At 56.6% G+C, this 57671-nt stretch carries 51 protein-coding genes (2 of these 51 cut by a window edge); 38 read left to right on the top strand and 13 right to left on the bottom strand.

Annotation, left to right across the window (positions count from 1 at the left end):
* Nucleotides 1-1580, bottom strand: partial view of a class I adenylate-forming enzyme family protein gene (locus QPL95_RS15875; protein WP_058091218.1) — the 5' portion only. The gene continues 13 nt to the left of window position 1, outside the view; only the first 1580 of its 1593 coding nucleotides appear in the window; it begins with the start codon at nucleotides 1578-1580; the stop codon falls past the left edge of the window.
* Between the two features lie 140 nt (nucleotides 1581-1720).
* Between QPL95_RS15875 and QPL95_RS15870 the strand changes: the two genes are divergently transcribed.
* The 7 genes from QPL95_RS15870 (at nucleotide 1721) to QPL95_RS15840 (ending at nucleotide 8650) form a co-directional block, all read left to right on the top strand.
* The gene (locus QPL95_RS15870) at nucleotides 1721-2515 is read left to right on the top strand and encodes an SDR family NAD(P)-dependent oxidoreductase (RefSeq protein ID WP_058091217.1); all 795 of its coding nucleotides are present in this window, start codon (nucleotides 1721-1723) and stop codon (nucleotides 2513-2515) included.
* Nucleotides 2515-2955 (top strand): PaaI family thioesterase, encoded by a 441-nt coding sequence (locus tag QPL95_RS15865; RefSeq protein WP_058091216.1) that lies wholly within the window; start codon nucleotides 2515-2517, stop codon nucleotides 2953-2955. Before QPL95_RS15870 ends, QPL95_RS15865 begins: the two co-directional genes overlap by 1 nt.
* Before the next feature lie 66 nt (nucleotides 2956-3021).
* Nucleotides 3022-4224: an acyl-CoA dehydrogenase family protein gene (locus QPL95_RS15860; RefSeq protein ID WP_058091215.1), complete on the top strand. Its 1203-nt coding sequence runs from the start codon at nucleotides 3022-3024 to the stop codon at nucleotides 4222-4224.
* Between the two features lie 34 nt (nucleotides 4225-4258).
* A complete protein-coding gene (locus QPL95_RS15855) occupies nucleotides 4259-5026 on the top strand; it encodes an SDR family NAD(P)-dependent oxidoreductase (protein ID WP_031210154.1) in 768 nt (255 codons plus the stop codon).
* 81 nt (nucleotides 5027-5107) lie between these two features.
* Complete coding sequence (locus tag QPL95_RS15850) at nucleotides 5108-6172, top strand: phosphotransferase (protein WP_058091214.1); 1065 nt, start codon at nucleotides 5108-5110, stop codon at nucleotides 6170-6172.
* The gene (surE, locus tag QPL95_RS15845) at nucleotides 6169-6966 is read left to right on the top strand and encodes a 5'/3'-nucleotidase SurE (RefSeq protein WP_303291919.1); all 798 of its coding nucleotides are present in this window, start codon (nucleotides 6169-6171) and stop codon (nucleotides 6964-6966) included. Before QPL95_RS15850 ends, surE begins: the two co-directional genes overlap by 4 nt.
* 25 nt (nucleotides 6967-6991) lie before the next feature.
* Nucleotides 6992-8650, top strand: coding sequence for a long-chain fatty acid--CoA ligase (locus QPL95_RS15840; RefSeq protein ID WP_058091213.1), 1659 nt, complete (start codon nucleotides 6992-6994; stop codon nucleotides 8648-8650).
* A gap of 80 nt (nucleotides 8651-8730) precedes the next feature.
* Here the strand turns inward: QPL95_RS15840 and QPL95_RS15835 are convergent, their stop codons facing one another.
* From QPL95_RS15835 to QPL95_RS15820, 4 genes are all read right to left on the bottom strand, one after another.
* The gene (locus QPL95_RS15835; protein WP_232901759.1) at nucleotides 8731-9186 is read right to left on the bottom strand and encodes a MaoC family dehydratase; all 456 of its coding nucleotides are present in this window, start codon (nucleotides 9184-9186) and stop codon (nucleotides 8731-8733) included.
* A gap of 32 nt (nucleotides 9187-9218) precedes the next feature.
* Nucleotides 9219-9980 carry a class II aldolase/adducin family protein gene (locus tag QPL95_RS15830; protein WP_058091211.1) on the bottom strand — a complete coding sequence of 254 codons (762 nt, stop codon included), beginning with the start codon at nucleotides 9978-9980 and terminating at the stop codon, nucleotides 9219-9221.
* 125 nt (nucleotides 9981-10105) lie between these two features.
* Nucleotides 10106-11248 carry an acyl-CoA dehydrogenase family protein gene (locus tag QPL95_RS15825; protein ID WP_303291918.1) on the bottom strand — a complete coding sequence of 381 codons (1143 nt, stop codon included), beginning with the start codon at nucleotides 11246-11248 and terminating at the stop codon, nucleotides 10106-10108.
* Nucleotides 11249-11258: 10 nt separating this feature from the next.
* Nucleotides 11259-12455, bottom strand: a complete 1197-nt coding sequence (locus QPL95_RS15820; protein WP_303291917.1) for an acyl-CoA dehydrogenase family protein — start codon at nucleotides 12453-12455, stop codon at nucleotides 11259-11261.
* Nucleotides 12456-12774: 319 nt separating this feature from the next.
* Here QPL95_RS15820 and QPL95_RS15815 point away from each other — a divergent pair, with 319 nt between their 5' ends.
* Nucleotides 12775-14079, top strand: a complete 1305-nt coding sequence (locus tag QPL95_RS15815) for a DcaP family trimeric outer membrane transporter (protein WP_303291916.1) — start codon at nucleotides 12775-12777, stop codon at nucleotides 14077-14079.
* A gap of 167 nt (nucleotides 14080-14246) precedes the next feature.
* On the opposite strand, the gene QPL95_RS15810 is transcribed toward QPL95_RS15815, so the two are convergent.
* On the bottom strand, nucleotides 14247-15416 hold the full coding sequence (locus QPL95_RS15810) for an acyl-CoA dehydrogenase (RefSeq protein ID WP_303291915.1): 1170 nt from the start codon (nucleotides 15414-15416) through the stop codon (nucleotides 14247-14249).
* 18 nt (nucleotides 15417-15434) lie between these two features.
* Complete coding sequence (locus QPL95_RS15805) at nucleotides 15435-16640, bottom strand: 3-oxoadipyl-CoA thiolase (protein ID WP_303291914.1); 1206 nt, start codon at nucleotides 16638-16640, stop codon at nucleotides 15435-15437.
* Nucleotides 16641-16772: 132 nt separating this feature from the next.
* Between QPL95_RS15805 and QPL95_RS15800 the strand changes: the two genes are divergently transcribed.
* Nucleotides 16773-18134, top strand: coding sequence for a hypothetical protein (locus QPL95_RS15800; protein WP_303291913.1), 1362 nt, complete (start codon nucleotides 16773-16775; stop codon nucleotides 18132-18134).
* Nucleotides 18135-18155: 21 nt separating this feature from the next.
* Here the strand turns inward: QPL95_RS15800 and QPL95_RS15795 are convergent, their stop codons facing one another.
* Complete coding sequence (locus QPL95_RS15795) at nucleotides 18156-19085, bottom strand: glyoxylate/hydroxypyruvate reductase A (protein WP_303291912.1); 930 nt, start codon at nucleotides 19083-19085, stop codon at nucleotides 18156-18158.
* 270 nt (nucleotides 19086-19355) lie between these two features.
* Between QPL95_RS15795 and QPL95_RS15790 the strand changes: the two genes are divergently transcribed.
* From QPL95_RS15790 to QPL95_RS15760, 7 genes are all read left to right on the top strand, one after another.
* On the top strand, nucleotides 19356-20183 hold the full coding sequence (locus QPL95_RS15790; RefSeq protein ID WP_303291911.1) for an IclR family transcriptional regulator: 828 nt from the start codon (nucleotides 19356-19358) through the stop codon (nucleotides 20181-20183).
* A 179-nt stretch (nucleotides 20184-20362) separates the two neighbouring features.
* Complete coding sequence (locus tag QPL95_RS15785; protein WP_303291910.1) at nucleotides 20363-22456, top strand: 3-hydroxyacyl-CoA dehydrogenase NAD-binding domain-containing protein; 2094 nt, start codon at nucleotides 20363-20365, stop codon at nucleotides 22454-22456.
* Between the two features lie 18 nt (nucleotides 22457-22474).
* Entirely contained in the window at nucleotides 22475-23659 is a 1185-nt protein-coding gene (locus QPL95_RS15780; protein WP_058091205.1) for an acetyl-CoA C-acyltransferase, read from the top strand.
* Nucleotides 23660-23674: 15 nt separating this feature from the next.
* Complete coding sequence (locus QPL95_RS15775) at nucleotides 23675-25477, top strand: acyl-CoA dehydrogenase (RefSeq protein WP_058091204.1); 1803 nt, start codon at nucleotides 23675-23677, stop codon at nucleotides 25475-25477.
* 49 nt (nucleotides 25478-25526) lie between these two features.
* Nucleotides 25527-26633, top strand: coding sequence for a zinc-binding dehydrogenase (locus QPL95_RS15770; protein ID WP_094624531.1), 1107 nt, complete (start codon nucleotides 25527-25529; stop codon nucleotides 26631-26633).
* 9 nt (nucleotides 26634-26642) lie between these two features.
* Nucleotides 26643-28058, top strand: a complete 1416-nt coding sequence (locus QPL95_RS15765) for an aldehyde dehydrogenase family protein (RefSeq protein WP_058091202.1) — start codon at nucleotides 26643-26645, stop codon at nucleotides 28056-28058.
* An 84-nt stretch (nucleotides 28059-28142) separates the two neighbouring features.
* Nucleotides 28143-29117 (top strand): nitronate monooxygenase family protein, encoded by a 975-nt coding sequence (locus tag QPL95_RS15760; RefSeq protein ID WP_058091201.1) that lies wholly within the window; start codon nucleotides 28143-28145, stop codon nucleotides 29115-29117.
* 42 nt (nucleotides 29118-29159) lie between these two features.
* On the opposite strand, the gene QPL95_RS15755 is transcribed toward QPL95_RS15760, so the two are convergent.
* Together QPL95_RS15755 and QPL95_RS15750 are read right to left on the bottom strand one after the other, a co-directional pair.
* A complete protein-coding gene (locus QPL95_RS15755) occupies nucleotides 29160-31157 on the bottom strand; it encodes a TRAP transporter permease (RefSeq protein WP_058091200.1) in 1998 nt (665 codons plus the stop codon).
* Between the two features lie 83 nt (nucleotides 31158-31240).
* Nucleotides 31241-32395, bottom strand: a complete 1155-nt coding sequence (locus QPL95_RS15750) for a TAXI family TRAP transporter solute-binding subunit (protein ID WP_058091199.1) — start codon at nucleotides 32393-32395, stop codon at nucleotides 31241-31243.
* A 506-nt stretch (nucleotides 32396-32901) separates the two neighbouring features.
* Between QPL95_RS15750 and istA the strand changes: the two genes are divergently transcribed.
* The 3 genes from istA (at nucleotide 32902) to QPL95_RS15735 (ending at nucleotide 36485) form a co-directional block, all read left to right on the top strand.
* On the top strand, nucleotides 32902-34443 hold the full coding sequence (gene istA / locus QPL95_RS15745) for an IS21 family transposase (protein ID WP_303291908.1): 1542 nt from the start codon (nucleotides 32902-32904) through the stop codon (nucleotides 34441-34443).
* Between the two features lie 10 nt (nucleotides 34444-34453).
* Nucleotides 34454-35194: an IS21-like element helper ATPase IstB gene (gene istB / locus QPL95_RS15740; RefSeq protein WP_199453430.1), complete on the top strand. Its 741-nt coding sequence runs from the start codon at nucleotides 34454-34456 to the stop codon at nucleotides 35192-35194.
* Between the two features lie 991 nt (nucleotides 35195-36185).
* A complete protein-coding gene (locus QPL95_RS15735; protein ID WP_099615981.1) occupies nucleotides 36186-36485 on the top strand; it encodes a hypothetical protein in 300 nt (99 codons plus the stop codon).
* 2 nt (nucleotides 36486-36487) lie between these two features.
* On the opposite strand, the gene QPL95_RS15730 is transcribed toward QPL95_RS15735, so the two are convergent.
* The 3 genes from QPL95_RS15730 to QPL95_RS15720 all read right to left on the bottom strand — a co-directional run bounded on the left by QPL95_RS15730 (nucleotide 36488) and on the right by QPL95_RS15720 (nucleotide 40043).
* The gene (locus QPL95_RS15730; RefSeq protein WP_099615980.1) at nucleotides 36488-37177 is read right to left on the bottom strand and encodes a hypothetical protein; all 690 of its coding nucleotides are present in this window, start codon (nucleotides 37175-37177) and stop codon (nucleotides 36488-36490) included.
* Between the two features lie 885 nt (nucleotides 37178-38062).
* Nucleotides 38063-39391 carry a sensor histidine kinase gene (locus tag QPL95_RS15725; protein ID WP_303291906.1) on the bottom strand — a complete coding sequence of 443 codons (1329 nt, stop codon included), beginning with the start codon at nucleotides 39389-39391 and terminating at the stop codon, nucleotides 38063-38065.
* Nucleotides 39378-40043, bottom strand: coding sequence for a response regulator transcription factor (locus QPL95_RS15720; protein ID WP_053113967.1), 666 nt, complete (start codon nucleotides 40041-40043; stop codon nucleotides 39378-39380). Before QPL95_RS15720 ends, QPL95_RS15725 begins: the two co-directional genes overlap by 14 nt.
* Nucleotides 40044-40244: 201 nt before the next feature.
* On the opposite strand from QPL95_RS15720, the gene QPL95_RS15715 reads away from it, so the two are divergent.
* The 19 genes from QPL95_RS15715 to QPL95_RS15625 all read left to right on the top strand — a co-directional run.
* Complete coding sequence (locus tag QPL95_RS15715) at nucleotides 40245-40772, top strand: cupredoxin domain-containing protein (RefSeq protein WP_092031103.1); 528 nt, start codon at nucleotides 40245-40247, stop codon at nucleotides 40770-40772.
* Nucleotides 40773-40859: 87 nt separating this feature from the next.
* The gene (locus tag QPL95_RS15710; RefSeq protein WP_303291905.1) at nucleotides 40860-42641 is read left to right on the top strand and encodes a copper resistance system multicopper oxidase; all 1782 of its coding nucleotides are present in this window, start codon (nucleotides 40860-40862) and stop codon (nucleotides 42639-42641) included.
* Complete coding sequence (locus QPL95_RS15705) at nucleotides 42638-43387, top strand: copper resistance protein B (protein WP_303291903.1); 750 nt, start codon at nucleotides 42638-42640, stop codon at nucleotides 43385-43387. The genes QPL95_RS15710 and QPL95_RS15705 overlap by 4 nt, the downstream gene beginning before the upstream one ends.
* Before the next feature lie 141 nt (nucleotides 43388-43528).
* Nucleotides 43529-43885 (top strand): hypothetical protein, encoded by a 357-nt coding sequence (locus tag QPL95_RS15700; RefSeq protein WP_092031100.1) that lies wholly within the window; start codon nucleotides 43529-43531, stop codon nucleotides 43883-43885.
* Between the two features lie 11 nt (nucleotides 43886-43896).
* Nucleotides 43897-45252, top strand: a complete 1356-nt coding sequence (locus QPL95_RS15695; RefSeq protein WP_303291902.1) for an APC family permease — start codon at nucleotides 43897-43899, stop codon at nucleotides 45250-45252.
* 27 nt (nucleotides 45253-45279) lie between these two features.
* A complete protein-coding gene (locus QPL95_RS15690; RefSeq protein WP_099615972.1) occupies nucleotides 45280-45498 on the top strand; it encodes a hypothetical protein in 219 nt (72 codons plus the stop codon).
* Nucleotides 45499-45611: 113 nt separating this feature from the next.
* A complete protein-coding gene (locus QPL95_RS15685; protein WP_153741171.1) occupies nucleotides 45612-46028 on the top strand; it encodes a hypothetical protein in 417 nt (138 codons plus the stop codon).
* A gap of 151 nt (nucleotides 46029-46179) precedes the next feature.
* Nucleotides 46180-46542, top strand: coding sequence for an NADH-quinone oxidoreductase subunit A (locus QPL95_RS15680; RefSeq protein ID WP_008169436.1), 363 nt, complete (start codon nucleotides 46180-46182; stop codon nucleotides 46540-46542).
* A 14-nt stretch (nucleotides 46543-46556) separates the two neighbouring features.
* Nucleotides 46557-48443 carry a heavy metal-binding domain-containing protein gene (locus QPL95_RS15675; protein WP_303291901.1) on the top strand — a complete coding sequence of 629 codons (1887 nt, stop codon included), beginning with the start codon at nucleotides 46557-46559 and terminating at the stop codon, nucleotides 48441-48443.
* Nucleotides 48440-49336, top strand: a complete 897-nt coding sequence (locus tag QPL95_RS15670; protein ID WP_008169443.1) for a complex I subunit 1 family protein — start codon at nucleotides 48440-48442, stop codon at nucleotides 49334-49336. The genes QPL95_RS15675 and QPL95_RS15670 overlap by 4 nt, the downstream gene beginning before the upstream one ends.
* Nucleotides 49336-49872, top strand: a complete 537-nt coding sequence (locus tag QPL95_RS15665; protein WP_199452670.1) for an NADH-quinone oxidoreductase subunit J — start codon at nucleotides 49336-49338, stop codon at nucleotides 49870-49872. Before QPL95_RS15670 ends, QPL95_RS15665 begins: the two co-directional genes overlap by 1 nt.
* A complete protein-coding gene (gene nuoK / locus QPL95_RS15660) occupies nucleotides 49869-50180 on the top strand; it encodes an NADH-quinone oxidoreductase subunit NuoK (RefSeq protein ID WP_053113951.1) in 312 nt (103 codons plus the stop codon). Before QPL95_RS15665 ends, nuoK begins: the two co-directional genes overlap by 4 nt.
* A complete protein-coding gene (locus QPL95_RS15655) occupies nucleotides 50177-52075 on the top strand; it encodes an NADH-quinone oxidoreductase subunit L (RefSeq protein ID WP_153741175.1) in 1899 nt (632 codons plus the stop codon). The genes nuoK and QPL95_RS15655 overlap by 4 nt, the downstream gene beginning before the upstream one ends.
* A 15-nt stretch (nucleotides 52076-52090) precedes the next feature.
* Entirely contained in the window at nucleotides 52091-53560 is a 1470-nt protein-coding gene (locus tag QPL95_RS15650; RefSeq protein ID WP_303291900.1) for a NuoM family protein, read from the top strand.
* The gene (locus QPL95_RS15645) at nucleotides 53560-54933 is read left to right on the top strand and encodes an NADH-quinone oxidoreductase subunit N (RefSeq protein ID WP_008169451.1); all 1374 of its coding nucleotides are present in this window, start codon (nucleotides 53560-53562) and stop codon (nucleotides 54931-54933) included. The genes QPL95_RS15650 and QPL95_RS15645 overlap by 1 nt, the downstream gene beginning before the upstream one ends.
* Entirely contained in the window at nucleotides 54933-56072 is a 1140-nt protein-coding gene (locus QPL95_RS15640) for a hypothetical protein (protein ID WP_008169452.1), read from the top strand. The genes QPL95_RS15645 and QPL95_RS15640 overlap by 1 nt, the downstream gene beginning before the upstream one ends.
* Before the next feature lie 26 nt (nucleotides 56073-56098).
* Nucleotides 56099-56656 (top strand): proton-conducting transporter membrane subunit, encoded by a 558-nt coding sequence (locus QPL95_RS15635; protein WP_008169453.1) that lies wholly within the window; start codon nucleotides 56099-56101, stop codon nucleotides 56654-56656.
* Between the two features lie 350 nt (nucleotides 56657-57006).
* Nucleotides 57007-57414, top strand: a complete 408-nt coding sequence (gene ndhC, locus QPL95_RS15630) for an NADH-quinone oxidoreductase subunit A (protein WP_153741178.1) — start codon at nucleotides 57007-57009, stop codon at nucleotides 57412-57414.
* Between the two features lie 71 nt (nucleotides 57415-57485).
* On the top strand, nucleotides 57486-57671 hold the beginning of the coding sequence (locus QPL95_RS15625) for an NADH-quinone oxidoreductase subunit B (RefSeq protein WP_286803849.1). Its footprint extends 492 nt past the window's final position; the window shows 186 of its 678 coding nt (coding positions 1-186); it begins with the start codon at nucleotides 57486-57488; the stop codon falls past the right edge of the window.

Here is a 57671-nt window from a genome sequence, read left to right as displayed (position 1 = left end):
TTATCCCAGTAAGGCGTTCTTAGCTCCCGCTTCAAGACCTTGCCAATGGTAGAGCGAGGCAGTTCCTGCCGGAACTCTACGGCACTGAGGCGCTGGGTCTTGCCCAGATGCTGGTTGGCCCAGTCCCGGATTTCCTCTTCTGTTTCCTGGCATCCGGATTTCTTTACCACCAGAGCGAGGGGAGTTTCGCCCCATTGGCTGCTGGGTATGCCGATAACCGCAGCATCGGATACCGCAGGATGGCTGAGGACGACTTTTTCCAGGTCTACGGCGTAGATGTTGAAACCGCCGGAAATAATCATGTCTTTCCTGCGGTCGAGAATATGAACAAAGCCGTCTTCGTCAATGCGGCCCATATCGCCGCTGCGATAAAAGGCAAGTCCATCGGGGCTTTGCCACAGCATCTCCCTGGTCTGCTCCGGGCGGTTTACGTAACCCCGCATCATGGAAATCGCGCGCCCGACAATCTCGCCGATCTCACCCTGAGGCAGCTCCTTGCCATCTTCGCTGACCACCCTTACTTCAGCCCCTTCGGTGGGCACTCCGACGGTATCCCATTTGTCCGGGTAGGCAGCGCAGTCGAGGCTGGTGGAAATCCCGCCTTCTGTGAGGCCATAGACCTCCCGGATATTGCCTGGCCAGCGTTTCATGGTTTCGGCGATCACATGGGCCCGGAGCGGCGCACTGGTACAGAGCTTGAGCTTGAAGCTTGAAAGGTCAAACTGGTCGAAGTCCGGAACCGCCAATATGCGCTCAAACTGCACGGGCACCAGCATGGCGTGGGTGACTTTGTGCTGTTCTGCCAGTTCAAGGAAGCGACGGGCATCAAACTTGGCCATCAGCACGAGGGTGCCGCCATAGAAAATGGTCGGTAGCACCGATACCAGGGTGGTGTTGGAGTACATTGGTGTCGATACAAGGTTAACGGCTTCACCGTTGAGCCCGAACCGGCTCATCCTGACCATTTGCCGCTGGCGGAACCGGTAGTCGTGGAGTATGCCCTTGGGAGTTCCGGTCGTGCCTGAACTGTAAATGATGTTGAACGGATCGTTCAGTGTTACCGGCGCCGGGTCTGGCTCGGCGGGAATCGAGCCCAGCCAGTCCTTTAAATGCTGTCCGGCAGCATCGTTGTCCAGCCCGATCACCTCATCGTGATTCAGGCCGGCCCTGGGGCTGGCTTCGGCCCAGATATCGAGGTTTTTACGGGAAACGAACAGGAACCTGGAGCCGCAGTCACGAATCATCAGAGCCAGGGATTCGCCGCTGGCCATACCGGAAAGCGGCACCATGCAGCCACCCGCCACCAGGGTTCCCAGATAGAGGGCCACCATTTCCCTGCTGTTTTCCGACAAGGCCGCAACGCAGTCGCCTTTTTTAAGGCCGGTTTGTCGCAGCCTGTTGGCAATGCGGTTGACCTCATGCAGCAGACCGGCCCAGCTGAGCGCTCCCTTTTCGTCGATGATCGCGGTCTTGTCGCCTTGTCCGCTGGCAAAGGCCTGAATACGAAAACCGATGGCCTCCATGGCTTCGCCGGAGTCAGTGGGAGCGTATACGGGCATTTCGTCAAATTGCGTTTTCATTTTGTCATCCTTTGATGTTGTAGTTTTGCTAGATGAAATTAACTTCCAATTATATTGACTCATAACCGTTGCGCGTGACAAATTATCTGGAAAGCAAAATAGAACACACAAAAATAAATCATGTTAGCGGGGAGAATTTCATGGGGCGATTTGATCAGCGAGTGGTAATCGTCACCGGGGCCGGAAGTGGTATCGGGCGGGCAACCGCACTCAGGCTGGGTCGCGAAGGGGCATCCGTTGTGCTTGTTGATGTCGCCGAGGGCGGCTTGCTCGAAACCGAGAATCAGATGGCTGATGGTGTATCTGTGCTGCGTCGGGTGGCAGATGTTGCTGATGAGGCTGCGGTAACTGCCCTGGTAGCCGAAACCATGAAGACCTTTGGCCAGATTGATGTGCTGTGCAATATCGCCGGTATCGCCAGTATTTCCGGAGCCCATCCGCCGGTCACCGAGAACAGTCGTGACGAGTGGGAGAAAGTGCTCGCTGTAAACCTGCTGGGAACCATGCTGACGATAAAGCACGTTGCACCTCACATGCAGGCCCGCAAGAAGGGCAGCATTGTCAATACTGCATCGGTTGCTGGTATTCGTTCGGGGGCTGGAGGCAATGCCTACAGCGCATCAAAGGCCGGCGTGATCAATCTGACCATGACCGCAGCCTGTGACCTGGGGATGGACAACGTGCGGGTAAACGCTGTTTGTCCGGGGCTGGTTGAAACCGGTATGACCCAGAAAGTCTTTGACTATGCCCGGGCACACGAAAAAGCCCACAAACTTGGCTCCCGTTGTGAACTCCGCCGTTATGGCGACCCTGCAGAAATTGCTGCCGCCATCCTTTTTCTCGCCAGTGACGACGCAAGTTACATTACCGGCCAGGCCCTGGCCGTTGATGGCGGGAACACCGCGTCCCTCAACCTGCCTGGAATGAAAGTCTGATGAGCAACAGTAGTCTGCACATTACCGGTGGCAAAGACTTGCCGGGTTTTCACAACATGTTGGGCTACCGGCAGGTGTCGTGGGAAGAGGGCGAGGCCGTGATCGAGCTGGAAATCCAGGCCGATCACCTGAATCTGGGTGGTGTGATCCATGGCGGAGTACTTACCTCCTTGCTGGATATTGCCATGGCCGAGGCCGGCACTTACTGCCCCTATCCCGGGCGCATGCGCAAGGCTATTACGCTTTCGCTGACCACCACGTTTACCGGGCAGTGCACCGGGGGCGTAATCCGGGTGACCGGTCGTAAGCGCGCGGGTGGAAGCCGGATCTTTAACAGTACCGGTGAAGTTCACGACGAGCAGGGCAATTTGCTTGCAATCGGTGAGGGTACTTTCCGGATACGTTCTGGTAGTGAGAAACCTGAAGGCGTTCCCGTCTGAATGCCTGCTAACGCGATTGCCGGCGTTAGTGGCGGTCGCAAATAACTGAACAAAGAGGAAGCGGATATGTTCGAGCTGTCTGACAAGGCCAAGAAACTGCAGGCCGAATTAACCGAGTTCATGAATGCCTACATCTACCCGAATGAAGAGAAGCATCACCATCAGGTGGCAACCGCAGAAAACCGCTGGGCACCGGTTCCGATCATTGAAGAGCTGAAAGATAAGGCCAAGGCTGCCGGGCTGTGGAACCTGTTCCTGCCAGAGAGTGACCTGGGTGCCGGGCTGACAAACTTCGAGTACGCGCATCTGTGCGAGATTATGGGCCGATCCGAGATGGCTCCTGAAGTATTCAACTGCTCCGCGCCGGACACCGGCAACATGGAAACCATTGCACGTTACGGAAACGAGGAGCAGCAGGAACAGTGGCTGAAGCCGCTTCTGGATGGAAAAATCCGTTCCTGCTTTTCCATGACCGAGCCGGACGTCGCTTCCTCTGACGCAACCAACATTGCTTGCGAGATCCGTCGTGAAGGTGACGAGTACGTTATCAGCGGTCGTAAGTGGTGGTCTTCAGGTGCCATGACCACCACCAGCAAGATTGCCATCGTTATGGGCAAAACCGATCCCAGCGCTCCCAAGCACCAGCAGCAGTCGATGATTCTGGTGCCACTGGATGCACCCGGGGTGAAAATGATTCGCCCGCTGACGGTATTCGGTTATGACCATGCGCCGCACGGCCACGCCGAGATTCACTACGACAACGTGCGGGTGCCGGTCAGCAATATCCTGCTGGGTGAAGGTCGCGGCTTTGAAATTGCTCAGGGTCGCCTCGGGCCGGGCCGTATCCACCATTGCATGCGCACCATCGGTGTCGCCGAGCGTGCCCTTGAACTTATGTGCAAGCGCGCGAATGCCCGTGAGGCCTTTGGTCGCCCGCTGTCCGAATTTGATTCCATCCGGAAAGACATTGCCCGCAGTCGCATCGACATCGAGCAGGCTCGCCTGATGACCCTCAAGGCGGCCCATATGATGGACACCGTTGGCAACAAAGTGGCCCGCCAGGAAATCGCCATGATCAAGGTGATTGCCCCGAGCATGGCCCTGAAAGTTATCGATCGTGCAATTCAGGTGCACGGTGGTGCCGGTGTTAGCCAGGACACCTTCCTGGCATCTGCCTGGGCCAAGGTCCGTACCCTGCGCCTGGCCGATGGCCCGGATGAGGTTCACCTGGATTCCGTAGCCAAGCTTGAACTGCGTCAATACCGCTGAAACAGCTGTTACCCAGAGTAATAAGGATTCGGAAATGACTAATCCATTATTTGATATGACCGGGAAAGTGGCTGTTATCACAGGCTCCACCAAGGGCATTGGCCGGGCCATTGCCGAAGAAATGGCCCGTTGTGGTGCCCGGGTTGTGATCTCCAGCCGTAAGGCGGAAGCCTGTGAACAGGTAGCCAGTGAAATGCGGGCCCAGGGCTTTGATGCCATGGCCATCGCTTGCCACGTCGGCAAGAAGGAGGACCTGCAAAACCTGGTCGACAAAACTAACGAAGCCTGGGGCACCATCGACGTTCTGGTTTGCAACGCCGCGACCAACCCGGTGTATGGTCCGACCGCGGAAATGACCGACGATGCCTGGGACAAGATCATGGACACCAACGTCAAGGGAACCTTCTGGCTCACCAATATGGTGCTGCCACAGATGGCCGAAAAAGGCTCAGGTTCTGTGGTGCTGCTGTCCAGTATTGCCGGTATTCGCGGCAACACCACTATCGGCACTTACGGTGTGTCCAAGGCGGCAGAAGCTGCCCTGGCGCGCAACCTGGCCGTTGAGTGGGGGCCGAAGGGTATCCGTGTAAACAGCATTGCGCCGGGCCTGATCAAGACCGATTTTGCCAAAGCGCTTTGGGAAGACCCGGTTCGCGTAAAGCGGGCAGAAGACAAAACCCCGCTTCGGCGCATCGGTGATCCGATCGATATTGCCGGCCTGGCTGTTTTCCTGGCGACCCCGGCCAGTGCCTACATTACCGGGCAGGTGATTGTTGCCGACGGTGGTGAAACCATCTGCTGATACCGGGAAACCGGAACACCCCTGCCGCCGGGCACCTGTCTGGCGCCAGGGGTAGTCAGAACATAACGACAAGAGATAATCATGAGCATGACTCCAGAGCTGGTAGCGGTTCTGCCAGCCCACAAATTCGATGAAGCCCGCCTGCTCAACTGGCTTCAGCAGGCATTGCCGGACTTCGGTAACCAGATGGACGTGAAGCAGTTTCAGGGCGGGCAATCCAACCCTACCTTTCTGCTGGATACCGGCAACAGGCGTTATGTACTGCGGAAGAAGCCCCCGGGAAAGACGCTGCCTTCGGCTCACATGGTGGAGCGGGAATACCGCGTTATGCGCGCGCTCGCTGAACACACGTCCGTTCCGGTACCCAATGCTCGCGTACTGTGTGAAGACAGTGAGGTCATTGGCACTCCCTTCTACGTGATGGATTTTCTGGAAGGCAGGATTCACTCCCATTCAGCACTCAAAGAGCTGGAGCGTGAAGAGCGAATGAGGGCTCATCACTCAGCTATCGACACGCTGGCAGCTTTGCACTCTGTGGATGTCAACGCTATTGGACTGGCAGATTACGGCCGTCCGGAGGGCTATGTGTCCCGCCAGGTGGCTCGCTGGAGCAAGCAATATCTCGCATCCCGGACGGATGACCTGCCGGCTATGGACAAGCTGATGGCCTGGTTGCCGGAGAACCTCCCGGCCAGGGATGAGACTTCGATTGCCCACGGTGACTACCGGTTTGGCAACCTGATGCTGGCACCGGACCGCCCGGACGTAATCGCGATTCTGGATTGGGAACTGTCGACTCTCGGGCATCCTTTGGCAGACCTCGCCTATTACTGCCTGCCATACCACCTGCCTGCTGACATGCCCGGTATGCGAGGCCTGAATGGTGAAGATCTGCAGGAGCTTGGTATACCAAGCGAGCAGGAAACCATTGCCCGGTACTGCGTGAAAACCGGCCGGGACGGCATCGATGACTGGCACGTGTTCCTGTCGTTCTCGTTATTCCGGCTGGCGGCCATTCTTCAGGGCGTTTACAAGCGGGCCCTGGATGGCAATGCTGCCAACGCCAATGCGCTGGAAGTTGGCAAGCGTGCCAGCCTGCTGGCGGATATCGGCTGGCAGATTGCTTGTGAAGGCCGGAAGCCATGAGCGGAGAAGCGATGATGCAGGGAAAGATTGCCAATCGAATTCTGATTACCAACGATGACGGCATCAATGCGCCGGGTATCGCTATCCTTGAAGCCATTGCCCGGCGGTTGGCCGATGAGGTTTGGGTTGTGGCTCCGGAACATGATCGCAGCGGAGCTGGCCAGAGCATATCCATTCACAGTCCGTTACGGGTTTATCAGGTTGGGGCTAATCGTTATTCGGTGTCAGGCACACCGGCCGATTGTGTGTTGTATTCCCTGGCCGAGTGGTTCGGGGAAACACCGCCAGACCTGGTGCTCTCCGGTGTGAATTGCGGAGCGAACATCAGTGATTCGGTCCAGTACTCGGGTACCGTTGGAGCGGTACTGAGTGCCCACCACATGAACATTCCGGCCATTGCGCTGAGCCAGGCTTACCTGAACCGGGACGACGTCCGCTGGTCGCCGGTGGAAACCTTTGCTGAAGCGGTCATTCGCAGGCTTTACCACCCCGGCCAGGTTCTGGCGTGGAATGTGAACTTTCCAGCCTGTGAAGCGGCCGATATTACCGCAGCCCGATGGTGTCGGCAGTCCAACGGCTCTATCCAGAAGCCAACACTGGTCGCTGGCCGTGATGCGCGCAGCCTGCCTTACTGGTGGCTTGGTTTTGACCGGAGCTCACGCCACATTGTGGCGCCGGATGCGGATGTGACCGTACTTCGTGAAAAAGCCGTTGCCATTTCACCGTTACGCCACGACGAGCCCTTGCCCGGGGCTGTTGATTATTTTGATTTGTCCGCTCAAGCGGTTGACTGAATTAACCCAGGGGGAGAACAAGAATATGTTTACACGCCACTACAAGGTTTGGCCGAAAGATCTGCCCAAAACCATGACCCTGCCGAAAACCAGTCTGTACACCAACCTGGATGTCTCGGCACTGCGTTATCCGGACCACAATGCCATCGTTTTCTACGATGCGCCCATGACCTATGCCCGGCTTAAGCGAGAAGTCGATACTATGGCGGGTTACCTGCAGGCCCAGGGGGTCAAGAAGGGTGATCGGGTCCTGCTTTATATGCAGAACTCCCCGCAGTATGTGATCTCCTACTATGCCATCCTGCGGGCCGACGCCGTGGTTATTCCTGTGAATCCCATGAACCGCGCGGCGGAGCTTGAGCACTATATTTCGGATACTGGCTCCACGGTGTGCATGGCGGGCCAGGAACTGGCGGGCTTCATCGCGCCGTTGATTGGTGAGACCAACCTGGAACAAGTGATTGTTGCGTCTTACAACACCTACATTAATCCGGAAACCGACCTGACGTTGCCGGCTGAAGTTGCTGCGCCCGCGTGGTCCAGGGATATACCGGGAGTGGTTACCTGGGAGGCGGCCCTGGAAGCCGGACACAAGCCCGGTGAACATACTGCCGGCCCGGATGACCTTGCCGTTATTCCGTACAGCTCCGGTACCACCGGGGCACCCAAGGGCTGCATGCACACTCACCGGTCGGTGATGGCGACAGCCGTGCACCGGGTATTCTGGAATCTGTCCACTCCGGATAGTGTTCAGCTATCCACGCTGCCGTTCTTCCACGTAACCGGCATGACTGGCTCCATGAACGGTCCCATATTCTGCGGTGCCACTTCTGTCATCATGACCCGTTGGGACAGAACCACAGCGGCACGTTTGATTGAGCGTTACAAGGTCACCGGCTGGACCAATATCGTCACTATGGCGGTGGATTTTCTGTCAAACCCGGAGCTGGGTAGCTACGACATCAGCAGCCTGAACATGATCGGGGGTGGTGGTGCCGCGATGCCTGTTGCGGTGGCGGAAAAGCTCAAAAAGCTGACAGGCCTTGATTACATCGAAGGATACGGTTTGTCTGAAACCATGGCAGCTACCCACATCAACCCCGGTAACAACCCTAAACCGCAATGCCTGGGGATTCCGGTATTTGATGTTGACAGCCGGATTATCGATGTCGACACACTTGAAGAAAAAGGCGTGGGAGAAACCGGCGAGATCGTTTCCTGCGGGCCTCAGGTCACTCTGGGCTACTGGAATCGACCCGTGGATACCGAGGCCTCGTTCGTCGAAATCGATGGTAAGCGTTTCTTCCGCACCGGCGATCTGGGTTACTACGATGAAGATGGTTACTTCTTCATGGTGGATCGGGTCAAACGCATGATCAACGCGTCTGGCTTCAAGGTCTGGCCGTCTGAGGTAGAAGGGTTGATGTACCGTCACCCATCCATCCACGAAGTCTGCATTATCTCTGCCCCGGACCCCAAGCGTGGTGAAACGGTCAAGGCTTGTATTGTACTAACGCCTGAGGCTGAAAGCACAACAACCAAGGATGACATCATCAGTTGGTGTAAGGAGCAAATGGCGGCCTACAAGGTGCCAACCATCATTGAATTTGTTGATGAGTTGCCAAAATCACCGACCGGAAAGCTGATGTGGCGGGCACTTCAGGAGCAGGAGTGGCAGAAGTAGCTTGCACAACACTGGAAGTTAGGAAGGCGGCTCCCCCCCCACCCTCAGGGCTTGCCGCCTTTTTGCACTGACCGGAAAACTCAGACCACGTACATGGCCAGATTTTCCAGGACACAGGCCGGCTTATCTTCATGTCTGATTTCCACCACTGTCTGGTAAGTAGCCAGCAGGCGGTGATCATCCACCCGCTTCACTGATACCAGCTCAACCCGGGACCGGATATCTGACCCAGCCTTGACGGCTGCGGGAAAGCGGAGTTTGTTCAAGCCGTAGTTGATGGTGGCTGAAGTTCCCGTCACCTTGATGACTTCGCTGTTGAGCTTGGGGATCAGTGACGCCGTCAGGTAGCCATGGGCTACCGGGCTCTTCCAGGGTGACTCCCGGCTGGCCCGGTCGACATCCACATGGATCCACTGATGGTCGCCGGTGGTTTCGGCAAAGGCGTTTATCATGGCCTGGCTCACGGTTACCCAGGGGCTGTGGCCAATGAGCATGCCCTGATAGGCTTCAAGATCATTAATATCAACAGTAATCATAGAACCTTCCTGAAAGTGGATTGATGACGGGCTCAAACGTTGTAGCCAGGAGACCTGGCATCAAGCAGTCTCAGAAGGGCGGGCCAGGTAAGCTTTGCTGCCTTGCCGAGTGAGCCTGATTGATCCGCCGTGGTGTCGATAGCCTGTTGGGCGGGCATATATACCGGGCCACAGCTCTGCGCTTTTACCTGTATCTCGCAGGCCTTCATCAGGAAGTAGAGGTAAGTGAAGGTTTCCGGCACATCGCGGCCCACGGTCAGAATGCCGTGGTTGCGCAAGATCATCATGGATTTGTTACCCAGATCCCGGATCAGGCGCTCCCTCTCATCAAGGTTGAGCGCTACGCCTTCATATTCGTGGTAACTCAGGTGCTCAAGGCACAGCATGGCGGTCTGGCTCAGGGGCTGGAGGCCATCACGGTGGGCTGATACTGCAACACCATCTGCTGCATGCAGGTGCATGACGGCTCCGGCATCTTCGCGCCCCATATGTACGGCGCTGTGGATGGTAAACCCCGCCGGGTTAACCCTGCGCAGCCCGCCGGCTTCCACGACTTCGCCATCCTGGTCGACTTTCACCAGGGATGAGGCGGTCATTTCATGGAACAGCAATCCATAGGGATTGATCAGAAAGTGGTGCTCCGGGCCGGGCACCCGGGCCGACAGGTGGGTAAACACCAGGTCGTCCCAGCCAAAAAGGGCCACCAGCCGATAGGCGGCAGCCAGTTCGGTCCTTACTTTCCACTCGGCCTTTCTCAGATCAGCCTGCATTTCGTCCGGATGGTTTTTTATCATGATTGTTCCTCCGCAGAGAATGGTTGCTCAGGGTTATTCGGGGCATAAAAAAAGGGTGGCATAGGCCACCCCGAAAGAGGGTCCTGACTGATGTGGAGACAGACCCAAGGTTCACTGATTTGGTATCAGTTGGCTTCCAGCAGAGCGGCATAGCGCTCAAGATGGAAGTCATCATCGCCCAGCTGGTGGTTGATCATCACCAGGCGCTTGGCGTAGTGGGCAAAGTTGTATTCCCAGGTCATGCCGATACCTCCGTGGGACTGAACGCCCTTTTCGGAAATAAACTGGGCGCTGCGACTAATTACGTTTTTAGCGGCCGCAATTACCCGACGGCGCTCGTCGCTCTGAGGCTCATCAGCCACACTGGCGGCAAGGATGGCCATTGAACGAGCCTGCTCCAGTTCGGACATCATGTCAGCCATCCGGTGCTGAAGTACCTGGAACTTACCGATGGGCACGCCAAACTGCTTGCGCTGCTTGAGGTAGTCCAGGGTCAGGTCACAGGCGACTTCCATAACGCCGACCGCTTCACCACACAGAGCGGAAATGGCACGGCCAACCTGGTATTCAATAACATCGGCAGCCTCACCTTCGTTGCCCAGCAGAGCGTCTGCGCCGACTTTGACGTTGTTCAGGAATAGATCGCAGCCCTTCGCGCCGTCGATGGTCGGGTAGCTGCGACGCTCCAGGCCTTCAGCATTGGCGTCGATGACAAACAAGCTGATGCCAGCGGCATCACGGCTGTTGCCGGCTGTGCGGGCAGAAACCACCAGCAGGTCGGCACTATGGCCACCGATTACGACCGCTTTGCGGCCGTTAAGAACATAGTCGCTGCCGGCTTTCTCGGCGGTAGTTTCTACGTCGTTGGTGTTGTAGAAGCTCTGAGGCTCCTGCAAGGCAACGGCTACCTGGGTTTCGCCCGTTGCTATGCCTGCCAGCCACTGTTCTTTCTGCTGTTCATTGCCGGCCTGACTGATCAGCCCGCCGCCGAGAACCACAGACTGGAGGTACGGCTCGATGCACAGACCGCGGCCCAGCTCGGTCATCACGCTTTGAACTTCAACACCGGTGCCGCCAAAGCCGCCGAGTTCCTCGGGGAATGGCACCGCCATCAGGCCCAGTTCGCCCAGTTGCTTCCAGAAACTTTCACTGAAGCCAAGCTCTGATTCGCTGTATTCCAGCCGTTTTTCGAAGCTGTACTCACCGCGAACCAGACGAGCCACGGTGTCCTGCAGCATTTGCTGCTCTTCGTTGAGTCGGAAATCCATGGTCGCCTCCTTAAAGTCCCAGAATCATTTTCGAAACGATGTTCTTCTGGATCTCGTTTGATCCACCGAAAATAGACAGCTTGCGGTTGTTGAAGTAATGGGCAGCCAGAGGCGCAGCATCCGGGTCAGACAGGAATTCGCCGTCATAGGCCTGGTCCATCTCTTCTTCAGCAAACGGAATGGCGTAAGGTCCGATCGCCCGGCGTGCCAGGTCGTTGATAGCCTGGCGAATCTCGGTGCCGCGCACTTTCAGCATGGAACTTTCCGCTCCCGGAACGCCGCCGCCTTCTACCGAGGCAACAATTCTCAGGTTGCTGATCGCTGCTGCCATCAGGTCGATTTCGACCTGCGCGATACGTTGGCTGAAGGTCGGATCCTGAATCAGGGGGTTGCCGTTCTTCACCCGACGGCTGGCCAGCTGCTTGAGGTGTGTCAGCGCTGCCTTGGACAGGCCGATGCCGGCCAGGCCGGTGCGCTCGTAGGTGAGCAGGTACTTGGCGTAGGTCCAGCCTTTATCTTCTTCACCCACCAGGTTCTCGACGGGAACCTTCACGTCTTCGAAGAAGACTTCGTTAACTTCATGCTCACCGTCCAGCGTGATGATCGGACGAACGGTAATACCCGGGGTGTTCATGTCGATCAGCAGGAATGAGATGCCTTCCTGCGCCTTCACTTCAGTGTTGGTACGTACCAGGCAGAAGATCATGTTGGCGTGCTGACCCAGCGTGGTCCAGGTCTTCTGGCCATTAACGATGTAATGGTCGCCTTCGCGCACAGCCCGTGTTTTCAGGGAAGCCAGGTCAGAACCCGCGCCTGGCTCGGAATAACCCTGACACCACCAGTCTTCGCCGCTCAGAATCCGGGGCAGGTATTGCTGCTTCTGTTCTTCGGAGCCGAACTTGATGATGACCGGAGCCACCATATTTACGCCGAAGGGAATGGAGCGGGGCACACCGTAACGGCAGGACTCTTCATCCCAGATGTGCTTCTGGACCGGTGTCCAGCTGACACCCCCGTACTGTTCCGGCCAGTGCGTGGCGTACCAGCCTTGCTCGCTGAGAATTTTTTGCCACCGCTGGTGGTCTTCCTTGCTCAGCTTGCGAAAGCCTTTCACCTTGGCTGCGATGTCTTCAGGCAGCTTGGCATCCAGAAATGCGCGAACTTCATCGCGGAAAGCCAATTCCTCGGCTGTGTAATTCATGTTCATAGGTAACCCTCACCGTGCTCTTAGCGAAAATGTATACCGCATAGCAGAATTGTTCCATGATCCATCAACCAAACGGTGGATGTCAATGCTAACGGAATCAACTGTCAAAAAATGCATCGTTGTAGACATGCAAAAAGATAAATGGACTTGTTGATCTAAAATTCTTCATCTATATTCGTCGTCGCGGAAGATGGTGCTGCATAATGAAATGCAAATAACCAGAAGGTCCGCTGTGCGGAATTATTGCGCGAAGGTATGTGCCAGTCCCGTAGATTTAACAATAAAGACGCTAACCAACTCCGATGCGAGGTTTTTCAAGATGACAACAACAACAACCCGTTTTGCCACCCATCCGCTGGTCCGCGCCGTAGCCCTGGCGGGTGCACCTCTGCTGATGCTTGGCTCGGTAACTGCCCAGGCGCAGAGCAACACAGAGCTGGAAGAGCTGCGTGAGCGCATCCAGGTTCTGGAAAGTCATGTGTCGACTGCCCCTGAGGCGCGGGACGACAACCCATATCTGTTACGTGAAGGCAAGGGGATGAAGATTGGTGATACCACGATTACATTTGGCGGGTTCATCAAGGCCGATGTGATTTTCGGATCCAACGGTAATGGAATCAGCAACGGTTACTCCATTGCTTTGCCCCGGACGCTTGCCAAGGCGGCCAATGAAGGTGAAAGCGACTGGAAAACAGGCTTCTCTATCCGTGAATCTCGTATCAGCATTGGTACCAAGACCGAGGATGTTGGCGGCCATGATTGGACCACGTACATCGAAATGGATTTCAACACCGCGGAGGATGCTCCCGGCAATGAAGTTGTCACAAACGGCTATAATGCGCGCGTTCGGCAGGCGTTTGGCTCCTGGAATGGTTGGGATTTTGGCCAGACCTACACAACCTTTACCGATCTGTCTGCATTGCCAGAGATTCTGAACCAAGGTAAACAGGCTGCCTTTATCTATGCCCGACAGCCGATGCTCCGCTATAACATGTCCGCTCCGGGTGGCAAGTTGATGGTCGCCCTCGAAAACCCGGAAGATGGTTTTGGCTCTGAATCCTATGGCGATCAGTCCTATCCGGATCTCGTAGCGCGCTATCAGACTCGCGGCAACTACGGTTTCTACTCTGTTGCGGCCCTGCTGCGCTATCTGGAAGATGATGCTGCGGAGGACACCAAGGCAGCCGGTGCTGTATCTCTGAGTGCCCGTATTCCTACGTTTGGGCGTGATGACTTGCGTCTGCAATACAGCTATGGAGCGCTTGGCCGTTACATGGGGCTGTTCACCTACCCGGATGTGGATCGGGCTGAGCAGGCGGCCGGAAAGGTTGAGCCGCTGAATACCTACGGGGTCACTGCGGCCTACCGTCACTTCTGGAATTCAGCCTGGAGAAGTAACCTGTCGGTTTCCCATACCGAGATTGTGGACGATCTGGACTTCTCTCCTGCAGGGACTCTCAGCTATTTCGACTCCTCCACCTCAGTCCACGTTAACCTGCTGTGGGCCGCTCATGAGAACCTGGCTCTGGGTCTTGAGTATGCCTACTGGGACTTTGGCGAGATCGCCGGCAGCGGCAGTCAGCAGTATGAGCAGGTAATGGCTTCCGCCAAGTTGGCATTCTGATCAGCGATTTCCGTTGAGTTAAAACGAATATTAGGTATTTCATCGCTTGCCCCGGGTGCGCTGCACGCCGGGGCTTTTTTATGCCAGCGCGAGAAGTTTAGGCCTCGAGGCGCCGGGCACAAAAAACCCCTCTACGGAGGGGTTCAGGAGTGCTGTTTCCGGAGGGATCAGCTGAAGGCCTGAATACCGGTCTGACCACGGCCCAGAATCAGGGCGTGGACGTCGTGGGTGCCTTCGTAGGTGTTAACTGCTTCCAGGTTCATGACGTGGCGGATAACGTGGTATTCATCTGCAATACCGTTACCACCGTGCATATCGCGGGCTACGCGGGCGATGTCCAGGGCCTTGCCACAGTTGTTACGCTTCAGAAGGGAAACGGAATCCGGGGTGGCAATGCCGGCATCCATCATGCGGCCCAGCTGCAGTACTGCCTGCAGGCCGAGGGTGATTTCAGTCTGCATGTCTACCAGCTTCTTCTGGATCAGCTGATTGGCGGCCAGGGGCTTGCCAAACTGCTTACGCTCCAGGGTGTAGTTGCGGGCTGCATGCCAGCAGAATTCCGCAGCACCCAGGGCGCCCCAGCTGATGCCGTAGCGAGCCTTGGTAAGGCAGCTCAGCGGGCCTTTCAGGCCTTCAACTTCCAGGCGGTTTTCTTCAGGAACGAAGACTTCGTCCATAAAGATAGAGCCGGTGTCGGATGCGCGCAGGGAGAATTTGCCCTGAATCTTCGGAGTTTCCAGACCCTTGGCGCCTTCGCGCTCGATCACAAAGCCGTTTACCACGCCGTCCAGCTTGGCCCAGACCACGCAAACGTCGGCAATCGGGGAGTTGGTGATCCAGGTCTTGGAGCCGCTCAGCAGGTAGCCGCCATCGACTTTCTTGGCGCGGGTTTCCATGCCGCCGGGGTCAGACCCGTGGTTGGGTTCGGTCAGGCCGAAACAGCCAACAAACTCGCCGGAGGCCAGTTTCGGCAGAATGCGCTTTTTCAGTTCTTCTTTGCCGTAAGAGAAGATCGGGTACATCACCAGTGAAGACTGTACGCTCAGGGCCGAGCGGTAGGCAGAGTCTACCCGTTCAACTTCCCGTGCGATCAGGCCGTAGCATACGTGGTTCAGGCCGGGGCCGCCGTACTCTTCCGGCAGGGTGGCACCCAGCATGCCCAGTTCACCCATTTCGGTGAAGATGCTGCGGTCGAATTTTTCGTGGCGGTTTGCCTCGACGATGCCGGGCATCAGACGGTTATCGCAGAAGCTGCGAATGCTGTCGCGTACCTGGCGCTCGGTTTCGTCCAGTTGTGATTCAAAGTTCAGCAGGTCATCCCAAGGTGCGGAAGCCATTGTTGTTCTCCTGAAAAGTTAGTTGGAAACCCGTTCAATTACAGCAGCAATGCCCTGGCCTACACCAATGCACATGCTGATCAGAGCGTAACGGCCACCGGTACGTTCGAGTTGGCGTACCGCCGTCAGGGCAATCCGGGCGCCGGAAGCGCCAAGAGGGTGCCCCACGGCGATGGCGCCGCCGTTCGGGTTGAGTCTGGAATCGGAAGGATCGATTCCCAGTTTGGTGGTGCAACCGAGAACCTGGGCGGCGAACGCCTCGTTGATCTCGATTACATCCATGTCTTTTAGTGTCAGGCCTGCCCGGGCCAAGGCTTTCTGGCTTGCCGGAACCGGGCCGTACCCCATTACATTGGGCGCAACGCCGGCGATGGCAGCCGATACGATACGTGCGCGGGACTGGATGCCAGCCCGCTTGCCGGCTTCTTCGGAGCCGATAATCAGGGCGGCAGCGCCATCGTTCACGCCGGAGGCGTTGCCGGCAGTAACCACGCCATCTTCAGCCAGCGAGCGAAGATTGGAAAGCGCCTCGAGGTTGGATGTAGGCCTTGGATGCTCGTCGTCCTGTACGGTCAGTGGCGGTTGTTTGCGGCCCTGAGGTACAGAAATGGGCAGGATCTCGTCTTTGAAAAAACCGTCCTGGCGGGCGGCTTCATAGCGGGCCTGGCTTTGTGCGGCAAAGCGATCCACTTCCAGTCGGCACAGATTCAGCTCGCGTGCGATGTTGTCTGCGGTTTCCGGCATGGTGTCCGAGCCGAACTGGCGTTCGATCAGCGGGTTCGGGAAGCGGGCACCAATGGTGCTGTCAAAGGCGCGGAATTCACGGCTGTAAGGTGATTCGGACTTGGCCAGCACAAACGGCGCGCGGCTCATGCTCTCGGCACCGCCGGCTACGAACAGGTCGCCTTCGCCACAACGGATAGCGCGGGCAGCATCGATGATGGCGGCAAGGCCAGAGCCGCAAAGCCGGTTCACGGTCTGGCCACCGGTTTCGACCGGCAAGCCTGCCAGCAGTCCGGCGTGCCGTGCCAGGTTGCGGGCATCTTCACCGGCCTGGTTGGTGCAGCCGGCAATCACGTCTTCATAATTCTCCGGAGCAAAGGCGTTGCGCTCAATGAGTGCGCGAATGACCTCGGCCAGCAGGTCGTCGGGGCGAACCTTGGCCAGGGCGCCTGCATGCCGCCCAAATGGTGTTCTCAAGCCATCATAGATGTATGCGTTCATAAGAATTGCCGTATCGATTATGGTTAGGTAATTCCGAACTGCGGAATATAGTTTTGTAAATGATATTGGAAAAGACTAATCTGGGTCTATCTCAATTGCAAGAATTGTTCATCATTGGTGGCTGACTGGTTTATGAATGGAACTCTTCGCTGGCTGCTGGCTTGTGCCGTGGTCATGGAGCTTGTCGCGATTTGTCTGCAGAGCAAAGCCCTTAGCGCCTCTGCCGGGCTGGTATTCATCCTGGTGTTTGTTCTGGGCGCGATGCGCCTTCAGGTCTATGCAAGGACGTTGTTCCTGCTTTCCCTCACGTTTAGTGCTGGTTTGTTTGTGACCGGCCGTCTCGGAATGGACGGTGCCCTTGATGCGTTGTCGGATGCAGCGTTCTATTCGGCGTTTTTGGGCAGCCTGGGGATGATGCAGTGCCTGGTGCGCCGCTTTGAAGTCCTCAGGCGTATCCACGATGTGCTGCTCGGGGGTCGGGCATCCCTTTTATACCCAAAGTATGCGGCGGTGAGTTGCGGTATTGCTTCGGTACTCAGTTTCGGAATGATGAGCCTTCTATGTGGCACTCTCGCAGATAGTCTTAAGGAGAGGGGAATAGAGGGAGCGGCAAGGCTGCAGTGGCTCAGGAGCGTGCTGATCAGCGCCTTGCGAGGGTTTGCCCTGGTGCCATTGGTGGCACCCACCAGCGTAGCGGTTGCGATTCTCACGCGAGAGCTGCCCCAGCTCAGCTGGTCTTCTCTTTTGCCTTTCGGCTTTGTGGCAGCTTTGCTGATGATCGTGGTTGGCTGGGTGCTGGAAAGGCAGCGCTTCCGGGAAATCAGTAGTGAACGGGTTGCGCTCGACGGCTGGCCTGAAGGAACGGGCAAACTGACGCTTCTGGTTCTGGTGGTGTTTGCCTGTATGGCGTTGCTGGTTGCCTTGGCGGGCGTGAAGGTGTCGGTGGCTGCCATGTTGGCTGTTCCGGCTGTCACTTTGTCTTATATGTTGTTGCAGGAACGCTCTCCGGTGGCGGTATTGGCAGAAGGGGTGGGACAGTTGGCGGTGATGTCCAACGAAATGGCGATCTTTGCCGGCTCAGCCATGCTTGGGGTATCGATTGCCACTGTGGTGCCGTCAGATCTGTTGAACGGACTTGTGGTGAGCGGCTGGGGTAGTTACCTGATTGCAGCCGCAGGGCTGCTGATCATGCCGCTGTTCTCCATGGCCGGGGTTATTCCGATTACCGTGCTCAGCGTTCAGTCCGGCATGCTTGCGCAACTGGTAGCTAGCGGCGCTGACCCGATGCTGGTGGCAATTGGCCTGGTTATTGGTTTCTCACTGGCAATGATGGTGTCGCCGTTCGGGCCGTCGGTGATGTTGCTGTCACGGTTTGGTCAGGTTTCCCGCAACGTAGTGGCCTTTCAGTGGAACGGTGTTTTTGTCTTGCTGGTGGTGCCGCTGTTGCTGTTATTGCTGGCGGTGTTTGCGGTGATTCTGCCGGCCCCGGGCTGACCGGCAGAATCGGCTTGCAGGTTAGTAGCCGCGGGTTATGTCGACTATTCCTGTGATGGCTCGCCCGCTGGCGTGGTCCCGGATTTTCCCGGTGATCTGCTCCAGGGTGGCATCCCGAAGAGTTCGCGCCGAAATGTGCGGCGTGATTGTGATGTCGGTTCGCTCCCAGAACGGGTGGCCAGCCGGCAAAGGTTCCTTGCGGAACACATCCAGGGAGGCCCGCTGCAGTTTCTCCTCATCCAAGGCCCTGAGCAGGTCTTCTTCCACGAGGTGCTCCCCCCGGCCGACATTGATCAGCACCGTACCCGGCTGGAGCTGGCTGAACAGGTCGTAGTTAAGGATGTTTTCGGTTTCGCTGGTCAGTGGCAGGGTGTTAACCAACACTCGCGTTGCCCCCAGAAACTCTCCGAGTTGCCCGTTGCCTGCAAAGGTGCGCACGCCTTCTACCGTGTGCTCACTCCTGGCCCAGCCGTTTACCGTATAGTCCAGGCTTGCCAGTGTGCTGGCCACACGCTTGCCAATGTGCCCAAGCCCCATAATGCCGATGGGCCACTCTTTCCGGCTGATGGGGCGGTGTATCTTCCACAGCCGCTGGCGTTGCTGATCCCGGTACAGCTCCATCTGCCGGCTGACTTCCAGTATCTGGTGCAGTACATGCTCGGCCATCTGTACCGACATGCCGGCATCTTCCAGTCTTACCACGGTAAGGTCTGCCGGCAGGTTGGGGACTTTCAGCAATCCGTCGATACCGGCGCCCAGGTTGAACACGGCCTTCAGGCGGGTTTCACGCTCGAACAGCTTCGCCGGGGGCTGCCATACGATGGTGTAGTCTGCATTAATCGCCGGTCCGTCCGGATCCCAGACATAAATGTCTGCTTCTGGTAGCAGTTGTTTGATAGGTACGGTCCAGCGCTCTGGTTTGGGATCGCCCGCTACAAAAAGTACCTTCATACATGCTCCTGAGTATGGTTTGTTGTCGTGCATATGACTTGGTTCCGCATTGCAGAATAAAGTATCGCTATACTATGGTAAAGGTTGCCCGGGTTTCCGTCATGGCTATTTCGTGGCATCGGGTAATGCCAGTGTTTCGAATCTGGCATGAAATTTGATGGCAGATTGTGGTTCTTGAGTTTCTCATAGACTAGAATATGTCCACTTTTCACGCCCACGGTTCTCCAGGCTATCCGTGACAGGCAACGCAGTTCAGGAAATAGGCAAGTTATGGCAAAAAAACAGCAGGACAACTCACCGGAGTTGAAAGTAGCGTCTGGCGATGGCAAGCCCGTTCAGCCGGGCAAGGATCGCAAGTTTGTAGAGGCGCTGTCCCGGGGGCTGGATGTTCTGCGCGCGTTCAGTCAGGGGTCTGTCATACTCGGCAACCAGGACATTGCCAGAATTACCGGCCTTCCCAAGCCCACCGTTTCGCGCATGACCTATACGCTGACCAAGCTGGGTTATCTGGGCTACAACCAGCAGTTGGAAAAGTATCAGCTTAGTTCCGGCGTGCTGGCTCTGGGTTACGCCTATGTATCAAACCTGAAGGTGCGTCAGCTGGCCAAGCCCTACATGGACGAGTTCGCCCGGCAAACCAACATGTCGGTTGGTCTGACTTGTCGCGACCGCTTGCACATGATTTATGTAGAAAACCGGCTGCCGCCTGAAGCAACCCTCCTGCGGATGGATATTGGCCTGAAGCTGCCTATGTCGACAACCTCTGCAGGGCGCGCCTATTACTGCGCGATCAGCGACCCGGCCCGCAAGCTGATCGACGATGCCATGGCGAAGAAGTACGGTGAAAAATGGCCGGTAATTAAAGAAGGCCTGGACCAGGCCATGGAAGATTACCGGGAGCACGGTTTCTGCCTGTCGCTGGGAGACTGGGATCGGAACATTAACTCCGCCGGTGTACCTATCCACCTGCAGGATGGCACTACGATGGTTCTGACCTGTGCGGCGCCGTCGTACCTGGTGCCTGGCGACAAGTTGCGCGACTCCTATGCTCACCAGCTGGCTATGTTAGCCCGGGATATTGAATCGCTCGGTGTCTAGGCCAGGCTGCCGGTAGCCGGCCGGATCAGACAGAAAGGCATAAAAAAACCGCAGACGAAAGTCTGCGGTTTTTTTATGCCTGAACCGAAACGGTGGTTGAAATAAGGGCTAAACTTGTATTAAATCGTTAATTGATTTCGCTAGATAAAACCATATTTCATAAAAGGCGAGGGGAGATTATGTCAGAGGTTGTTGCTTATACCCGTGAAGGGAATGTTGGTGTCATTTCCGTAAACTACCCGCCGGTCAATGCCTTGAGCCATGCTGTGCGTGCCGGTCTGGTTTCCGCCCTGGAGCAGGGCCAGAAGGATGCAGAAGCAGATATCCTCCTGCTGGTATGTGAAGGCCGTACGTTCATTGCTGGCGCGGACATCCGCGAATTTGGCAAACCTTTGCAGGAGCCGGGCCTCCCCGATGTGATCAATGCCTATGAATCAAGCGACAAGCCCATTGTTGCCGCTATTCATGGCACCGCACTGGGCGGTGGCCTGGAAACGGCCCTGGGTTGTCATTACAGGGTTGCCCTGCCGTCTGCCAAGGTGGGCTTGCCTGAAGTAAAGCTTGGTCTGTTGCCCGGTGCTGGCGGTACCCAGCGCCTGCCTCGCCTTGTGGGTGCCCAGAAGGCACTGGAAATGATTACGTCTGGCAACTTCGTAGGCGCCAGAGACGCGCTGGCTCTGGGCATTGTTGATGCCGTTGAAGCCGGCGACGATATCCGCCAGGTTGGCCTGGCCTATGCGCAGAAACTGGCAGGTGAAGGTGCTCCGGTACGCCGGGTGCGTGATATTGCCGACAAGGTTGAAGCTGACAAAGGCAGCGATGTCTTTGACCAGTTCCGTGCTGGCCTGGCCAAAAAGGCCCGCGGCCTGTTCTCGCCATTCAAGTGTGTCGACGCTGTAGAAGCCGCTTTCACCCTGCCGTTTGCCGAGGGCCTGAAGCGAGAGCGTGAACTGTTTAAAGAGTGCATGGAATCACCGCAGCGTGCAGGCCTGGTCCATTCGTTCTTTGCCGAGCGTGAGGTTTCCAAGGTCAAAGGTCTGGCCAAGGACACGCCGGTGCGTGAGGTGAAGAGTGTGGGCATTATCGGTGCCGGCACCATGGGTGGTGGAATCGCCATGAACTTTGCCAATGTGGGCATTCCGGCCACCATCGTTGAAGTTCAGCAGGAAGCCCTGGATCGCGGAATGGCAGTCATTCGCCGCAATTACGAGAACTCTGCCAGAAAAGGCAAGCTCACCGCCGAGCAGGTGGAAGAGCGCATGGGGCTGATCAAAACCAGCCTGAGCTACGATGACTTCCGCGACGTCGACCTGGTGATTGAAGCCGTCTTTGAGAACATGGCCGTCAAGAAAGAGATCTTCGCCAAGCTGGATGAAGTGTGCAAGCCGGGCGCTATTCTGGCGTCCAACACCTCCACCCTCGACATTGATGAAATTGCCTCTGCTACCAAACGCCCGGAAGACGTTGTGGGTATGCACTTCTTCAGCCCGGCTAACGTAATGAAGCTGCTGGAAAATGTTCGTGGCAGCAAGACGTCTGACGAGGTGAAGGCCACTGTGATGGCCGTAGCGAAGAAAATTAACAAAGTCGGAGTCATGGTCGGTAACTGTCACGGCTTTGTTGGCAACCGGATGCTGCATAAACGCGGTGCCGAGGCCATGGCGCTTGTAAACGAGGGTGCTTCGCCGCAGCAGGTGGACAAGGTACTGACCGACCTCGGCTTCCCGATGGGGCAGTTTGCGATGTCTGACCTGGCCGGCATTGATGTCGGTTATCGTATTCGTGAAGAGCGTCGTAACGCCGGTGAAGATGTGCCGGCCAGTTGGATGGACAAGCTGGTTGAGCAGGGTCGTCTGGGACAGAAAACCCAGGCTGGGGTATACAAATATGAGGAAGGTAGCCGCGCGCCGGTTGTCGACCCGGAAGTGGAACAGCTGATTGAAAGCTTCCGCGCGGAACAGGGGATCGTAGCCCGGGAGGTTACCGACCAGGAAATCCTTGAGCGTTGCATGTATGTAATGGTCAACGAAGGTGCCAAGATCCTGGAAGAAGGCATTGCCGACCGGTCACTGGACATCGATGTGGTCTGGATCTACGGATATGGTTTCCCCGCGTATCGTGGCGGCCCCATGTTCTGGGCAGATCAGGTTGGGCTGGACAATATTCTGGCGGCAGTGAAGAACTACAACAGCACAGTGGGTGGCGAGCAGTGGAAGCCTGCGCCGTTGCTCGAGAAGCTGGTGGCGGAAGGCCGCAAGTTCAGCGATCTATAATTATAAGGAGTTCATCTTATGTCTGATGCTGTCATCGTTTCGACCGCGCGTACCGGCCTTGGCAAGTCCTATCGTGGTGCCCTGAACAACACGCACAGTGTTGATCTGGCCGGGCACGTTATCCAGCACGCCGTTGAGCGTGCAGGAATCGACCCTGCCATCGTTGAAGATGTCATTCTGGGCGCAACCTTTCACGAAGGTTGTCAGGGCAAGAACATGGCACGCCTGGCGGCTATTCGTGCCGGGCTCCCGGTAACCACGGCCGGGCTGTCAATTAACCGGTTCTGCAGCTCCGGCCTGCAATCCATTGCTATTGCTGCGCAGCGCGTGATGTCGGAGAAGGTACCTGCCATCGTGGCTGGTGGCGTAGAGTCCATCTCCCTGGTTCAGAACGACAAACTTAATGGCTTCCGTGCTACTAACGAATGGCTGATGAAGAACAAGCCGGAACTGTACCTGTCGATGATCGAAACGGCCGATATTGTCGCCCAGCGTTACAACGTAAGCCGTGAAGCGCAGGATGAGTACGCACTGATTTCCCAGCAGCGCACCGCCGCGGCCCAGCAGTCCGGCAAGTTTGACGACGAAATTGTGCCTTTTGACGCCACTATGCTGGTTAAAGACAAAGAAACCGGTGAAGTGAGCGAAAAACAGGTAACTCTGGACCGGGACGAATGCAATCGCCCGAATACTACATTGGAAGGGTTGGCCTCACTGGACGCGGTACGTGGCCCGGGTCAGTTTGTTACCGCGGGAAACGCCAGCCAGCTTTCTGATGGCGCCTCTGTGTGTACGGTCATGGACAGCACCTATGCCGAAAAGCATAACATCGAGCCCATGGGCATTTTCCGTGGCTTTGCTGTTGCAGGCTGTGAGCCGGACGAGATGGGCATCGGCCCGGTGTTTGCTGTTCCACGCCTGCTTGCCCGTAACGGCCTGACCATGGACGACATTGACCTGTGGGAGCTGAACGAAGCCTTTGCATCCCAGGTGGTCTACTGCCGCGACCGTCTGGGTATTCCGATGGAAAAACTCAACGTGAATGGCGGCTCTATTTCTGTGGGTCACCCCTATGGTGTGAGCGGTTCCCGCCTTACCGGCCATGCCCTGATTGAAGGCAAGCGCCGGGGTGCCAAATATGTGGTGGTCACCATGTGCATTGGCGGCGGTCAGGGCGCAGCCGGCCTGTTCGAAGTGGTATAAACGGAGAGCGCCGTCATGCAGCAGAAAATCGTCAGTACCCGGGACCTGGCTTTCCAGCTTTATGAACTTCATGAAGTAGAGAAGGTGCTCAGATTTGAGCGCTATCAGGACCATAGTCGTGAAACGCTGCAGGCGGCGCTGGACCTGGCGCTGAAAGTTGCCGCAGAGGAGTTCGCACCCCATGCTCGCTTGGTGGATGAAGAAGAGCCGACCTTCGAGAATGGCCGTGTGCACATGCGGCCGGAAGTTCACAAGGCGCTGGACGTACTGAAAAGTACTGGTCTGATGGCGGCCAGTCAGGACTACGAGCGCGGTGGCATGCAGCTGCCCAGTGCGGTTGCCCAGATGTGTGTGGGGATGCTCAAAGGAGCCAACGTAGGGACTCAGGGCTACGCCGGGCTAACTATTGCGGCAGCTAACCTGATTCTCGCCCATGGCTCCGACGAGCAGAAAAGCCGCTACGCCGAGCCGATGTTGGCGGGGCGTTTTTTCGGCACCATGTGCCTGACCGAGCCCCATGCAGGTTCCTCTCTGGGAGATCTGCGCACTCGAGCAGAGCCACAGGCAGATGGCAGTTATAGGTTATTTGGTAACAAGATCTACATCTCCGGTGGTGATCACGAGCTGAGCGAGAACATCATTCATATGGTACTCGCGCGTTTACCTGGGGCCCCGGCCGGCGTAAAAGGAATTTCCCTGTTTCTGGTGCCGAAGGTCCTCGTTAACGAAGATGGCTCTTTGGGTGGGCGCAACGATGTCGCCCTGGCTGGTCTGATTCACAAAATGGGATACCGTGGCACGACGTCTACCATGTTGAACTTTGGTGAGGCAGCGGGAGCGGTCGGGTATCTGGTTGGCTCGCCCCACCAGGGCCTGGCTGCCATGTTCCACATGATGAACGAAGCCCGGATTGGTGTTGGTCTGGGTTCGGTGATGCTGGGTTACACCGGCTATCTTCATGCGCTTGAGTATGCCCGCGAGCGGCAGCAAGGGCGTCCGGTTGGAGAGAAGGATCCGGAAAGCCCCCAGGTGCCTCTGATCCGCCATGCTGATATCCGGCGCATGCTGCTGGCCCAGAAGGCCTATGTGGAAGGTGGGCTGGCGCTCTGTCTGCAGGGTGCAGTATTGGTGGACGAGAAGAAGTTTGCGGAAACTGGCGAGCAGCGCGAGCTTGCCGCCGGGCTGCTCGACTTGCTCACGCCGGTGATCAAGTCCTGGCCTTCCCGTTATTGTCTCGAAGCTAACAGTCTGGCAATTCAGGTGCATGGTGGCTACGGCTACACCCGGGAATATCCGGTGGAACAGTTCTACCGGGATAACCGGCTTAACCCGATCCACGAGGGCACCCATGGTATTCAGGGCATCGACCTGCTTGGTCGCAAGGTTTCCATGGCCGATGGCCGTTACTACTGCGAACTGGTGAGCAGGATCGAAGCCACTATTGCCGAGGCCCGCAAGCAGGAACGGCTGGCTTCTAATGCCGGGTTGCTTGAACGGTCCCTGGCCGCAATGGTTGAAGCTACCCGGGTGATTAATGAAGTAAAGGCCTCTGGTGATAAGGAAAAAGCACTGGCCAATGCCACTCTTTACCTGGATGCCTTCGGGCAGGTAATTGTCGGCTGGCTCTGGCTGCGACAGGCCCTGAAAGCCCTTGCTGGAGTCAGTGGGGCCGGTGATCAGCCTGAGTCCTTCTATCAGGGCAAGTTACGCGCCTGTGATTATTTTTGCCGGTATGAATTGCCGGGCGTGCTAGCAACGGCTGAGTTGCTGCAATCGGTGGACTCAACGGCACTGGATATGTTTGACGAGGCATTCTGACCGGCCTCGCCAACTCTGAATCAACACAAAAACAACAGGAGTCAGGGTAATGGACAGACAAGCAAAGGCGGTGGTCTGCCGGGAGTGGGGCAAGCCGGTACAGGTCGAACAGATTACGGTGGACGGACCAAAACGGGGCGAGATAACCATCAAGGTTGCCGCCTGCGGCGTATGCCACAGCGACCTTTCAGCCACCACTGGAAAGATTCAGTATCCACCGCCATTGGTACTGGGCCACGAGGCGGCCGGTGTGGTGGTTGAAGTTGGCGAGGGTGTGGAAGGCTTCAGTGAAGGCGACCACGTTGTTAGTTCGTTTATCTCAATGTGCGGCAAGTGCCGCCAGTGTGTGCGTGGCCATCCGGTTCTTTGCGAAAACGCCCGCAAGGCGATGTTTACACTGCCCGATGGAACCGTTCGAACCCGCGACAGCCAGGGCGAGCCCTTGAATGTGTTCGGCGCCTGTGGCGTGATGGCGGAGTATGCAACCCTGCATGTGGATAACTGCGTGAAGGTTGCAGAGGATGTGCCACTACAGAACGCCGCATTGGTGGGCTGTGCCGTGATGACCGGTGTGGGTGCTGTATTTAATACTGCCGGGCTGGAGCCGGGTTCCAGGGCTGCGGTGTTCGGTATTGGCGGTGTTGGCCTGAACGCCGTTCAGGGCTGCGCAACCGCCGGTGCCGAAATGATTGTGGCGGTGGACAACAACCCGAAAAAGCTCGCCATGGCGCGGGAATTCGGTGCCACCCACACGATTGACCTCAATGAAGTGGACGATGCCGCCAAGGCCATCAGAAAACTGACCGGCGGCGTGGATTACGCCTTTGAGTGTGTTGGTGCCGGTGCCGTGGTTGAGCAAGCCTATAAGTCTCTCGGGCGCGGTGGTACCGCCGTCGTGGTGGGCGTTGCTGACCCGAAAGACAAAACCTCGATTACTACGCTCACCCTGCCGGCCGACGAGCGCACCCTGAAGGGCAGCTGGCTGGGTTCAGCCCGGCCGCAACACGATTTCCCGCGGCTTCTAGGTTTGTACCGTGCGGGTAAGCTTAAACTCGATGAGCTGATCACCCAGACTTACTCCATAGATGAAGCTGTTCAGGCCTTTGACGACATGATCTCCGGCAAGAACGCGCGTGGCGTGATTGTCTTCGACTGAGGGAAAAACATGAAGATTCTGAACAAGAACTACATCAATGGTAGCTGGGTCGACTGGAACGGCGACATGGCGGATGTGCATGAAGCGGCCACCGGCGACGTGATTGCCCGGGTGCCCATGTCCGATCCGGGACAGATGGAGCTGGCAATTGCCGCTGCGCATGCAGCATTTGAGGTCTGGTCTGAAAGTTCTGTAGAGCAAAGGGTGAACGTGCTTGGCCAGCTGCATGCTGGACTCAAGCAAAGGGCACCGGAAATTGCGGAAGCGGTCAGCCGGGAAGTGGGCATGCCACTGAAGCTTGCCACGGCAATCCAGGCTGGCCTGCCAGCAACTGTAACCAAGACCTATACCGATATGTTGCCGGAGTTTCCGTTCGTTGAGCAGTCTGGTAACTCGGAAGTGCAATATGCGCCGGTCGGGGTGGTGGGCTGTGTTACTCCCTGGAACTACCCGCTGCATCAGATCATTCTGAAGGTAGTACCCGCGATTGCTGCCGGCTGCACCGTCGTGCTGAAGCCCTCTGAGATTGCGCCGCAGGCAGCCTTTATTCTCGCTGACATTCTGGATGAAACCGACCTGCCGGCGGGTGTGTTCAACATGGTATGCGGGGCCGGGCAAACCGTTGGTGAAACCCTGATCCGGCATCCGGATGTGCGCATGCTGTCATTCACCGGCTCCACCCGCACCGGTCATGCCATTGCCCATGCCGCTGCGGATGACTTCAAGAGGATTGCGCTGGAAATGGGCGGCAAATCGGCATCGGTTGTTTTATCGGACGCTGACCTGGAAGCCGCAGTAAAAGGCACAGTGAGCAACTGCCTGCTCAACTCCGGACAAACCTGCACCGCCCTGACCCGGCTGCTGGTGCCCGCCGATCGCCATGACGAGGCGTGCAAGCTGGCGGCTGCAGCCGCGGCCAGAATGACCCCGGGCAACCCGCTGGACGAAGCCACCCGTTTGGGCCCCTTGGCCTCCGCGCAGCAGCGGGACCGGGTAGTGGATTACATCCGGCTCGGTGTTGCGGAAGGCGCCACCCTGGTAGCCGGCGGCCCGGACGCGCCGGAAGGCCTGGACAAGGGTTACTTTGTACAGGCAACCGTGTTTGGCAATGTAGACCCGAACAGCACAATCGCCCAGGAAGAGATTTTCGGCCCGGTGCTGTGCGTGATTCCCTACAACGATGAGGCAGAAGCCTTGCGTATCGCCAATGGCACTGCCTACGGGCTGTCTGGAGCGGTTTGGTCGGCGGATCGGGAAAAGGCAAAGGCTTTTGCCGCAAAACTCCGGACCGGACAGGTGACGGTGAACGGTGGCGGCTTCAACCCGCTGGCTCCCTTTGGTGGTTTTGGCCATTCCGGTATCGGGCGAGAGTTCGGCAAGTGGGGGCTTGAGGAGTTTCTGGAAGTGCGTTCGCTGCAGCTGTAATCGCAAGACAACGAAGGAGCCGCAGCAGCGGCTCCTTCACGTTTAAGGGCCGGAAATGTTTATCAACAACAAAAGAGTGATGCCGTGAAAACACGAATTACGGAATTATTTGGAATCGAGCACCCGATCGTACAGGGTGGCATGCACAACGTAGGCTTTGCCGAACTGGCATCGGCAGTCTCCAATGCCGGTGGTCTGGGCATGATTACCGCCCTGACCCAGCCTACGCCTGAACATCTCGCCAGTGAAATCGCCCGCTGCCAGCAGATGACGGATAAACCCTTCGGCGTCAACCTGACCTTCCTGCCGTCCTTCAACGCGCCGCCTTATCCCGAGTACATTGACGTCATCATCCGCAGCGGTGTCAAGGCGGTTGAAACCGCTGGCCGCAGTCCTGAACAGTACATGGCGCAGTTGAAGGCTGCGGGTATCAAGGTTATCCACAAGTGCACATCTGTTCGCCACGCTTTGAAGGCCGAGCGAATCGGTTGTGATGCCGTCAGTGTGGACGGCTTTGAATGCGGCGGACATCCCGGTGAGGATGATGTGCCAAACTTCATCCTGCTGCCTCGTGCAGCCGAAGAGCTGAAGATACCTTTCATTGCATCTGGCGGGATGGCCGATGGCCGGAGCCTGGTAGCGGCTATGGCATTGGGTGCCGAAGGCATGAATATGGGCACCCGTTTTCTGGCTACCAAAGAAGCGCCGGTTCATGAGAACGTGAAGCAGGCAATTGTGGACGCCAATGAACTGCAGACCCGGCTGATCATGCGTAACCTGAAGAACACCGAGCGGGTGATGGATAACGCCGCCGTGCGGGAAATTATCCGGATTGAGAGTGAAAAGGGTGACCAGGAAACCATTGACGATATCCGCCACCTGGTCACAGGCGCAAAGGGTAAGCTGGTACTGCAGGAAGGCAAGATGGATGAAGCCGCCTGGAGTTGTGGCATGGTTGTTGGGTTGATTAATGATATCCCTTCCTGCGATGAGCTGGTCAGCAGAATCATGGAAGAGGCTGAAGGGATTGTGCGCCAGAGACTTGCCGGCTTTTTGTAAATGAATAGCCCGGAGGGTGCATCACCCTCCGGGCACATGGTTTCAGGCCAGGGCCTTTTCCCTTCTTTCGTATTTCTTGTGCGTCAGTGCGGCGGCGACGACCGCAGGAATGATCAACGCAGCACTAATAAGAGACAATTCCAGATTGGTCAGCGGAACCGGTCCGCCACCGGGGATGGCAAGGATCATGCCGCCGGCAATGAGTCCCAGCCGGATTGGCCATTGCAACAGCTTGCTTGCTGCCAGAGAGCCTACCCCGATCAGCCAGCCTTGCATGGCCGATGCTATCAACGTTACCCCGATCAGTGCTTGTACAATCACCAGGAGAATCTCGCTCCAGGTGCCTTGGAAGATCAACGCCGGATTAAGCACAAACAGGAACGGGATAAAGTAGATCACGCTGCCCAGCCGCATGGCTTCCACACCGGTTTTCATTGCATTGGAGCCGGCAACCGTTGCAGCGGCAAAGGCGCCCAGGGCAACCGGTGGGGTGATGAAACTGAGCATGCCCCAGTAAAGGATGAACAGGTGAACGGCCAGAGGATCCATGCCGCCGCCGTTTATCAGGGCCGGTGCCAGCGCAACCGCCAGGAAAATATAGGCAGCTGTAACTGTCATGCCGATGCCGAGCACAAAGCTGGTCAGTGCTCCCATCAACAGCAGTACCAGGGTGTTGCCACCGGCAAGGTAGATCAGGTCATTGGCAATAGTGCCTGACAGTCCGGTAACCGACAGTGCACCTACCAGCAAGCCAACACCGGTGAGGATTGCGATCAGCTCTGCAAACAGCTTCCCTGACTCTGCGAAGAAGTCCTTAACGTCTTGCCACTTCCAGCGCTGGTAGGGCAGTACCTGGTTGATCACCAGCAAGAGAACCGTTGCAAAGAATGGTGCCGTGGCCTCCCGTCGCAGGAAGAACAGCATCCAGATCAGCAGGGCAAACACGAAGATGAAGTACCAGCCTTCCTTTAATGTCTGCCTGAGTGACGGCAATTCGCTGGCCGGCAGGCCCTGAAGTTTGTTGCGCGCAGCATAGGCATCAATCTGGATAAACAGGCCGAGGAAATACAGTACGGAGGGCACTACTGCCGCCAGTGCAATGGTGCCGTAGGGAATATTCAGGAACGCGGCCATGATGAACGCGGTGGCACCCATAACCGGTGGCATCAGAACACCGCCCGTAGAAGCACAGGCTTCTACGCCGGCTGCGTAGGAACGGCTGAAGCCGACTCGGCGCATTGCCGGAATTGACATCACTCCGGTAGTCATCACATTGGTGATTACGCTGCCGCTCATGGATCCCATGAGGCCGCTGGAGAAAACCGCAACCTTGGCCGGTCCGCCCCGAACATGGCCCAGCAATGCGAAGGCCAGGTTGATAAAGAAACGACCGCCGCCGGTTTTCTGCAGGGCGACGCCAAACAGAAGGAAGCCGATCACGATGTTGGCAAAGGCTTGTAAGGGCACGCCCATGATGCCTTCTCGACTCATGGCCATGTAGATCGCGGTCTGGTCGGGGGCGGATGGAAACCCCTGGATGGGGCCCGGCAGCTTGTCTGCAAATATCGGGTACAGGCTGGCGACACCGACAATCATGGCAATCGGCAGGCCGCCGGCCCGACGAATGGCTTCGATGACGGTAACCCAGAACAGGAAGCTGAACACTACGGCGTATTGTGGTGCCGCGTATTCCCAGCCGTAATCCAGAATAGTTTCCGCGTTGTAGACAAAGAACCCGCAGATAACCGAGGCGGCAAGGAACAGGATGATGTCGTACCAGGGAACCTTGTTCCGGGAAGCGTGGCGTGACATTGGCCAAAGCAGAAAAACCAGTGGTAGCATAAGTGCCACCACCACATAGAAAAACTGGCTTTCCACTTTGGTAACAATATTGATCAGCTGCAAATTGAACAGGTAGTCAATCGTCAGCAGTGTCAGGACAAGGGTTGCAACCCTGGGGACCCATGGCCATCCGCCGGAAAGCCGCCGGATGCCGCTGACGTTTTCTTTCGACGGTTCACTGTTGTGTGTTTCAGACATGCAGTAAGACTCCTGAAAGAACTCCGGTGTAACAGACCCCTTGTCTTTACACCGGAATCAGGTTTCAACCAGGACAGCAGGTTTTACCGGAATACCGGATTCATGCCCGCCGCTTGAAGTGCTTCTGCCCGCGCCGTCATCCAGCCCTTTTTGAAGGCTTCCTTGTCGGCAGGCGGGTTGGCCTTGGTGTAGCTCTCCCAGGTGTCCAGGAGGATATTCTGACGCTGTACCAGCATGTCCTGGTGTTGTTGCATATCTTCCGTCCAGTGGCCGATTTCCTTGTAGTAGTCGACGACCACATCATGCAGTGGGATGACCCAGTTGAGATTCTGGTTCTCCAGCGCATAGCCTGCATTGCCCGGTGCGGAGTCCTTGTACTTGTCGTAATCCTCGGTGAAGACACGAATCAGCCCGTCCACCAGTTTTTTATCGGCATCGGCGTTGGCGATGATGATGGGGTAGGGGTAGCTGGAACCAATCCACGGCTCATCCTTGCTGATGCCGGCGCCGGAAGTAACCAGGTGCGGTTGGAAATAGGGAGCCACGGAGCGCAGTCGCTCCCAGCCCTCGGTGTCTTCAGGATCAAGCTCCAGCCAGGATATACCGCGCGGACTGGCGGAAAGCTGTTGTGGGCCGCCGGCGACAGAAACGGTAAATGCGGTATCGCTTTGATTGGCGACGATGCCGTCAAAGGCACGGCCGTATCCCGGGAAGTCTACCCGCTCCACGTCATCCCAGGTGAGGTCGCCAAAGGCCAGCATGGCTTCGGTGCCGAGGTTCAGGGCATCGTCACCACGAATGTAGGAAATGCGTTTGCCCTTGAGGTCATAGGGGGTTTCTACGCCGATATCGCCGGCTACAGCAATGCTCAGGCCAAAACTGGCAATGGATGTGGTAATAACCCGAACCGGCTGCGGCCCCCAGTTGTCCTCGGAGAACATCAGTACGCCCTCGGCGGCGTAATAAGCGGCAATGCCACAGGAACAAACCGGTACGCGCCCGGTTTTAAGTGGTGTCATCCGAGAAACGTCGTTCTCGCCGGGCAGGATCCGCAGTGATACGCCGTACTCATTGCGTAGTAGATTGCCGATAGAAGCCATCTGGCTATAACCTGCTGAGCTGGTGCCATAGGCAGTCATTCCGATGGTGGCTGGCAGATCGACATTTTCTGCAGCCCACGCAGTGGTTGCGCTCCCGGCAAGAAGAGAAATTAAAATGATATTTTTTGTTGTCATCATGTATGCGCTCTTTTGAGGTTATTGTTTTGCTGTGCAGAATAGAATTCTGAATTAAGATTTAGTGTAGTCAGGCTTTTGTCTGTGTGTCAATTGATGTGATCGACGACTAATTTCCTGCGCGTCGTTGTCAGGTCTGTAAGAGGCTGATAGGTTTCCATCAAGCTGGGTGGACCTGTCGGGCCACCGACAGGTGGGGCCAATTTTGTTAGTAAGTTACTAATTTGTAACGATAAAGTGCCCGTAAGACACGCATCCCCCTATTGCATATTACGGCCCATCATGAACACCCATTCCGGACGAACGTGAACACCGATTCTGGTTCAACGTGAACAGTCATTCCGATTGAAGGTGAACACTTTTCCGGATTTTCCGGAATCGGTGTTCACGATGCCGGAATCAGCGTTCACATTCCCGGAAACGGTGTTCACGTTCAACCGGAATCCTTCTTAACGCATTGTTTATTAGACCGTTTGCTACTCTGACTCCTTTTTCTGGGGAGCGGAGTTGTGCCAGCAAAGAGAATTCTAATGCGTAAAATCAGAGAGGTGCTTCGCCTAAGGCTGGAAGCCGGGCTCTCGATCCGGCAGATCAGTGCCAGCACCAAGACCAGTGTCGGGGCCATCCAGAAGCTGTTAGCCCGGGCCGATGCCCTGAACCTCAACTGGCCGTTGCCCGAGGATTTGGACGATGGCCGCCTTGCGGCCCTGTTCTATCCCAGTGCCGATCCCACCACATCGACTCGCTACCAGGTGCCTGACTGGGCCACCGTTCATCAGGAACTCAAGCGTAAAGGGATGACCAAGCAGCTGTTGTGGGAGGAATACACAGCTCAGTATCCCAATCGCTGTTACAGCTACTCCCAGTACTGTGACCGTTATCGGCAATGGCTGAAGCAGCAGAAGCGCTCCATGCGCCAGACCCATAAGGCCGGGGAGAAGTGCTTCGTGGATTACTGCGGCCCGACCGTGCCGATCATCAACCCGCAGACCGGTGAGGTACGCACCGCTCAGGTGTTCGTGGCGGTGCTTGGGGCCTCCAACTACACCTACGCTGAAGCCACCTGGAGCCAGAGTTTGCGAGACTGGCTATCCAGTCACGTGCGTACCTTTGAGTTCTTCGGTGGCATTCCGGAGATGGTCGTGCCGGACAACCTGCGCAGCGGTGTCAGCAAGGCCTGTCGGTACGATCCAGAGCTAAACCCCAGCTACCAGCAACTGGCCGAGCACTATCAGGTGGCCATCCTCCCGGCCAGGCCCTACAAGCCCAAGGACAAATCGAAGGCGGAGGTCGGCGTGCAAATCGTGGAGAATTGGATCTTGGCCCGGTTGCGTCACCACACCTTCTTCACTCTCGCCGAAGCCAACCAGTGCATCCGGTCACTGCTTGAAGAGCTGAACAGCCGCCCGTTCCGGCGGCTCCCGGGTAACCGGCAAACCGCCTTCGAGACACTGGATCAGCCAGCCCTGCGTCCCTTGCCGAAACAGCCCTATGAGTACGTCGAGATCCGGCGTTGCCGGGTCAATATCGATTACCACATCGAGTTCGACCAGCATCATTACTCGGTACCGCACCAGTACGTGGGCGAGCAGGTGGAAGTCCAGGCCAGCGATCATCTGGTGCAGGTCCACTTCCGGCAACGCCAGGTGGCAAGTCACCCACGGCGTCACAGGCCGGGCACCACCACCGAAGCCGGTCATATGCTTGCCCGGCATCGAAAACAGCAGCAGTGGACCCCGGGGCGTCTCAAGAACTGGGCCCGGGACATCGGGCCAGACACGCTGATCTGGGTCAGTGATCGACTGGCTGAGCGGGAACACCCGGAGCAGGCCTACCGGGTCTGTCTCGGGTTGCTCAACCTGACTCGGGAGTACCCCAGCCAACGCCTGAATGCCGGCTGCCGCATCGCCAATCGGGAAGGTCTGAACCGGCTGAAGCACATCAAGGCCATTCTCCGGAGCAACCGGGACAAGCTGCCGGAGCAGTTGTCCCTGAACGCCGAACTCCCTCAACACCACGAGAATATCCGTGGCCCGAAGAGCTTCCACTAGGACATTACCCATGAGCACAACACAGACCCTGGCACGACTGAAAGACCTGAAGTTAGGCGGCATGGCTGCCGCCCTGGAACACCAACAAAACCAGCTGGGCACCTACGACGAACTGCCGTTCGCGGAGCGCCTGGAACTGCTGCTTGACCGAGAGTTCCAGACCCGAGAGCACCGGAAACAGGACCGCCTGGTACGCCAGGCCCGCTTGAAGCTCCGTGCCTCGATCCAGGACATCGACTACCAGCACCCCCGCAACCTGAAGAAAGCTCAGGTGGCCCAGCTGGCTCAGACCGACTGGCTGGAGCGTGGCCAGAACCTGTTGATCACCGGCCCCTGCGGCAGCGGGAAAACCTACCTGGGTTGTGCACTGGGGCACCAGGCCTGCCTGAACGGCCTCAGTGCCCGGTATTACCGGATCTCCCGGTTACTGCTGGAACTGACTCAGGCCAAAGCTGACGGCACCTACCAGAAGACGCTGAACCAGCTGGCCAAAGTGAAGCTGCTGATCCTGGATGACTGGGGACTCGAAGCCCTAAAACCGGCACACCGAAACGATCTGATGGAGATCATGGATGACCGTCACGGCACGCACTCAACCATGATCATCAGCCAACTGCCTACGGATCAGTGGTATGCCGCCATCGGCGATAACACCCTGGCTGACGCCATCCTGGACCGGCTCATGCACAACGCCCATCGCTGGGCTCTGAAGGGGGAATCGATGAGAAAACGACTTCAGGAAATTGACTGAACGTGAACACCCGGAGTAAAAACTCCGGTGGGTGATGCGTTAAGAAAAATGGTGTTCACGTTCAACCGGTATGGGTGTTCACGTTCGCCGGAATACGCACCTATCCTTGTTGGGTTGAGCAGAGGGCTTCAGAGTTCTATCCAGAGATCAGTCGTTGCGCCAGGTCTGAGCGTCATCTTTGTGCGGGTAGGTATCACTCGTCAGCACCCTTACTAGACGAGAATCGCGGGCGGTTGGCCTTGTAGTACTCAATTATGCTGCTTCGAATCCCATAATTTTTCATAAACTTGATACATTCTGAATGTCCGCTTTGCGACCACAGGATAATTTGTTGTGTCAATTTCCGACCACGCTATAGCGGCATGACCAGTTGGCTGATTCATTGTTTAAACTTGTTTCTGAGTCTTTCTCAATTAACGACTTCAGGCATATGTCGGTAGATTAGACTCGATATGCAAAGAAGGTCGGTAGAGCCTACCTTGCGAAACAGGTTGATTGTTAATCCTCCTCATCCCTGGTCGGACAGTCGCCGCCACGCCCAATTCAGGATCCTACGCAGCTTTAAGATATATCTCACACGAATCCTGCATTGACAATGATAGGGTTGGGGCCGAGTCAGCTGGTCAGGACGACCGGGACTCAACGCCGGCACGGATGCTAGGCAAACGCGACATCTGCCCAGTGGTGTGACGCGCCAAGGAGAGACTTGGCACCACCCCCGCTTGTGACAATTCGCACCCTTTGATCGACCCAATCTTGACCTAGTCAATCAGGATTATCAGAATAATGTTCGAATATACAGTTTTGGGTCAGAGGTGTTCCATCACTCTCAATGAGCATCGGTTACTGTCCGCATTGCCTTTGGAAAGGTTACGGTATTTGCCATCTGACCTTACTAGTTGGAAATCCACGTGAACGGGATTAGCGAGCTGAGGACGGAGTTTCGTCGCCGACACAATATGACTACGCCACCCTTCAAGCGTTTGCGTCAATGGAAACCGTCGGCATCGTTACAGAAGATAATATTGAGCTTTCTCATTGGCTCGGCGTGGCGGACCGCAGGATTCTACGATTAGTTCCAGAGTTAAAGTCGGTTCTATTGGATATCGAAGCTTGGCGAACGATGATTCTTGAGCCCTACAAACGGCTTGGCCCCGGTGTCTACATGGTAGGGGCTTTCATCGGATATGACAGAATTGTTGGCGTCGTGGAAGGACGACAGCCAATGGTCAGGGTTTTTTCGTCTAAACCGGACGCGCTGGGCCGGTCCTTCGGCCAAGACACTGAATAGATCTAATTCCGAAACTCTGACACCTGGCGCTCTAGGTTCGCGTACATTGCCAGAAGATCATCCTCGTTGAGCTTTCCTCTGGTGGTTGCCTTAGCCTTATGTTTTTCCAGCTGGCTACGTTGTTCGGCGTAAACATGATGGAGGACGCTGGCTTGATAGTCGCAGCCCTCATGATTGTTCAGTTGTTTTCGAAGCGATTTGAACTGATCAGGACTGGGAACCTGTTCGAGCTTTTTAGCTACGTCTTTGGGTCGGATATTGAAGACTTCTCCCCAATGTTTTACGGCATGCTCCCAGGCCTGAGATAGAGATGCCCGCTCATCTATGTAGAATTTGTTAGCAGCTCCTCGTTTGTTTACGGAGAAATAGCAGGTTTCCTGTGCAGCACTTTTCCCGCTTCCGATGCCAAGCGTGATGCCCTGGAAGCCAACACCGCGACAGGGGAGGGTTGAGGGATGGTCTTTTCCAATGAAATCCAGATATTGAAGTGCTGCGGAGCGGGCCATGTAACGGGCCTCATAGTACTTGGCCCTGGTCTCTTGATACTGGTACCAGAGTTCTTGAGTAATTCTGTTGTTCGGCCTCTTAAGAGAGAAATACTTCTGATAGCGTTTGCCTCGGATGGTGGCAACAACTCGCCAACCGTGGAAGCCAGAGGTCAGCTCCCCTTTTTCATAAAAGCTAATAGCCATGGATAGTCGATCTTTCCCGTCCAAATCACGTTAAAGATAGTACGCAGCCAAGCAGGCGTCGCCTGCTCTACTCTGAGGCCTACGTCAGCTTGCTGCAATCGAAAATGGTCAATAAACTTCTCAGCCTCTTTGGGCTGCAAACTGGAAACACCGACCTTCGGTCAATCGTTGTCGCTTCCTAGGAGTGAAGCATCGTCCATGGAGTGTAAGGCTGCGAGGGACCATACGTGTGCAGCCTTCCGTAAGTTTACACTTGAGAGAGCCTTTACACATCATGGTTTGCGCTTTAAGAATCCTTCCCCTCTTCGTTTTTGTGGTAGCAGGTCTTATCAGTGCTCCGGCTCATGCTTCCAATATAAAAAGTCGAGCAGCGGCCTTTGCCATCCACCGCAAGGAAGTTGGTATGAGCGAATCAAGAAATATCAACCCTACGACTCTGTTGATGCCTGCCTGGATTCAGGCGGTAAACTTCCGGATGGTGTCTCTTTGGCCTCGGTTCAACAGGTCCAAGAGCAGAAAGGCAAGTTACAAAGCTACGAACGGTCTGCGTTCGGGCAAGGTTGGGAAGACGCCGATGGAAATTGTCAAGACAGCCGTACTGAGGCATTGATTGCACAATCCACGACCAAGGTCCGGCTTGCAGATGAACGTCGTTGCAGAGTGGTTTCGGGCCGCTGAATCAGTCCGTTCACAGGCAAAGTCATCCAGAACAGCAATGAGATCGACATCGAGCATGTGGTCCCGTGGTCCCGCTGAATGGTTGCCACCGTCAGGCCAGTGCGGTTATGTGGCAAATCGTACTTGTTTGACTGCGTTGGTTCTTGCTAAGGGTAGAGTTGTCAGAGTTTTCAGACGCGACAAACCCGCTCTTTAACTTCCGTGAATTCAAAATTCAATCGTGACCTTTAATCCACCCCGTGGGCGATTTGAAAAGACGATCTTCCCACCATACCGGCTAACAATGTCTTGAACGATTGCAAGGCCGAGCCCGTGGCCCGGAGTCTGTTCGTCCAGCCTTAATCCTCGTTGACCAAGCTTGCTCAATTCAGCTTCCTCAACGCCGGGACCATCGTCTGTCACGACAATTCGTTTTGAGGGGCCGCATTGTTCCAATATTAGCTCCACCTCTCTATGTGACCACTTCCCCGCATTGTCCAGCACGATCCCCAGTATTTCAGATAGGTCGTATTCTACAATTGGCCAACGGCTATTCTCTGGGAGAGAACTTGATAACTCAAATGATTTTGCCGGGTATAGTCTTCCCATCATCCACAGAAGGTCCCGTGCTTTTTCTACTGGATAGCAGCTTTTTCCTACCTGCGGCCCAGCAAACCGGCTGCGGCGCATTTCAGCTTCAAGTTGTTTGTCAATATCCCCGAGACGCGCAGCTATTTGCTGCCTTAACTCGCTATCTAGCGGCGTAGAAGTGTCGCTGAGAATTTGTTGGACAGACGCAATCGGAGTTTTAACGCTGTGGGATAGGTTTGCCAGCGCATTCCTCGAGCGCTCCAATCGTTGATCAAGTGAGTCAAGCAGCTGGTTCAACTGTTCGACGAGAGGGTGGAACTCCTCGGGGACAGTCATATCTATACGCGAGACGCTCCCATCCTGGAGTCTTTTCAGTGACGCCTTGAGTCGTGTGACAGAATGCATGGATAGATTGATTCCGAACCAGATTGCACAAACCAATAGCGAGATAAGTAAAAGAGATGCGATTGCCGTCCATGCATGTAGCTCTGCCTGGCTATTCTTCAATGCGCCGAGGTCTTCTGCAACGATAACAACAAACGGTTTTTCGTTTGCGATGAAGGAACTCCGATATGCCAATATGTCCGTTGGGGCCCCTGCTATTTCAGAATTTTCGACCCGAATCGTGCCCTCTTTTTCCGATTTGATGAGCGGCGATAGTAGCGGTTTCCATGATTCTGGCGAAATGATGGTCCTGGAATCGGAGTGTTGAACAAAAGCATGGTGGAATACGCGCTGAAAGTAATCGCCCGTCTTGAGTCCGTCGAAGGCTCCGTCACTGTCCCGAATCTGATGCTCTAAAAACGAAACCTCCTCTTTCAGCCTGTCCGTGACAAATTCACGGGACATTCTTTCGAGCAGAGCACCATGTGCAAACCAGGCTATTGCCATCAAGGCAACACCTGCGGGCAGCAGTATTACAAGCAGGGTGCCTTTTACAGAGGCAGGTTTCTTAAACGTTGTCATTGAACATATAGCCTTGGCCACGTCGGGTTGAGATTGTGGAATTTCCCACCAGTCTTCGCAGCCTCCGAATATATGCCTCGATAACGTTCGCGCTTGGGCTATCTTCGAGACTGTAAAGCTGCTCTAGCAGTTGGTCTTTTGAAAAGACATGGCCCGGCTTACTCATCAGGCAGCGCAGAAGACGAAACTCTGTGCCGGTAAGTGGATGTTCAGTTCCATCGTCCACCGACAAGCATTGACGATTTTCATCCAGCACAAAGCGGCCTGCCTTAACCAATGAATGTGTTCTCCCTTCGCTCCTGCGAACAATAGCATTCAGCCGTGCAATTAACTCTTCGGTCTGGAAAGGTTTTGCGAGGTAGTCGTCTGCCCCTGCCTTTAGTCCAGCCACTTTATCATGCCAGTCATCTCGCGCTGTCAGGATTAGTACGGGAAAGGCAATGTTCTTTGCGCGCCACTTTTTTAAAACATCTAAACCGTTGCCGTCGGGCAGCCCCAGATCCAAGATGCTGACCCGATAATCTTCCTGTTCACCCAGAGTTATTGCTTCTTTTGCCGTATACGCAGGGTCCACGCTGAACCCCGATTTTTCAAGTTGATGCAAAAGGCTGTTTGAGAGCATCTGATCGTCTTCAACCAGTAGTAAACGCATTTTTTTTCCTTTTTGCTGAGCGGCGACTGTGAATTCAACGTAATGTCTTTAGTAGTCCTGAATTCAGCCTAAATAAATTTTTTTGAATTTTCAGTAAGAATTCAGGTTGGTAAGCGATCTTATGTAACGATTCTGGACATTGATCAAGTGTCCTGAAAATACAATTAATTGTTGCTGAACGATTTCACAGGAGAAGATGGTATGAATGTATCAAAGTTGTTGGTAGCGGGTGTGGCCTTTTCAATGTCAGCGGGTGCTTTTGCAGCAGGAGCCCACGGTGGCGGGCACGGGGCTAGCAGCGGAGAGCCCGGCAAGGCCTCCGAGGTTGCTCGCACCATCACCGTGGAAATGTACGACAACTACTATGAGCCGGAAGAAATAACTGTGAAGCCTGGTGAAACCGTGAGATTTGTGGTGGAGAATAAGGGCAGTCTTGTCCATGAGTTCAACATTGGCACCCCCGCCATGCACGAGAGCCATCAAAAAGAAATGATGATGATGGTTGAGCATGGCGTGATTCAGGGCGGCAAGCTGAACCACGACATGATGAACATGGATATGGGCAATGGTCATTCCATGAAACACGACGATCCCAACAGCGTCTTACTGGAACCCGGGCAGAGCAAGGAAGTTGTCTGGAAGTTCTCTGATAAAGGCAATATCGAATTTGCCTGTAACGTGCCGGGCCATTACCAGTCAGGAATGTACGGTGACGTAAATTTCGAATAATACAGTGTGCTGAGCGCCGCACGATTGCAAGGGCTGGTGAAGGCTTTCCAGCCTAGCTCCAATGAAGTGCAGTTGGGAATAAAACAGATGAAGATACGCCTTTTGACAGGGCTTTTGACCCTGCTGATGCCGGCCATGGTCATGGCCGGTGAATACGGCCTGACGGTTGACCGGGTTAAAATTGATACCGGCGATTTCGTGAAAGAAGGTATCGGCTACAATGGTGCATCTCCGGGACCGGTGATGCGCTTCAAGGAAGGTGAAAATGTCAGGATCAACGTAACCAACAACCTGGACGAGATGACCTCGATCCACTGGCACGGACTGATCCTTCCCTTCGACCAGGATGGTGTGCCAGGTATCAGTTTTCCAGGTATCAAGCCGGGTGAAACATTCACCTATGAATTTCCTATCCAGCAAGCAGGCACCTATTGGTTCCACAGCCACTCTGGTTTTCAGGAGCCAGACGGAGCCTATGGCGCCATTGTCATTGAGCCCGAGGGCCGTGAACCGTTCCGCTACGATCGTGAATACGTGGTGCAGCTGACCGATAAACACCCCCATTCCGGTGACCGCATCATGCGCAACCTGAAAATGATGTCGGATTATTACAACCGTGAGCAGCAAACTGTGGGCGAGTTTTTCTCGGACGTGTCAAAAAATGGCCTGATGAACACCGTCAGTGACCGTATGGCCTGGGGTAGCATGCGGATGATGAAAGCGGACGTTGAGGATATCCATGGCTTTACGGGCTTGATCAACGGCAAAGGACCAAGCCAAAACTGGACAGGGATCTTCGAGCCGGGCGAACGCATTCGGCTGCGTTTTATCAACTCTTCGGCGATGACTTACTTTGATATCCGGATCCCCGGTCTGGACATGACGGTTGTGCAGGCAGATGGCAACAACGTTCAGCCGGTTAGTGTGGACGAGTTCCGGATCGGTGTGGCGGAAACCTACGATGTGATTGTGCGCCCCAAAGATGAGCAGGCTTACACCATTTTCGCCGAATCCATGGGGCGTTCCGGTTATGCGAGGGCAACACTGGCCCCCGAAGAGGGTATGGAAGCGGCCGTGCCGCAACTGCGTGAAGCTGCCCGACTGACCATGGCGGATATGGGCGGTATGCCCGGTATGGACCATGGCAGCATGGCAGGCATGGATCATGGAAACATGGATATGGGCAGCTCAGAAGGTGTGTCCGGAATGGACCACTCAAACATGGGCAGCATGGACCATTCGAATATGAAAGGAATGGATCACTCCAACATGAAAGGAATGGATCACTCTGACATGTCCGGCATGGACCATGGTTCCATGGCGATGGGAAAAGGCGGTCCCAGCGATCCCTTCTATGCCAAGGGCAGTGGCCTTGTGCCGACGGCGGCCAATGGTGGCAAGTTCCTGTCCTATTCTGATCTGAAGGCTCAGGACCCGTTGTACGAAGACCGCGAACCGACTCGGGAGATCGAGCTTCGTTTGACCGGCAATATGGAGCGCTACACGTGGAGTATCAACGGTGTTAAATACGAAGACGCGGATCCCATTCGTCTCAAATATGGTGAACGGGTCCGTTTCAAGTTTGTGAACGAAACCATGATGACTCATCCCATGCACCTGCACGGTATGTGGTCCATCCTTGATGTTGGCGCAGGTCAGTGGAACCCGATCAAACACACCGTTAGCGTGAACCCGGGCACTACGGTGTACATGGAAACCGAGGTTGACGAGCCAGGCCAATGGGCGTTCCATTGCCATCTTTCTTACCATGCGGCTGCCGGGATGTTCCGCAAGGTGATTGTTGAGGGTGGCCCTGAGTCCACGCAGGCCAAGACAGGCGTTGTTGCTGAAGATGGAGGTGAGGCATGAGCTGTATTCGATCACTTGCCGCAGTCAGTTTCCTTGCCTCTATTGGTTTCTCAACGACGGTGATAGCTCAGGAAATGATTTCCGATACCACCGCTCGTAAACAACCGCTCACAGCCTGGGGTGTTCAATTTGAGGAGTTTGAGTACCGATACAGCGATGATGATGAGGAACTGGGCGTCTGGAATGCGGATGCCTTCTATGGCACCGACGAGTTCAAAGTCCGGCTGCTCACAACCGGGGAATACGAGATAGAGGAACAGGCCTACGAAACACTGGAAAACCAGTTGGTCGGCCAGATCCCCATCTCCAAGTTCTTCGACGCCAAAGCGGGTGTTCGCTTCGACACCCCTGAAGGGCCGGATCGCACTTATGCCGTGCTGGGTGTCGCTGGGCTTGCCCCGCAATGGTTTGAGGTCGATGCCAACCTGTATGTTAGCAAGGATGGTGATTCGTCTGCCGAAATCGACGCGGAATACGAGCTGCTGTTCACTAACTACTGGATCCTGTCTGCGACGCTGGATGCAACGGTAGCATTCAGCGAGGACGAGGAAGTTGGCGTGGGTAAAGGCTTGGTTTCCACCGAAACTGGGCTCCGGTTACGCTATGATCTGATCGATCGCGCATTCTCGCCTTACGTGGGCGTGGTGCATGAGCGCAAGTACGGTGATACCGCAGATCTCGCTAAAGCCGAAGGCGGCGGTACAGAAGACTGGTTTGCCGTCATCGGTGCCCGCATCGCGTTCTGATTGGGATAACGAGCCAGGTTTTGTCCTGGCTCTCTTTTTGATGTACATCAATTTCATCGAAAGCCCTCACTGATTTTCAGTCGCAGTTCAGGTCCGCATGTTGTCATAGAGGGGAGATGATAAGGCTAAGAGGTTTCTCCCATGACTAAAGCACACAAAGCATCGAACCAAGAGCAGTTTCTGCTGCGCCGAAAACTTGCCGTTGAAGGTATTGAAGAGGGCGAATGGTTTGATTTTATTCACGAACTCAACCATCATCCCTGTGTAGATTTTGCCGAACGCAAGGCAAATAACCAACTGCAAGTCACCTTCGATGGAACCCATTGGTCCACCGATGAGTTGCTGGAGGCGATTGAAGCACATGGCGGTCGGTTGAAGGGGGGGTGGTGGACTAAACGGAAACTGGCGTGGTACCGGTTTACAGATGATAACGTACGTGCCAATGCCAAACTTGATCCGTTTTGCTGTTCAAAGATCCCGCCCATGAAACGAAAATAGCTGGAGGTTAGATGAGCACGGAGCAGGACAGAACTACTCGCTACAAGGAAGGCAGTCTCACCCTCACGGGAACCGTTATGCTGGGTACCGGCGTCATGATCGGCGCCGGTATCTTTGCCCTTACCGGGCAAATGGCGCAGATGACGGGGGTTCTTTTCCCGTTGGCGTTTCTGGCGGCCGCGGTGATCGTCAGCTTCAGTTCTTATTCCTACGTCAAGATTTCCAATGCCTGGCCGTCAGCCGGGGGCATTGGCATGTACCTTTACAAAGCCTATGGCAATCGGCTGCCGACCGCGTTCAACGCCTTGCTGATGTATTTCTCGATGGTGATCGCCCAGAGCTTCCTCGCGCGTACTTTCGGTTCCTACACCATGCAGCTGTTCGGTGGCGATGAAAGCGGTCGCATGGTGCCCATTCTCGGCGTGTCCCTGATCCTGGCAGCGTTTCTGATCAACCTGCTCGGTAACCGAATGATTCAGGGGGTGGCCTCCTTCATAGGCATCCTGAAGATCGGAGGCATACTGATTTTCGGGGTCGTGGGTGTATGGGTTGCCGACAGTCTGTTGGTCGACTTTTCAAGCACGGGCGAAGCCGGAGCAACGGGTAATTTCCTGGGTGCAACGGCACTTGGAATACTCGCCTTCAAGGGCTTCACTACGATCACTAACAGCGGTTCCGAAGTGATAGATCCCAAGCGGAATGTAGGGCGAGCCATCATTATTTCCATCGCGGCCTGCGTGGTAATTTACACCCTGGTTGGTTTTGCTGTGGCCAGTAACCTGTCGCTGGCTGAAATCATCGAAACGCAGGACTATTCGCTTGCTGCCGCAGCGCGCCCAGCTCTGGGAGAGTACGCGGTCTGGTTCACGGTTGCCATTGCCATGATGGCAACCGCCGGCGGCATTCTGGCCAGTATTTTTGCGGTCTCACGGATGCTTGCGATGTTAACCGAAATGAGGCTGGTTCCCCATCGTCATTTCGGTATGCCGGGCAGTATCCAAAAGCACACGCTGGTTTACACCGTGGTTCTGGGACTGGTTCTGACGGCTTTCTTTGATCTCTCCCGGATTGCAGCACTAGGTATCGTGTTCTATTTGGTAATGGATATTGCCATTCACTGGGGAGTCCTTCGTTATTTACGCGGCGATGTGAAGGCAAAGGCATGGGTGCCAGCGGTTGCTATCCTCCTGGATTTGCTCGTACTTGGAGGTTTTGTCTGGGTCAAACTGAACTCTGACCCGTTTGTGATTGGCGTTGCGGTTGGCACGATGGTTGTTATTGCGGCAGCAGAGCAGTTTTTTCTGAAAAGGTTCCAGGAAACCGGACATTCGGGACATGATGAATCTCATGCCCATGATCACCACTAATCAGTAGTCAACCGGGAGGACAGCACCGTGATGGAAGGTGATATGTTTGGCAACACAATGTGGGCAGGTCACTGGCTCTGGATGCTGGTGATTGGCATTGTGGTAGTGATACCGGCCTGGCGTATCTGCCAGCGCACGGGATATCCGGGGTGGATGGGGGTCTTGATACTTATCCCCATCGTCAATCTGGTTTTGCTCTACTTCATCGCTTTTAGTGACTGGCCAGTTGAGCGGAGTGGAAAATAAGTGGACTGTTGTAATGCAATTGATACATTGAGCTTTCTTCACAATCCTACGATACGACTTAAGGCTGTTGTTCGTGTGATCACAATAATTGAAAGAAACTGGGAGATAACCAGATGAAAGCAATAAATTTTAAACTGTTCGTATTTTTGACTTTTTTGCAAGCGCCATTTTTGCACGCTGAAGAAGTTCTTTCTGGCGAAGGTGTCGCAGATGTTGTCGTCGGAAACACGGTGCAAATGGAATTCCGAGATGCTCAGGACAATTTTCGCACTCGAACTTTTCATGAGTACTATGATCCTGATGGTTCGATCTATGGAATGACCAAATATCGCGAACAGCAGGGAAACCTTACCCACTATATCGGAAGATGGGAGGTCAAAGACGGTAAATTTTGCACATCTGTCTATGGTCGCGACTATTCCTGTAACAAGATAAAGCCTTTGTCTGGAAATGATTTCGAATTGCTCAATGAGGGAGGCAAGATAAGGAACGTCAAGGTATATGAAGGGAAGCATCATGGACTGGAGTAAGGATATCTGCGGGTGAGTTTTTAGCCTCTGTTTGCTCGGGAAGTACGGTTCGCCCATGCGGAACCAAGAAGCGAGTTAAGGGCATATTGATCTTGTCTCTGGAGAACGCTATCGGAGTGCAGACTCCGTTGCGCGACTTGAGGATTGGATGATGAGTATTTTGGAGCAGTACGGTCTGCTGCTTGCCTTGGTGCTTGGCATCGCAGCTACGGTTTTGGCCCTGTTTGGGATTGCCCGTGCCATGGGCCCGACGCGTCGGGAGCCGGGCAAGGACGTGCCAGCGAGTTCCGGAGTGTTGTCACGGGACCCGGTCTGGGGCCGCTATCACGCACGGTACTACGGCTACGCGCTGCTCTTTCTGGCCTTCGACATGGAAATGGCATTTATGTACCCCTGGGCAGTTGTATACAGGGAAGTAGGGCTGGTTGCTTTGTATGACATGGGGGTGTTCCTTGCCATTCTCTTTCTTGGTTTGCTCTACGGCTGGAGTCAGGGGGCATTGAGGCGGCAATGACTTCTGACCCGACAATGAGCATTACGGGCGCGCGCCAGCGGCAGGAGCGGTTCACGGTACTTCAGAAGTGGGTTTCCCGGGCCCTCGCGGGCAACCTGAGCTGCCTGATCGTCCCGGGGCCTGAAGTGGCACTGTCCCATGGCCTGGATGTGACAGCGGCAGGTATGCGCATCACCGCGACACCTCGCGATGCGAGCGTGCTCCTGATTATCGGCGAGCTTTCAGAGAAAATGAACGAGGCCGTGGCGGTGCTCTATGCGCAGATGCCGAGGCCGCGAGCCATTGTCAATTTGGGCGGACAGACGCCGTCAACGCTACCGGACGCTGATTTTTCCGCGGGTGTTTCGCAAGCCGGCCTGATCGACGCGGTTGACTGGTTGAAGCGCGCGCTGGCCAAGGGCGCATTCTCAGACTCCCCCGAGGATTTCGACGCCCCTGTTCTGCACGCCAGAATCGAGTATGTCTGCCCCATGCACCCGGAAGTTGTCCAGAACGAGCCGGGTAGTTGCCCCAAGTGTGGCATGGACCTGGTCGCCCGGGAGGCAGGGGAGCCGGCCCCCGAGCATGACCATGGGCACGATCATCGCGAGCACCGGCACCATGAGCACGAACACCAGCATCATGAGCACGAACACCAGCATCATGATCATGCGCAGCAGCACGAACACCATGAACACGAACACGATCATGGTCACTGCCATGACCATCATGATTCGCATGAGCACGATCATGAGCAGCACGAGGGTCATCAGCACTCGCACGAAAACCATCATGATCACGGACACAAGCACCAGCACGATGAGTCCGACGGCGACGCGGAGGAGAAAAATTCGGGGCATGATCACAGTGAGCACGGTCATGATAGCCACGAACATGGTGGCCATGATCATGTAGGTCACGGTCATAGTGGTCATGATCATGGTGGGCATGACCACGGCGCCTCGGGATTCATGTCCATGATTGAAGTGACCAAGGACCTGCCTCGTAGCGCCGACGGGTTGGCGATGGACTGGATGGAGGTGCCGTTCGGTCCGGTTTTCCCCGGTCTGCCTGGTGGGCTCAAGTTGACGCTGACTCTTGACGGTGACGGCGTAACAGAAGGACAGGCCACATCCTTGGTGGGCATGATCAATGAGAGTGAAGAAGGCAAGGAGATCGACGCCGAGACCTTTATCGAGCGCCTGGCGTCGGCCATGCCACTGGCCAGCGTGAGCTACCGACTGCTGGCCTGCCTGGCAATCGAGCGGGCGGCTGGTCTGGAGAACGATTCGGCAACCGATCAGGCCCGGGCTGTGGCGCTTGAATGTGAGCGCATCGCCAGTCACCTGGGTTGGCTGGCGCAAACGGGGCGCCAGCTCGGCTTCGCCTGGTTGACGGATCGTGCCGCAACCCTGCAACTGGAGATCCGCCGCGCCAGTGGAAAACGGCTTGTGGAACTGACGCCCGCTCTGCAGGCATTGGCGGCTCGTCTTGGGCGAACGCCTTTGCTCAAATCGCGATTGAAGGGGATCGGCGTACTGCCATCGGGCACTGCGGGCCTGAGTGGCCCCGTGGCGCGCGCTGCTGACGACGCCGGAGATGCCTGGGCGCGCCTGTGGCAGCGCCTGGACGAAATCATCACGAGCCTCGACTACATCAAGGCAACCGGGGAGCCGGGGCTACCTGTTTTGCGAAACATCGGGCGTGGATCAGGCACCGGTGAGGCCACCGTGGAAACCCCGCGCGGCGAGGCTCAACTGAGCCTGATTCTGGAACACGGCCAGGTGAAATCCTACAGGTTGGACACCGCCTGCAGTCACCATATCGGCCTGGTCGCAAAGCTTGTCGAGGGCCGGGAACTGGGCGACGCACTGGTGGCGGTCGGATCACTTGACCTTTCGCCCTGGGAGGTGATCTCGTGAACTTCGTCATCGTGTTGCTTGCGTTGCTTGGTAGCGTCTGGCTGCTCGCCGTGGTCGAGGGCTGGACGACAACGGGCCGCCTGCGTCCGGCCGCGCCCCTACTCAGCGGCCTGGCGCACCTCGGTCGTGAATCCATTGTACCGCGCACGCCGGACCGGGTCTTTTTCGAGACGGCGCCGGTGCTACTGCTGATCGTCGCGGTGCTTGGCGCGGCGGTTCTGCCTCTGGCGCCGACCCTGGTGATCGCGGATCTGGCTACCGGTGCGCTGTTCATCAACGCGGCGCTTGCCTATGTGCTGGTGGCGCTGATCATGGCCGGCTGGGGCCCGAATGGCGCCTACGCCATGATCGGCGGCTGGCGATTCCTTGGCCAGCTCATCGCCTACGCCATGCTTATTGTCATGCCCATCACTGCGGTGGCGATGCGCGCCGAATCCCTGGTGACCACGGTGATCGTTGGCTCCCAAGACGGCTTGTGGAACATTGTCTATCAGCCGCTTGGTTTCGTGCTGTTTTTCATTGCCGCCATGGCGCTGGCGTTTCGTGCGCCTTTTGATCTGCCAACCGCACCCGGGGAACTGGGCGGGGGTGTGGACGCGGAATACACCGGCGTGCGCCTGGGGGTGTTGCGCCTGGCCAGGCTGACGCTGGTGATCACGCTGGCTTCCGCGACCACGGTGTTCTACCTCGGCGGCTGGCATGGGCCGCTGCTGCCTCCCTGGGCCTGGAGCCTGATCAAGACCCTGGCCGTGGCCGTGTCGATGCTCCTGGCCGGTCGCTATCTGCCGCGCATTCGCGAGGCGGATCTGATGCGGTGGTGCTGGACCTTGGGGATTCCCCTGGCACTGCTCAATATCATTGTTGTGGGTTTACTGGTTCTGGTGGTTCCATAATGTACGCTCAGGCTTTTTTTGTTGCCGTTTTCGGGCTGGCCGCCATCGGCTTCGGCGTGGTGGTGTTTCGCACATCGTCCATGGTGCGTTCCGCGCTGGCGCTGTTGTTTTCTCAGACTGCCGTCGGCTGCATGTTCCTGGCGATGCAGACCGAATTCCTGGGCGTGCTGCAGATCATGATGATGGCGACGGAGATGAGCATCATGGCCATTTTCATGGTGATGTTCATGATGGACCCGGGCGGGATGGGGGGCATGGATATGACCCACCAGAAGCGCTTTTCAATTGGCGCTGGCGTGGTCGCTGCCGGTGTTGCGATAGTGGTCGCGTTTTGGGCCGATTGGGGACCTGTAACGGCCGAGGCGCCGGATGCGGCGATGCAGACACGGGCGCTGGGCATGGAATTGCTGGGTCGTTCCATGCTGATCTTCGAAACCGCCGGTATCACTATCCTGACCGCGATGATTGCGGCCACGGCGGTGGCGATACCGGTGCAAACGACGGCCAATATTGCTGACAAGGAGGATACGGAATGACTCTCGTCCTGATCGTGGCGCTTGTAACCGGTGCAATCCTGTTCGGTATTGGTGTTTATGGCGCGTTGTCCCAGACCAATCTGGTTATGATCATGATGGGGGTGGAGCTGATTCTTGCGGGCGCGTTGGTGAACCTGGTCGCCTTCTGGCGTTTTCTGCACCCCGAAAGCTACTCCGGCCAGATGTTCGTGCTGGTGGTGATGACCGTCATGGCGGTCGAAATGGCGGTTGGCTTCGGTGTCGCGATTGCGCGTTTCCGGGCCAAGGGCTCGGTTGAAATGGAAGAAGCCGGGGACCTGAAAGGATGAGTGCAGTGCTTCTACCGATAATGCCACCGCTGATCGCGGCCATGGCGTTGCTGGTCCTGCGCCGGGGCTCCACGGCGCTGGTTCTCGGCGGGGCGACGTTGAGTCTGGGCGGCAGTCTATGGTTACTGACCCGGGTCGCCGGCGGGCAGGCCGAAACCCTGCTTCTGCCGGGGCTGCCAGACATGCCGCTTCGAATGGTTGCCGGACCTCTGGAAGCGCTGTTGACGGTGGCGGTGGCCACCGTAGGCACGTTCGTGCTGATTTATGCAGTTGGTTATATGAAGCGGGAGTCCGGCCTGTGCCGTTTCTACGCCGTAATGTCCCTGTTCCTGGCTGCCATGCAGGCGCTGGTGCTGTCCGGCGACTGGGTTCTGTTGCTGGCGGCCTGGGAATTGATCGGTTTGTGCAGTTACCTGCTGATTGGCTTCTGGTTCCAGCGACCCGAGGCCGCGGATGCCGCCGGTCGCGCTTTCCTCTACACTCGTAGCGCCGATCTGGGTTTGTACGTGGCGGTATTTATGCTGATTGGGTCGGCCGGTACCGGCGAGATTGCCGCCTCCCTGGAGGCCGGCGGCAGTGCCTCGACCGCCGCGGGGCTTTTGTTGCTACTGGCCGCCATGGGTAAGTCGGCCCAGGTCCCCTTGCAGGACTGGCTTATGCGTGCCATGGCGGGGCCGACACCGGTCTCGGCGCTGCTGCACTCGGCCACGCTGGTGGCGGCGGGTGCCATCCTGCTGATCCGTTCGGCCCCGCTGCTGACACCCGAGGTGTTGCTCGTCGTCGGACTTGTCGGCGGCGTTACCACGGTGGCAGCCGGGGTTATTGCACTTGCCGAGCGTGATCTCAAACGCCTGCTCGCGGCTTCCACTGCCAGTCAATATGGCTTGATGCTGGTTGCGGTTGGAGCCGGCGTTCCGCTGGCGGCTCTCATGCATTTGCTCGCCCATGCAGCCATCAAGAGCACCCTGTTTCTTGCCGCCGGCGACTTCCAGCATGCTCGCGGGGGTACCGGGTTCGATCAGTTGGAGGGGGTTGGTCGTGACAGACCCTGGACTTTTGCCGGCTTTGCGCTGGCAGCGCTGGCACTGGCCGGTATCCCGCCACTGAGTGGGTTCTTCTCCAAGGATGCGGTAATCGCCGCCGCCCTGTCTGCGCAGGGTGCCGCCTGGCTCGGCCCCCTGGCGCTGGCCGGTACCCTGCTGACCGGCGGCTATATGGCCCGGGCCTTGTGCCTGCTGTGGCGAGGCTCCGGCGAAACCCGACCGGTTGCCGGTAGTGCCTGGATGCGCGTGGGCATTTGGGGGTTGGCGGTCCCTGCCACGATTCTCGGCCTGGCCTTCGGCCCCATCGAGGCCGTTCTTGATCTGCCCGCCGTCACCGCAGGCACATTGGCCGTGCTCCTCGGGCTTCTTGCTGCCGCGTGTGGCCTCGGCCTGGGCTGGCTCGTGCCGGCTCCCCGCCTGCTAGGTCCGGTCTATCCGTGGGCGCGACGCGGACTTTCCGTTGGCGGTGGGCTTACGGTCTGGGTCGGTAGGCCAGCAATGGCTGTAGCCCGAGGATGTGAGCGTTTGGAAGGGCGTCTGTATGAAGCTGTGCTTTCTCTTGGGCGCGCCGGTCTCTTCCTTGCCTCTGCGGGCGAGCGAACGGAGCGGGGCTTGTTCAAGATTGTGCTTTGCGTGGGCAGAGTGAGCCTGAGGGTCGCGACCTACGTGCGGTTTGGAGATGAACGCCGTATCGACGGCCTGATTTTCGCCCTGGTGGCGGCTGTGCGTGCACTGGGTGCACGAGCCCGAAACCTCCAAAGCGGCCTCATCCACCACAGCCTGGCGATCAGTGCGGTCGCAATCGCCGTCACATTGGCTGTTCTGCTTTTTGCTTCATCGACGAGCTTTTAGAGGAAACCCATATTCATGTTACCACTTGTCTCGCTCACCCTGTTTTTGCCGCTGGTCGGCGCGGTGCTGATTCTGTGTCTTCCGAAGCCCGCAACGCGTACGGTACACGTCATAGCGATTATTACCGCCGCCCTTACACTGATCGGTGCTCTGTCCATGTGGTTTCAGGGTGCGAGCGGTGCAGGCTTTTCCCAGGTCGAAGAGCTGCAATGGATACCGGCCATCGGTGCCGCCTACCGGGTGGGAGTTGATGGGATCAGTCTGCCTTTGGTGCTGTTGAGCGCCGTTCTTTTCCTGGTTGCTGTGATCTATGCGTCGTCGCTTCGTGAACGTCCGCGCGCCTATATTGCTCTGGTACTTCTTCTGGAAACTGCGTCTATCGGTACCTTTACAGCCCTCGACGGTATCCTGTTCTACGTCTTCTTCGAGGTTTCCCTTGTCTCCATGTATTTCATGATCGCCGGGTGGGGACATGAGGACAGGCAGCGAGCAGCGCTGATGTTTTTCATTTACACCTTGCTGGGAAGTCTGCCGCTTCTGCTCGCTATCCTCGGGCTTTACCTAGGCAGTCCCGAACCGACATTCGACATGCGAGCCTGGATCGAGAATCCGCCATTGGATGGCGCCGCGGCCATGTGGGCATTGGTGGCCATGCTGATCACCTTTGCCGTAAAGATCCCCGCAGTGCCGCTGCACACCTGGTTGCCTGCCGCGCACGTCCAGGCGCCGACTGTTGGCAGTGTCATCCTGGCCGGCATCATGCTGAAGTTCGGTACCTACGGCCTGATCCGCTTCGCCCTGCAAATGACCCCCGATGCGTTCCGTGAGGCGGGGTTTGTTGTTCTGACCTTGGGTGTCGTCAGCGCGCTCTACGGTGCTTTCGCCGCTTTGGCCCAGAGTGATCTGAAGCGCCTGGTTGCCTATACCTCGGTCAACCACATGGGCTATGTGATCGTCGGCGTCGCCGTGGCGGCACTGACTCTGGACCCGTCGGTGCGTACCGTCGCGCTGGACGGTGCCGTGTTGCAGATGTTCAGCCACGGTCTGGTCACCGGTGCCCTGTTCTTGCTGGTGGGCATGATTCAGGACCGCGCCCATACCCGTGAAATGGGCGAGTTCGGCGGCTTGCTCAAGACGGTCCCGATGCTTGGCTGGTCATTTGTGTTGGCGGCCTTTGCATCCCTGGGTCTGCCAGGTCTGGCACACTTTCCGGCAGAGTTTCAGATTTTTCTCGCCACCTTGGGTAGCGCGCCCGTAGCGGTTGTTGTGATTCTGGGCATTGCCATCATCGCTGGCACCTTTCTCAAGGCGTTGCGCGAAACCTTTCTGGGCGAGCCCAGACAGCGCTGGCAGGCCATGCCCGATCTCAGTGTACGGGAATGGCTTGCCGTGGCGCCACTGCTGGTACTCACGGTTGCCACCGGCGTGGCACCGTCCTGGGTGCTGGACATCATTCACCGGACCACATCGGCGCTGGTGCTGTAATGGCCCGTGATCTTGCATTATTGATTCCGGAAATTGCCGTACTGTTAACGGCTGTCGGCGCGCTGATTGCGGAAATGCTGCGCCGGCCGCGAATAGCGCTGGTGGTCTCGGTCATCGGGCTGCTCGCTGCCACGGGGCTGACGTTGCGTCTGATTGGCGCGGACACAACGGTGTTCGGCGGCAGCTTCCGGATTGACGAACTCAGTGTCTGGGCCAAGCTTATTCTGTTGCCGGCCACCGTGCTCTCCATGCTACTAGCGCGAGTGGATGTGCGAGGCACCGCGCGTGAGGGTACGGTCTACAGCCTGCTGTGCTTTGCCACCCTCGGCGCCCTGGTTCTGGCCGGCGCGGGCGATACGATGTTCCTGGTGTTGGGCACACTGTTGACCGGCCTGGCCACCTTCGCCCTGGTCGCCTATCCGGATACCGACCCGGCCACCGAAGCCGCCATGAAATTCTTCGTGTTTGCCTCGGTCACCGGTGCAATCATGATTTTCGGTCTGAGTTACTGGTTCGGTGCCGCCGGCTCCACCTTGCTTGCTGATCTGCCGGGCATGGATACCATGCCTATGGCCGTCATCATCGGCTTTGTGGCTGTCGTTATCGGCCTTGGCTACAAGGCATCGCTGGTTCCGTTTCATTTCTGGGCGCCAGATGCCTACGAGGGCGGGCCGCTGTCGATAGCGGCTTACCTGTCCGTGGTGCCCAAGATCGGGGCTCTGTTCGCACTTGCTCAGGTGGTTCGCGGTCTGCCCCCGGAAAGTGGTTGGACTGCCGTCATCGCGGGTCTGGCCGTTCTGACCATGACCTACGGCTATCTCGCCGCGCTGGTGCAGGATAACGTCATCCGGCTGTTGGCGTATTCTTCGATTGCCCAGTCCGGCTACTTTCTGCTGGGCATCGTCGCGGTGGGTTCAAGCAAACTCGCGCTGACATCGGTTATCCTGTTTGCTGCCGCCTACGCGGCCATGAACCTGGGCGCTTTTGCCGTTACCGCGGCAACTGGCCGTGTGCTGGATGCGTTCCGTGGGCTGGGCCGTGCAAAGCCGGTGACCGCAATCGCAATGGTGGTTTTCCTGCTGTCGCTGGTCGGTATTCCGCCTCTCGCCGGCTTCGTTGGCAAGTTCCTGCTATTTGCCGCCGGCATCGATGCCCAGTTCACCTGGCTGGCGGTGGTGGCGATTGCCAACAGTGTGCTTTCACTAGCGGTATACCTGCGCATCGTCGTACCCATGTACCAGCAGGCGGCGACGGAATTCGCGCCATTGGGCAGAAGTCTTGGCACGGTGGTAGTGACCACCTTTGCCGCCACACTGATCATCGGCCTGGCGGCCCAGTTCTTTCTTGCGGGACTGGTGGAGTGGCCGGCCTAGTGCCCCGCCCGGCGACGCTGGCCATCGTGCCGGCCATGAGCACACCGCTGGCGTCCATTTTCGGCAGTGGCTTCCTGGTCATCGTACCGGTACTGGCCAGTAGTGTGGGGCCGTATTCGTTATGGGCGATGCTGGCGGTGGCTTTTGTCGCTTTTCACACCGGTGCCGTCGTGCGCCATAACATTCTGTGTGCTGAACCGGTGCTGGCAGCGGGCAGTCAACGTCTGACGCTCACGCTCGAACGACTGTCGGATGGGGCGCTGGTCCTGGCTTATATTGTGTCCGTGTGCCTCTACATTCATATCCTGAGCGCCTTCGTGCTCGGGGCTTTCGGACTGGATTCGGGCTTCAACAAGAGCCTGTTTACCACGCTGGTGATCGGCGTGATTACTGCAATTGGCATCATGGGTGGCTTGAGACCGTTGGAGCGGATGGAGCGGTGGGCTCTGTATGTGACCATCCTGGTGCTCGCTGTGCTGTTGGCCGCCTTCGCCCTGCGTGACATCAGCGACTTTCTGGACACCGGACGCTTTGTGCTGCCATCCATGCCGCAACGTTCCGGCTGGGAAATGGTGACCATGGTGGCCGGTACCCTGATCGTGGTGCAGGGCTTCGAAACGCCGCGCTATCTCGGCCAGAGTTTTGATACCTGGACGCGGATCCACGCCTCGCGCTGGTCGCAATATGTATCTCTCACGGTCTACGTGGCATTCGTCGCCGTGGTCTTGCCCCTGGTGCCAATTCTGGACGGGCAATACGCAGATAACAGCCTGATCCAGGTGGTTGCCTCGGTCTCGGTACTTCTTTCGGCGCCGCTTATCCTCGCCGCCGGCCTGTCGCAGTTCTCCGCTGCCGTTGCGGACACCCTGGCGGCTGCGGCGAACCTGGAGGAAGTGACGCGGCGGCGCCTCACCCAGCGTTGGGGTTACCTGCTGGTAGGCGGTGCGGCTATGGCGCTGGCCTGGTCCGGTTCCACCTTTACGGTGATCGCGCTGGCGTCACGCGCCTTCGCCCTATACTACCTGTTGCAATGTCTGGTGGCCCTGACGGTGTGCCGCAACCGGCGTGAGCGGGTACGTTTCTTCCTGGTTGCGCTGGCACTCATTTTTGTCCTCCTTTTTGCGGTGCCGGCCGGCTGACCGGGCGGTTTCCGGCGAAAGCCTGAATGTCTGATCTGCACCAAGAATTCATAATGAACTCCGTGACCTATTCGTCGATTGCCCAATCCGGCTATTTCCTTCTGGGTATCCTGGCAGTCGGCGCCAGTGAACTTGCTCTGCCATCCATTATACTGTTTGCTGCCGCCTATGCGGCCATGAATCTGGGCGCTTTCGCCGTTGCCGCCAATATCGGACGGACTCTGAACGATTTTGACGGATTGGGGCGCGCCCAACCGCTTATTGGCATCGCAATGGTGGTCTTTCTGCTATCGCTGGTCGGGATTCCGCCACTTGCCGGCTTCGTTGGGAAGTTCCTGCTGTTCGCCGCCGCCATTGATGTCCAATTCACCTGGCTGGCGGTGGTTGCAATTGCCAACAGTGTACTTTCACTGGCGGTATATCTACGCATTGTCGTGCCCATGTACCAGCAGGCGGCGACGGAATTCGCGCCGGTGGGCAAAGCTCTTGGCACGGTGGTAGTGACAACCTTTGCTGCCACGCTGATCCTCGGTCTGGCGGCCCAGTTCTTTCTCTTGGGACTGGTAGCGTGGTCGTCGTCCTAATTCCTCCCCTGGCGATGTTGGCAATCGTGCTGGCAATGGTTACTGCACGAAGGCCTCAATCGGTGCGATGAAGCCATATTAGTAGACAACACAGTCTGTACGGTACCTGCTTTCAAAGCAGCGCCAGTATGAAGCCTCCAGATACCTTGCTCTACTCGATTATGCCCGCGGAGTTGCTGTTTCCTGCAGGTCTTGATTTATGGCAGTGAGTAGTGCGCTCTGCTGACTGAGGCCAGCTGGAAACAGTCTTGTGAATTTGATCGGGATCAAAAATTGAGAACGATTGCTCTGCTGATTCAGTTCCGTTTCAGGTTGGGCGGATAGGGTGATGATTCAGAACAGGAGGGGGTATGTCGGACACGGTCAATGAGTTGCTGGTCAACTATTGGGCAACCGGTTTTTTTGTGATCGCTGCCCTCGGCTTATGTGCCTTCATGGCAGGCGTTTCCAGCCTGCTTGGCGGGCGCAGCCATGGCGTCAGCAAAACCATCCCGTTTGAGTCCGGTATTGTCGGTGTCGGTGACGCCCGCCAGCGGTTTTCCGTCAAGTTTTATCTGGTCGCGATGCTCTTTGTGATCTTCGATATTGAGGCGGTGTTTCTGTTTGCCTGGGCGGTTGTGATTCCGGAAACGGGCTGGAGCGGGTTCTGGGGCGCGGCGGTTTTTATACTGATATTGCTTGCCGGCCTGCTCTACGACAGTCGCTCAGGGGCTTTGGAGTGGGCTCCCGAGGGCTCTCAGGGATACAGGGAGAGCTGAGCCACTGAGTCCCTGGGGGACGTTGCCCGGACCTTGATCACTGTCAGCAAACCTTTATATGGAGACCAGCCATGCCTTACAGACTGACACGGGCCGAGGAAGAGCAGGAATCCAGTGACCGTTACCCGCTGGGGCGCCGGCAGTCATCGGAGGAATACGTCAAAAGCCAGCTTGAACGCAACGTATTCACCGGCAAGCTGAGTGACGTCCTCAATTCGGCGGTGAACTGGGGGCGCAAGAACTCCTTGTGGCCCTAT

It is taken from the genome of Marinobacter sp. SS5-14b, from assembly GCF_030541005.1.
In the GTDB taxonomy this organism is placed as follows: domain Bacteria; phylum Pseudomonadota; class Gammaproteobacteria; order Pseudomonadales; family Oleiphilaceae; genus Marinobacter.
The sequence above is the reverse complement of the archived record's forward strand: the minus strand, read 5'-3'. Positions and strand labels throughout refer to the sequence as shown.

Excerpts from the sequence above, each read along its gene's own strand:
- QPL95_RS15860 (WP_058091215.1), top strand. The coding sequence starts at position 3,022 with ATGTTCGAGCTGTCTGACAAGGCCAAGAAACTGCAGGCCGAATTAACC.
- QPL95_RS15710 (WP_303291905.1), top strand. The coding sequence starts at position 40,860 with ATGAAGATACGCCTTTTGACAGGGCTTTTGACCCTGCTGATGCCGGCC.
- QPL95_RS15780 (WP_058091205.1), top strand. The coding sequence starts at position 22,475 with ATGTCTGATGCTGTCATCGTTTCGACCGCGCGTACCGGCCTTGGCAAG.
- QPL95_RS15775 (WP_058091204.1), top strand. The coding sequence starts at position 23,675 with ATGCAGCAGAAAATCGTCAGTACCCGGGACCTGGCTTTCCAGCTTTAT.
- QPL95_RS15705 (WP_303291903.1), top strand. The coding sequence starts at position 42,638 with ATGAGCTGTATTCGATCACTTGCCGCAGTCAGTTTCCTTGCCTCTATT.
- QPL95_RS15820 (WP_303291917.1), bottom strand. The coding sequence starts at position 12,455 with ATGAACATGAATTACACAGCCGAGGAATTGGCTTTCCGCGATGAAGTT.
- QPL95_RS15635 (WP_008169453.1), top strand. The coding sequence starts at position 56,099 with ATGTCTGATCTGCACCAAGAATTCATAATGAACTCCGTGACCTATTCG.
- QPL95_RS15665 (WP_199452670.1), top strand. The coding sequence starts at position 49,336 with ATGTACGCTCAGGCTTTTTTTGTTGCCGTTTTCGGGCTGGCCGCCATC.
- QPL95_RS15835 (WP_232901759.1), bottom strand. The coding sequence starts at position 9,186 with ATGATTACTGTTGATATTAATGATCTTGAAGCCTATCAGGGCATGCTC.
- QPL95_RS15825 (WP_303291918.1), bottom strand. The coding sequence starts at position 11,248 with ATGGATTTCCGACTCAACGAAGAGCAGCAAATGCTGCAGGACACCGTG.
- QPL95_RS15765 (WP_058091202.1), top strand. The coding sequence starts at position 26,643 with ATGAAGATTCTGAACAAGAACTACATCAATGGTAGCTGGGTCGACTGG.
- QPL95_RS15855 (WP_031210154.1), top strand. The coding sequence starts at position 4,259 with ATGACTAATCCATTATTTGATATGACCGGGAAAGTGGCTGTTATCACA.
- QPL95_RS15715 (WP_092031103.1), top strand. The coding sequence starts at position 40,245 with ATGAATGTATCAAAGTTGTTGGTAGCGGGTGTGGCCTTTTCAATGTCA.
- QPL95_RS15870 (WP_058091217.1), top strand. The coding sequence starts at position 1,721 with ATGGGGCGATTTGATCAGCGAGTGGTAATCGTCACCGGGGCCGGAAGT.
- QPL95_RS15645 (WP_008169451.1), top strand. The coding sequence starts at position 53,560 with ATGGCCCGTGATCTTGCATTATTGATTCCGGAAATTGCCGTACTGTTA.
- QPL95_RS15830 (WP_058091211.1), bottom strand. The coding sequence starts at position 9,980 with ATGATAAAAAACCATCCGGACGAAATGCAGGCTGATCTGAGAAAGGCC.
- QPL95_RS15685 (WP_153741171.1), top strand. The coding sequence starts at position 45,612 with ATGAAAGCAATAAATTTTAAACTGTTCGTATTTTTGACTTTTTTGCAA.
- QPL95_RS15790 (WP_303291911.1), top strand. The coding sequence starts at position 19,356 with ATGGCAAAAAAACAGCAGGACAACTCACCGGAGTTGAAAGTAGCGTCT.
- QPL95_RS15720 (WP_053113967.1), bottom strand. The coding sequence starts at position 40,043 with ATGCGTTTACTACTGGTTGAAGACGATCAGATGCTCTCAAACAGCCTT.
- QPL95_RS15675 (WP_303291901.1), top strand. The coding sequence starts at position 46,557 with ATGAGCATTACGGGCGCGCGCCAGCGGCAGGAGCGGTTCACGGTACTT.
- QPL95_RS15810 (WP_303291915.1), bottom strand. The coding sequence starts at position 15,416 with ATGGCTTCCGCACCTTGGGATGACCTGCTGAACTTTGAATCACAACTG.
- ndhC (WP_153741178.1), top strand. The coding sequence starts at position 57,007 with ATGTCGGACACGGTCAATGAGTTGCTGGTCAACTATTGGGCAACCGGT.
- QPL95_RS15815 (WP_303291916.1), top strand. The coding sequence starts at position 12,775 with ATGACAACAACAACAACCCGTTTTGCCACCCATCCGCTGGTCCGCGCC.
- QPL95_RS15850 (WP_058091214.1), top strand. The coding sequence starts at position 5,108 with ATGAGCATGACTCCAGAGCTGGTAGCGGTTCTGCCAGCCCACAAATTC.
- QPL95_RS15730 (WP_099615980.1), bottom strand. The coding sequence starts at position 37,177 with ATGGCTATTAGCTTTTATGAAAAAGGGGAGCTGACCTCTGGCTTCCAC.
- QPL95_RS15750 (WP_058091199.1), bottom strand. The coding sequence starts at position 32,395 with ATGATGACAACAAAAAATATCATTTTAATTTCTCTTCTTGCCGGGAGC.
- QPL95_RS15680 (WP_008169436.1), top strand. The coding sequence starts at position 46,180 with ATGAGTATTTTGGAGCAGTACGGTCTGCTGCTTGCCTTGGTGCTTGGC.
- surE (WP_303291919.1), top strand. The coding sequence starts at position 6,169 with ATGAGCGGAGAAGCGATGATGCAGGGAAAGATTGCCAATCGAATTCTG.
- QPL95_RS15785 (WP_303291910.1), top strand. The coding sequence starts at position 20,363 with ATGTCAGAGGTTGTTGCTTATACCCGTGAAGGGAATGTTGGTGTCATT.
- QPL95_RS15755 (WP_058091200.1), bottom strand. The coding sequence starts at position 31,157 with ATGTCTGAAACACACAACAGTGAACCGTCGAAAGAAAACGTCAGCGGC.
- QPL95_RS15795 (WP_303291912.1), bottom strand. The coding sequence starts at position 19,085 with ATGAAGGTACTTTTTGTAGCGGGCGATCCCAAACCAGAGCGCTGGACC.
- QPL95_RS15695 (WP_303291902.1), top strand. The coding sequence starts at position 43,897 with ATGAGCACGGAGCAGGACAGAACTACTCGCTACAAGGAAGGCAGTCTC.
- QPL95_RS15865 (WP_058091216.1), top strand. The coding sequence starts at position 2,515 with ATGAGCAACAGTAGTCTGCACATTACCGGTGGCAAAGACTTGCCGGGT.
- QPL95_RS15770 (WP_094624531.1), top strand. The coding sequence starts at position 25,527 with ATGGACAGACAAGCAAAGGCGGTGGTCTGCCGGGAGTGGGGCAAGCCG.
- QPL95_RS15800 (WP_303291913.1), top strand. The coding sequence starts at position 16,773 with ATGAATGGAACTCTTCGCTGGCTGCTGGCTTGTGCCGTGGTCATGGAG.
- QPL95_RS15735 (WP_099615981.1), top strand. The coding sequence starts at position 36,186 with ATGGAAACCGTCGGCATCGTTACAGAAGATAATATTGAGCTTTCTCAT.
- QPL95_RS15650 (WP_303291900.1), top strand. The coding sequence starts at position 52,091 with ATGTTACCACTTGTCTCGCTCACCCTGTTTTTGCCGCTGGTCGGCGCG.
- nuoK (WP_053113951.1), top strand. The coding sequence starts at position 49,869 with ATGACTCTCGTCCTGATCGTGGCGCTTGTAACCGGTGCAATCCTGTTC.
- QPL95_RS15805 (WP_303291914.1), bottom strand. The coding sequence starts at position 16,640 with ATGAACGCATACATCTATGATGGCTTGAGAACACCATTTGGGCGGCAT.
- istB (WP_199453430.1), top strand. The coding sequence starts at position 34,454 with ATGAGCACAACACAGACCCTGGCACGACTGAAAGACCTGAAGTTAGGC.
- QPL95_RS15700 (WP_092031100.1), top strand. The coding sequence starts at position 43,529 with ATGACTAAAGCACACAAAGCATCGAACCAAGAGCAGTTTCTGCTGCGC.
- QPL95_RS15840 (WP_058091213.1), top strand. The coding sequence starts at position 6,992 with ATGTTTACACGCCACTACAAGGTTTGGCCGAAAGATCTGCCCAAAACC.
- QPL95_RS15725 (WP_303291906.1), bottom strand. The coding sequence starts at position 39,391 with ATGACAACGTTTAAGAAACCTGCCTCTGTAAAAGGCACCCTGCTTGTA.
- QPL95_RS15655 (WP_153741175.1), top strand. The coding sequence starts at position 50,177 with ATGAGTGCAGTGCTTCTACCGATAATGCCACCGCTGATCGCGGCCATG.